The organism is Erwinia sp. JH02 (assembly GCF_013074405.1).
Lineage (GTDB): Bacteria > Pseudomonadota > Gammaproteobacteria > Enterobacterales > Enterobacteriaceae > Erwinia > Erwinia rhapontici.
In genome coordinates this window covers 691753-748308 of the sequence record NZ_JABANZ010000001.1, presented here as the reverse complement: position 1 = coordinate 748308, position 56556 = coordinate 691753, and the positions used below count along the sequence as shown (strand labels likewise).

Genomic DNA, 56556 nt, shown 5'->3' with positions numbered 1-56556 from the left:
TGCCCGCAAAGGGGCTTAACAGCTTGCCACCCTCGTTGCCGCTTTCCGTTCTAACAAGCCGCGCCGCTCTGAATGCACAACGCACCGCAGCCGCGCAGGCGGAGGCCAGCGCGGGCAGCAGTCTGGAGGGGTTGAAAGCACAGCTGGGCCAGTTTGCTGCGGAACACGCCAACCTGCTGGATAGCATCAGCGGCGGGCTGGAAAACCTGAAATCAAAGTCAGCGCCAGCCTGGGTTTATACATCACGTGGGGATGTGGCCACCGCCGCCGCTGAATTGCTCAAAAATATCCCGCAGCCATCCGCTATTTACACCGTGGCCATGATGTTTGTTGGTGAGGATTTAACGGCGCTGGGAGGGATGATCCATGACATCGATAGCCACGTTCGCCCTTGATGGCGAGGGCATTTTACTGAAAAGCATCCGCATCACCCTTTCGATGGCGTTTGAAGAAAAAGACCAGTCAGGACAGACGTCCAGCACGGCGACAGCAGAACAGGGTATTAAGGCAAAGGAACTGCGTGTCTCCGGTCTGGTCCCGTTCAGTACACCCGAAGTGCTGAAGCGCATTTTTGAACTGGCCAGCGCCCGTGATGGCGGCGGAAAGCTGAAGGTTTACCGCATCGCGTGCCTTGAGACGCGAAACGTGAATTTTCGTGAGGGGACGTTCACGGGAAATATCGACGCCCCCCGGCAGGATAAAGAAATGGCCTGGCTGGTGACGTTCACGATCAAAGAGCGCCTGAGCGTTGATGAAAAAAAACAGGCGCGGGCAAGCGGAAAAATCAGCGCGACGAAACAGGGCGCTTCCGGTTCTGGTGCGGGTGGTGGCGTGGCTGCTGCTGAAGATGAAGAGAAAATGACGTGGTTCGAACGCAAGGTGCTTAAGCCCGTCAATGATTCGCTGGGGTAGGGATGAAACCGATTAAAAAACTGTGGTTGTCGAGTGAGCTGGTACACCTGACAGACGTTAATGTTGCGCTGGAGCTGAACGGGTGCGGCCGGGGGTTCATCACGGCGGAAACCAGCGAGGATTTTACGGGTAAAATGGTCCGGCTTGACGTGGGCTACACTGATAAGCTGCTGCGCTGGTTTACGGGGTACGTTGAGCGCAGTCAGCCCGCAGAGAATGGCTATCAGCGCCTGTTTGTGCGTGAAATGGTCGGTATCTTTGACCGCAACTGGCCGTGCTCTTTTCAGCATCCGACTTTGCGTCAGATCGCGGCCTGGCTGACAGAAAACAGCGGCCTGACGGTCAGCGTGGCCAGTGCGGATTATGCCGATAAGCCGATCCCTCATTTCACGCATTCCGGTACGGGTTTTCAACTGCTGGCCAGTCTGGGTGCGGCATTTAATGTGACCGATTATCAGTGGTATCAGTTGCCGGATGGTGACGTCTGGCTGGGTGCCGCTGAACATGCCCTGTTTGCCGGAAAACCCGTTGAAATCCCCGCCGAGTTCGCCAGCAGCGCGGCGGGCGGCAATTCCATGACTATCCCTGTTGTGCAGAGCATCCGCCCCGGCGTTGAGCTGAACGGCCAGCGCGTGACGCGTGTCCGCCTGTACAATGACGATCTTGAAATCACATGGACCCCGCGCAACAAAGCCACGGGCGCACCACTGCAAAAAACGCCGCTACAGCGCCAGGTGGAAACCGCTTACCCGGAGCTGGCATCCGGTGTGCACCTGCCGAAGTTTGCGCGGGTAACCGCACCCAGCGAAGCGGTAACCAGCGGTGATTTTGCTGACCCGTTCCGGCCGCGCTATGCGGTCAACGTGCAGCTGCTGGACGCTGACGGCAATCCGGACAGAAACACGCCTGAATATCCCGCCGTGCCGCTTCCGGTGCCGGGGGCGGGTAACGATTCAGGTACGTTTCAGTTTCCACCGGAAGGGACGCTGGTTGAAATTGGTTTCAACGGAGGCCGCCCGGATAAGCCTTTCGTCAGGCAGACAATGCCGGAGGGCAACAGCCTGCCGGATGTTAAACCGGGTGAGCAGCTACAGCAGCAGCGGGAGGAAGTTTCGCAGCGCATCACCCAGGGCGGTGACTGGGTGCGTAAAACTGACCAGACGATCAGTGAATCATCTATGTCCCGCGTGGTTGAGGCTGACGACGAAAGGCGCACGCTGGTCGCACGTGAAACCACTATCAAGGCCACGGACAAAACTACTGTGGTGGGCAAGGTCACGCTGATGGCCGGAGCCATCCAGCATGTCACCCTGGGGGATTACGCGCTGGCCATCCAGGGTAACAGGGTGGCCAGCATCGGAGGAGACTGTAAAACCAGCATCAGCGGTAACCGTGATGCCCGCATTGTGGGCGGCAGTACCAGCGAGATAGCGGGCGACCTGCTGGAAAAAATCGGAGGTATCCGCAGCAGCGTTGCGGCCGCACAGCAGCAGATCATTGCGCCAGTCGTCTGGGTGGGTAGCCAGCAGATTAACGTTATGCAGTTGATGCTGGACACGCTTGATGTGGTCAGGCAACTGGCCCAGCTGACAGCAGCCCACACGCACCCGGACACCGGAACCCCAACCAATGCAGCGGACATCGCTCAGGCCGGAGGCCAGGCCAATATACTGAAGGAAAAATATAAACCGGTAATCGGTTAATTCGTCCCGACAACACAGCCCGCCGCGTGCGGGCTTTTTTACGCCCCGAATTAAAGCCACCCTATCGCGTTCAGTGAGGCGCTGTCTCACATCCATCCCCGTTTCAAATCAAAAAGGATTAACCCCGCAGCGTGGCGCACAGCCTGCCACAACCAGACAAAATAAACTGATCGGAGACGAAAACGGCACTACACCGCACCCGCCTGCCGTTTTTGGATCTGAAAGTTATTTCAGTTTGGATTTTCTACAAACCATCCCGCCAGCCCGCGCCGCTGCTGGGGCTTTGCCGGAGAACCCAAACTGAAAAGGTTGAAAAGGATTTCAGTGTTTTTCAGTTTCATAGATCGTTAGTGGATCGTGTGAAAAACATAACTAACAGAATTTAAAGGGATTTAGCTGTTTTACGTCAGTTGAATAGATCGTTGCGTGGATCGTTTGCGGCGGAGATGAAAAACGCCATGTCAGGCGTGGCGCGGCTTCACTGCATTTTTTGGTGTTCAGGGTTACTGAAATTACTGAAATAGATATACTGTGTTTATGTACAGTTAATTATTATTTAGAGGGCAGGGCTTATGCGCCGCGTAATCATCAATGGGGCAGTTTTTATGTTCATGGCCAGAGGTGAGAAACTGACTGAAGAAGATGGACTACCGCGCAACGGCGTGCCGGATGGCCGATACGTGTTGTGGCCACGTGGTGAGGGGTGGGATGTGCGTTATCTGGTAGTCGGTGGCGGTAGCCGGGATTGGGTGGCAATTGCAGACCAGCTATTCCCTGATGAAGACTCAGCCTGGCAAGCTGCGTTTGATTATCAGTGTGAATTAACTTCAGGAAGCAGATGACTTAAGCGACACTTTTGCGACATTTTTTATTGCTTTGGGTGTGATTGATGCAAGAATTTAATGTAATTAATTGATTTTAATGCATTAAATATAAGGTGTGTTGTTGGGTTTCTCTGAATTAAAGAGACAGGTTATTCTTTTGCTTCGTTTTTTGAAATAACGGCAGGTCATAAAAAAATGTGATAAAACGGATAACTGCGCTATTTGAGCAACGCAAACGATTCACATAACTTTTTGGTCACCCGATAATGATCCCACAGATTTCCCAGGCACCGGGTCTTGTTCCGTTGGTGCTGAGTTTTTTGGATGCCTTAAAACAGGATGGTTTTACTGGCGACACAGCGACAAGCTATGCCGACCGTCTGATTATGTCCACCGACAACAGTATCTATCAACTGTTGCCCGACGCAGTTATTTTCCCCCGATCCACGGCTGATGTGGCACTGATTGCACGCCTTGCGGCAGACAGTCGCTTCGATTCCCTGACCTTTGCGCCACGCGGTGGCGGCACCGGCACCAACGGGCAGTCACTCAATCAGGGTATTGTGGTGGATATGTCGCGCCATATGAAGCGCATTCTGGATATCAATGTCGAAGAGGGTTGGGTAAAAGTTGAAGCCGGCGTCATAAAAGATCAGCTCAATGATTACCTGAAACCTTTTGGCTACTTTTTCTCCCCGGAACTGTCCACCAGTAACCGCGCCACACTTGGCGGCATGATTAACACGGATGCCTCAGGCCAGGGATCGCTGGTGTACGGCAAAACCTCCGATCATGTACTGGGACTGAAAGCGGTCCTGCTGGGAGGAGAGGTGCTGGATACGTATGCGATGCCCGTCAGCGAAGCGGAAATACGCGCGCAGGCACCTGGTGCGGAAGGTAATATCTATCGTGTGGTGCTGGACCGCTGCCGTGAGCAGCGTGACGTAATCATCGACAAATTCCCTAAACTTAACCGTTTTCTCACCGGTTACGACCTGCGTCATGTGTTGAGTGACGATCTGCAACAGCTGGATCTGACGCGCATTTTATGTGGCGCTGAAGGCACGCTGGCGTTTATCGCCGAAGCCACCCTGGATATCACTCCGATCCCAAAAGTGCGCCGGCTGGTTAACATTAAATACGACTCCTTTGACTCTGCGCTGCGCAATGCGCCATTTATGGTGGAGGCCAAAGCGCTGTCGGTCGAAACCGTTGATTCTAAGGTGCTGAACCTTGCCCGTGAAGACATTGTCTGGCACTCCGTCAGTGAACTGATTACGGATATTCCTGACAAAGAGATGCTTGGCCTGAATATGGTGGAGTTTGCTGGCAACGATAAATCCCTGATCGACAGCCAGGTGGAATCGCTGTGCCAGCGACTTGAAACGTTAATGTCACTGCGCGAGGGCGGGGTCATTGGCTATCAGCTCTGTGATGACGTTTCCGGTATTGAGCGTATCTACGGGATGCGCAAAAAAGCCGTGGGGCTGTTGGGGAATGCCAAAGGGCGTGCCAAGCCGATTCCGTTTGTTGAAGACACTTGCGTGCCGCCGCAGAACCTCGCTGACTATATTGTCGATTTCCGTGCACTGCTCGATGGGCATAACCTCAGTTATGGCATGTTTGGCCATGTGGATGCCGGGGTGCTGCACGTGCGCCCTGCGCTGGATATGTGCGACCCGCAGCAGGAGATGCTGATGAAACAGATCTCTGATGAAGTCGTGGCCCTGACAGCGCGTTATGGCGGCCTGCTGTGGGGGGAGCACGGGAAAGGATTCCGCGCGGAGTACAGTCCGGCGTTCTTTGGCGAGGTGCTGTATAACGAATTGCGCCGCATTAAAGCCGCCTTCGACCCTGCCAACCGTCTGAATCCGGGTAAAATCTGTGCACCGCTGGGCGTCGACGACCCGATGCTCAAAGTCGATGCAGTGAAACGTGGCACGTACGATCGCCAGATCCCGGTTAACGTTCGGACTGACTGGCGTGGCGCGATGGAGTGTAACGGCAACGGCTTATGCTTTAACTTTGATGTGAAAAGCCCGATGTGCCCGTCAATGAAGATCACCAGCAACCGCATGCATTCACCGAAAGGGCGTGCCACGCTGACGCGCGAATGGCTGCGTTTGCTGGCCGAGCAGGGCGTAGATCCACTGGTGCTTGAGCAGCAACTGCCGTCAAAAGGAATCAGTCTGCGCGGTATGATCCAGCGGACCCGCAACAGCTGGCAGGCCAAACGCGGGCAGTATGATTTTTCCCACGAGGTGAAAGACGCGATGTCAGGCTGCCTGGCCTGTAAAGCGTGTTCAACCCAATGTCCGATCAAAATCGATGTTCCTGGTTTCCGCTCACGCTTTTTACAGCTCTATCACACGCGCTACCTGCGTCCGGCCAGTGACTATCTGGTCGCAACGGTGGAGAGCTATGCGCCGCTGATGGCAAAAGCGCCAAAGACCTTTAACTTCTTTTTACGTCAGCCTTGGGTCAAATCGCTCAGCAAGCGCCATATTGGTATGGTCGACCTGCCGCTCTTATCGTCACCGACGCTGAAGCAGCAGCTGGCCGGTCATCGGGCATCGGGCACGACGCTGGAAGATCTCGAACAGATGAGTGCTGAACAGCGTGCGCGGACTGTGCTGGTGGTTCAGGACCCGTTTACCAGCTATTACGAAGCACAGCTGGTGGCCGACTTTGTGCAACTGATTGAAAAGTTGGGCTTCACTGCTGTGGTACTGCCGTTCTCGCCGAACGGCAAAGCGCAGCATATTAAGGGCTTCCTGCAACAGTTTGCGCGTACCGCACAGAAAACTGCTGATTTCCTCAATCGTGTGGCGCAGTTGAAGATGCCGCTGGTGGGTGTCGATCCGGCGCTGGTGCTCTGCTACCGCGATGAGTACAAGCAGGTACTGGGTGATAAACGGGGGGATTTCCATGTGCAGTTAGTCCATGAATGGCTGCATACTGCGCTGGCGACGCGTGATGCCCAGCCCGCAGCAGAAGGTGAATCCTGGTATCTGTTTGGCCACTGCACCGAGGTCACTGCGCTGCCCGGCTCGATTAAACAGTGGGAAACGATCTTTGCCCGCTTTGGTGCCAGGCTGGAAAATGTCAGCGTGGGTTGCTGCGGCATGGCCGGGACTTACGGGCATGAAGCAAAAAACCTGGAAAACTCGCTCGGGATTTATGCGCTCTCCTGGCAAAATGCCCTGCAAAAACTGCCGCGTCAGCGCTGTCTGTCGACCGGCTATTCCTGCCGCAGTCAGGTGAAACGTATTGAAGGTAGCGGTATACGCCATCCTCTGCAGGCATTACTGGAGATCCTGTAATGGCAATCTGGCAGCGTGAAGCCACGCTTGAGCAGTTAAATCTGCGCAGTCAAAACACGATGGTGGACCATATTGGCATCCGTTTTACGGTGCTGGCGGAGGACCGAATTGAAGCGGTGATGCCGGTTGATCAGCGTACGCGCCAGCCGTTTGGTCTGCTGCACGGCGGAGCATCGGTGGTGCTGGCGGAGACACTAGGCTCAATGGCTGGGTATCTCTGCACCGAGGGTGAACAGCAGGTGGTTGGGCTGGAGATCAACGCCAATCATCTGCGGGCCGCACGGGAAGGCGAGGTCCGTGGTGTGTGCCGTTCTGTGCATCTCGGACGGCGTCATCAGGTGTGGCAAATAGAAATTTTCGACAACAATAATCGCTTGTGCTGTACGTCCCGCCTCACAACTGCTGTGATTTGACCGATAACCCCGCTTAATGCGGGGTTTTTCGCATCACTGGCACGCGGTATAATACTCTGAAGATTACATTATCCACGACGCGTGCTTAACGAATTCGCTTTGCAACACGGTCGCTTTATCCCATTCGCCATTCATTGCCAGCTGATGACAGAGGCGACTCAGGGAGTGGCGTGCCAGTTGCCAGGCTTGCATCCGGAACAGGCGTTCGCGGTCGGTGTTGCTCAGCTCAACAACCTGTCGTTGATGGAGTTTTCCCAGCGCGTGAAGATAGCTTTGATCGTCGCCATTCAGCTGGCAGAGTTCGGCCATGTCGAGGCAGGTATCATTGAACTTACGCAGTTGTTCAATGGAACAGTCGGGCCGGTTTAACTTAGCCTGCGCCATGTAAAAGTCGACGGTGATATCACGTACGGAAAACGTGTACTCATCAATTTTATGTTGCAGCCACGCACTCATCGACAGATTCATTACGGGTTCCAGTCGCGCTAATGATAATCATTATCATATTATAACTGCGATATTATTCAATCGTAACGTGGGAATTTTTATTGATATACCTCACCTGTCAGAAAAATCGGTGATAACGATAACCGCGTCACGGTGAATAACGAGAATGAGTTAGAGAAAGTATTCGGTTTAGATAACAAAATATAAACATCTTATTTTCAAACGCTTATCTTTTGAGACGATGCGTCTTTCAGGCAAAGCGCAATCTTTTTTACAGGGTCTAAACTTAGTCAAGAGTTCCCTAAAAGCACCTTTTGTCCTTTATCCCTGCAAAACAAGAGGTTGAAGTGATTCTGGTAATCACTAACATAGGGGCACTAGCCCGAAGGGCTATCGTATCGCGAGGTAAATTATGCAATCAGCAAATCCTGCCACTTTTTCTCCGGATGAGTACATCTGGAAAGGGCTGACGCTTACTGACAGCGCAGCAAAGCAAATCATCAATCTGGCCGCAGGTGACCCTGAGATTAAGGGCCTGAAGCTGGGTGTCAAAACCTCTGGCTGTGCCGGATTTGGTTACACCATGGATATGGCGAAAGAATCGGCGGCGGATGATTTGGTGTTCAGCCATAACGGTGCGTTGTTATTCGTGCCCCTGCAGGCGATGCCCTATATCGACGGTACGGAAGTGGATTTCGTGCGCGAAGGCCTGAACCAGATTTTCAAATTTAATAACCCTAAAGCTCAACACGCCTGCGGCTGTGGTGAGAGCTTTGGCGTTGAGTGAACCCTATGTCTCGTAATACTGAAGCATCTGACGATGTACAGGTTTGGGAAGGCAGCCCTCAGAACTACAAAGAAGGCTTCTTTACCCAACTGCAAACCGAAGAGTTTGAACACGGCATCAATGAAGATGTGGTGCGCGCAATCTCGGCTAAACGTAACGAACCTGAGTGGATGCTGGAATTCCGCCTGAAGGCCTTCGCTGCATGGCTTGAAATGGAAGAGCCTCACTGGCTGAAAGCCAACTACAAAAAGCTGGATTATCAGGATTACAGCTACTATTCCGCGCCGTCCTGCGGCAACTGTGATGACAGCTGTGCCTCTGAGCCAGGTGCCACACAGGCTTCAGGAACCGATGCGCCCAACTACCTGACCCAGGAAGTGGAAGACGCCTTTAAACAGTTAGGCGTACCGGTACGTGAAGGCCAGGAAGTGGCCGTAGATGCGATCTTTGACTCCGTCTCCGTATCGACCACCTATCGCGATAAGCTGGCGAAAGAGGGCATTATCTTCTGTTCGTTCGGTGAAGCCATCCACGAGCACCCGGAGCTGGTTCAACAGTATCTGGGCACCGTTGTTCCGGCAAATGACAACTTCTTCGCCGCGCTGAACTCAGCGGTGGCCTCTGACGGGACTTTCGTTTACATCCCGAAAGGGGTGCGCTGCCCGATGGAGCTGTCGACGTATTTCCGTATTAACGCGGCGAAAACCGGCCAGTTTGAACGCACCATTCTGATTGCCGATGAAGGCAGTTACGTGAGCTACATCGAAGGCTGTTCAGCGCCGGTCCGTGACACCTACCAGCTGCATGCGGCGGTGGTGGAAGTGATCATCCACAAAGATGCGGAAGTGAAATACTCCACGGTGCAAAACTGGTTCTCCGGTGGCGACTCCGAGGGCGGTATCCTGAACTTCGTCACCAAGCGTGCACTGTGTGAAGGGGCGAACAGTAAGATGTCCTGGACGCAGTCGGAAACCGGTTCTGCAATCACCTGGAAATACCCGAGTGTGATCCTGCGCGGTGATAACTCGATTGGTGAGTTCTTCTCTGTCGCGCTGACCAGCGGACGCCAGCAGGCTGATACCGGCACCAAGATGATCCACATTGGTAAAAACACCAAGTCAACCATCATCTCTAAAGGTATCTCTGCTGGCACCAGCCAGAATACCTATCGCGGCCTGGTGAAAATCATGCCAACCGCCACCAATGCGCGTAACTTTACCCAGTGTGACTCGATGCTGATTGGTGCGGAATGCGGTGCACACACTTTCCCGTATGTGGAAGTGCGTAATAACACCGCACAGTTAGAGCATGAGGCCACCACATCACGTATTGGTGAAGACCAGCTGTTCTACTGCCTGCAACGCGGGATCAGCGAAGACGATGCGATTTCTATGATTGTTAACGGTTTCTGCAAGGATGTCTTCTCAGAGCTGCCGCTGGAATTTGCAGTGGAAGCGCAGAAACTGTTGGCCATCAGCCTCGAACACAGCGTGGGCTAACCTACGCACAGCATTGATATGGTGCCGGAAAGCACTACGAAGGAAACCTTATGTTAAGCATTAAAGATTTACAGGTCAGCGTTGAAGACAAAGCTATCCTGCGTGGATTGAATCTTGAAATCAAACCGGGCGAAGTTCACGCCATCATGGGGCCAAACGGCTCAGGGAAAAGTACCCTTTCTGCCACTCTGGCAGGGCGTGAAGATTATGAAGTCACCGGCGGCTCCGTGGAGTTTAAAGGTAAAGACCTGCTGGAACTGGCCCCGGAAGATCGTGCCGGTGAAGGCATCTTTATGGCTTTCCAGTACCCGGTTGAGATCCCTGGCGTCAGTAACCAGTTCTTCCTGCAAACCTCGGTTAACGCGGTGCGCAAATACCGTGAACAGGAAGCGCTGGACCGTTTTGATTTCCAGGACTTCATTGAAGATAAGATTCAGCTGCTGAAAATGCCTGAGGATCTGTTGACCCGCTCCGTCAACGTTGGTTTTTCCGGCGGTGAAAAAAAGCGTAATGATATTCTGCAGATGGCGGCGCTTGAGCCGGATCTGTGCATCCTGGATGAGACGGACTCCGGTCTGGACATCGATGCCCTGAAAATCGTGGCAAACGGGGTTAACAACCTGCGTGATGGCAAACGTTCATTCATCATCGTCACGCACTACCAGCGTATTCTTGACTACATCCAGCCGGACTTCGTCCATGTGCTGTATCAGGGCAAAATTGTGAAATCAGGTGATTTCTCACTGGTTAAACAGTTGGAGGAGCAAGGCTATGGCTGGCTTACCGACCAAGAGTGATAACGCGCTGCAACAGTGGCATCACCTGTTTGAAACGCGTGGTGAAAGCCGTTCGTTGCAGGCTCAGCAACACTGGCAGCAGCTGCTGCGCTTAGGCCTGCCTACGCGTAAGCAGGAAAATTGGAAATACACGCCGCTGGACCAGCTGCTGGGCCATCAGTTTGTGCTGCCTCAGCCTGCTGAACTAAATACAGACGCTATCGACGACGTGGCACTGGCGATTGATGCTGTGCGCCTGGTGTTTGTTGATGGACGTTTTGCACCGGCCCTGAGTGACAGTGAGTATGACCTGTTCGCCATTCAGGTGACTCAGGCCGCGGAACGTCGCGAGTTGAGTGCGCCAATTCAGCCCGAAGTGTTCCTGCATCTGACAGAAAGCCTGGCAGAGGAAGTGACGACCATTCAGTTGGCACGTGGTAAAGCAGCAGCACGTCCCCTTTACCTGCTTCACATCAGCAGCGGCAGTGCGGCAGGCGAGATGAACACCTCTCACTATCGTCACCATCTGGTGCTGGAAGAAGCGTCGGAAGCGACGGTGATTGAGCATTACGTCACGCTTAACGCCTCAACGCACTTTACCGGTGCGCGTTTCACCGCCGATGTGGGCAATAACGCGCAGCTGACGCACTACAACCTCTGCTTCGAAGATCAGAGCAGCTATCACTTCTCACATAACGACCTGATGCTGGGCCGTGATGTGCGCGTGCAGAGCCACAGCTTCCTGCTGGGGGCGGGTCTGACCCGTCACAACACCAGCAGCAAACTGGAAGGCGAGGGCAGCGACCTGGTGATCAACAGCCTGATGCTGCCGCTGGACAAAGAAGTGTGTGACAGCCGCACCTATCTTGAGCACAACAAAGGCCATTGCCAGAGCCGTCAGCTGCATAAAACCATTGTGCGTGACCGTGCCCGTGCGGTGTTTAATGGTCATATTAAAGTGGCCAAGTATGCGCTGAAAACTGACGGTCAGATGAGTAACAACAACCTGTTACTGGGACGTCTGGCAGAAGTGGATACCAAACCGCAGCTGGAAATCTACGCTGATGACGTGAAATGCGGTCATGGTGCGACGATCGGTCGTATTGACGAAGAGCAGATGTTCTATCTGCGTTCTCGTGGGATCGACGAAGCCGCCGCACAGCGCATGATTATCTATGCGTTTGCCGCTGAATTAACCGAAGCCATTTCTGATGAAACGCTGAAAGAAGCCGTGATGCAGCGCATCGCGCAGCGTTTCCCTGGAGGCCTGCAATGAGTTTTGACCTGGCCCGCGTTCGGGCGGAGTTTCCGCTGCTGGCGCGCGAGGTCAACGGGCAACCGCTGGCCTATCTCGACAGTGCGGCCAGTGCGCAAAAGCCGCAGGCAGTCATTGACGCAGAAAGCCGCTTTTATGAACATGGCTATGCCGCCGTGCACCGGGGTATTCACACGCTGAGTGCGGAAGCCACCACGGAAATGGAAAATGTGCGCACTCAGGCCGCACAGTTCCTCAATGCGGCTTCAGCGGAAGAGATCGTCTTCGTTAAAGGCACCACAGAAGCGATCAATCTGGTCGCTAACAGCTGGGGCGGCAGCCAGTTGCAGCCGGGCGACAACATCATCATTACGGAGATGGAGCACCACGCGAATATCGTGCCGTGGCAGATGGTGGCACAGCGCACCGGCGCTGAAGTGCGCTTTATCCCACTGACTGCTAACGGTGAGCTGGATATCGCTCAGTTACCTGTATTGATGGACAGCCGTACCCGCCTGCTGGCGGTGACGCAGGTATCTAACGTGCTGGGAACTGAAAATCCGGTGAAAGCGCTGGTAGCGCAGGCGAAAGCCGCAGGCGTGGTTACGTTGATCGACGGTGCGCAGGCCGTGATGCATCACCAGGTCGACGTCCAGGATCTGGACTGCGATTTTTATGTTTTCTCCGGGCACAAACTTTATGGCCCGACCGGCATTGGCATCCTGTATGGCCGTAAGGCACTGCTGGATCAGATGCCGCCGTGGGAAGGGGGCGGGGCGATGATTGCTACCGTCAGCCTGACCAAAGGCACCACCTTTGCTGCGGCTCCATGGCGCTTCGAAGCGGGGTCACCGAATACCGGGGCGATTATCGGTCTGGGCGCTGCCATCAAGTGGGTCAGCGATCTGGGGCTGGATGTGATTGCCGAACGTGAACAGCAACTGATGCGCTATGCACTGGATAAACTGGCCGCAGTGCCGGATCTGGTGATTTATGGCCCGCAGCAGCGCGCTGGCGTGATTGCGTTCAACCTGGGTAAGCACCATGCTTTTGATGTTGGCAGCTTCCTGGACCAGTATGGCATCGCGATACGTACCGGTCATCACTGTGCCATGCCGTTAATGCAGCATTACGAGGTACCTGCCATGTGTCGTGCCTCGTTTGTTCTGTATAATAGCGAAGAAGAAGTGGACCGACTGGCCGCCGGTTTAACACGTATTCACCGTTTGCTGGGTTAAGTTTCAACCCGCACCGACCCGCAGGGGCGAGGCATGCCTCGCCCTTTCGTTTTTAAGTGAGGAAGCAATGGCAACTCTGCCAGATAAAGACAAGCTGGTACGTAACTTCAATCGTTGCGCTAACCAGGAAGAGAAGTATCTGTACATCATTGAGCTGGGTGCGCGCCTGTCGGGCGAGGCGGAAACCCTCCAGCAGCCGGAAAACATCATTCCGGGCTGTCAGAGTCAGGTGTGGATTGTCGTCGACACCGATGAAACAGGCTGTGTTCGCCTGCAGGGCGACAGCGATGCCGCGCTGGTGAAAGGGTTGATTGCCATTGTCTTCGCGCTGTACCAAAAGATGACGCCGCAGGAAATCGTCGATTTCGATGTCCGCCCCTGGTTTGCCGACCTTTCACTGACGCAACAATTAACGCCGTCCCGTTCTCAGGGACTGGAAGCAATGATTCGTGCCATTCGTAAGAAAGCGCTGATTCTTACTCAGCCTTGAATTGCTACACTTCTCGGTAAGCACCCCGCCAGGCTACAGTGGGGTGTTTACACATCCAGATACCGGTTACGGGGGGATTTATCGTCCGCCATAAGCGAGTCAGGTTGTGTATCTATCCATTCATAACCGAGAAATGCGCATGAAACTTTTTTACCGCTTTGCCGGGATCTCTGTTCTTACCTTTCTTGCCGGGATGCACGCCGTTAGCGCAACCGAGTATCCGCTTCCTCCCGACAACAGCCGCCTGATTGGTGAGAACACCACTTTTGTCGTGCCCAATGACGGGCAGCCGCTGGAGTCCGTGGCAGCCAAATACAAAGTGGGCCTGCTGGGCCTGCTGGAAGCCAATCCCGGTACCGACCCCTGGTTGCCCAAAGCGGGTTCACAGCTGACCATTCCAACGCAGATGCTACTTCCTGATACGAAACGTGAAGGGATCGTTGTCAACGTGGCTGAACTGCGCCTCTACTACTATCCCAAAGATGAAAACAAAGTGATCGTCTATCCCATCGGTATTGGTCAACTGGGGGCGAATACCCCGGCAATGGTCACCAGCATCAGCCAGAAAATCCCCAATCCAACCTGGACACCCACTCCTAATATTCGTAAGCGCTACGCGGCTGAAGGTAAGACGCTGCCGGTAACCGTACCCGCAGGGCCGGATAACCCAATGGGGCTGTTTGCGCTGCGTCTGGCTTACGGTAAGCAGCACTATCTGATCCACGGTACTAACGCTGATTTTGGTATTGGCATGCGCGTCAGTTCAGGGTGCATCCGTTTGCGTCCGGACGATATCGAAGCACTGTTTAACAGCGTTCCTAAAGGCACGCGCGTGCAGATCATCAATCAGCCAGTGAAATACGCGGTTGAACCGGACGGTAAGCGTTATCTGGAAGTGCATCAGCCGTTATCGCATAGCGAAAAGGACGACCCACAAACCATGCCGATTGCACTGACGGTGGCTGCTAAGAAGTTCATCAACAGTGATGCCAGCGATCGGGTAGTCATCAAAGCGGCGATTGAACGCAGAGCAGGGATGCCAGTGCTGGTCAACGAGGGTGAGAAAGTCGATGGTAACCGTGAGTTGCCTGTTAACGATGATAAACAGCATCCTGCTGCTTCGGAGGGCAAATCTGCACCAGTGACTAGTATTGGGGCTGGCGGGGCTTAGAATCGTTTACAGGGCGTTTTAGACGGGGTTGGACGCATGGTGGAAGACTCCGGATAACAGGCAAAAAAAATGGCGCACAATGTGCGCCATTTCATTACCAGAACTCTTACTTACGGTAAGAGTGAGCCTGGTTGTCCAGACGCTGGTTAGCACGAGCTGCGTCATCTTTAGCAGCCTGAACGTCAGAACGGATTGCGTTCACGTCGTTGCTCAGCTGGTCAACTTTAGCGTTCAGAGTCTGCACGTCGGTAGACAGCTGATCGATTTTAGCGTTGCTTGAGCAACCAGCCAGCATAGTTGAAGCCAGGATTACCGCGCCCAGTACCAGTTTAGTACGATTCATTATTAATACCCTCTAGATTAAGTTAATCTCCATGTAGCGTTACAAGTATTACACAAAGTATTTTCTAATGAGAATAATTTTTTGATGAGAAAGTGCTTAAACTTGATCGTTCGCTCAAAGAAGCATCTTATTTCTGATATTTTACAAAAAACGAAGCGAAAACAGGCGATTTTAATCGGAGGGAACGTCGTTTCTTCGGTAATTAAATCGTTAATTTCGATTGGACGCTTTGTGAAACGTCTTACGCAAGTTGTAAAAAAAGCGCCACTGAGGGCGCTTTTTAAATGCAAGGCGTAATTTTTAATTACAGAACGTGCACTGATGCAGTATTGGTCGTTCCACTTGGTACCAATGCACCAGAAACCATGACCACTACATCGCCTTTCTGCGCGTAGCCGCTGGCTTCTGCCGCTTCTTTACCCAGACGGTAGAAATCGTCAGTTGAGGCGATTTCTTTCACCACGGAAGTGATGATGCCTTTACTGAGCAACAGCTGACGTGAAGTCTGCTCGTTTGTCGTCAGGGCGAGGATCGTTGCATTCGGGAAGTATTTACGAATGGACTTCGCAGACTTGCCGCCTTCAGTGGCAACCACAATCAGTGGCGATTCCAGTTTCTCAGCCGTTTCTACCGCTCCACGACAGACTGCTTCAGTGATGCGCATTTTGCGGTTGTCGTGCTGGGAGTCGATGCGGCTTTTCATCACGCGGTCGGTACGTTCGCAGATGGTGGCCATAATGGTGACAGACTCCAGCGGGTATTTCCCTTTGGCGCTTTCACCAGACAGCATCACAGCATCAGTGCCGTCGAGAATGGCGTTGGCAACGTCACCGGCTTCCGCACGGGTAGGGCGCGGGTTTTTGATCATCGAATCGAGCATCTGAGTGGCGGTGATCACCACTTTACGTGCACGGTTACACTTCTTGATCATCATCTTCTGAGCGAAGATCACTTCTTCAACCGGGATCTCAACGCCGAGATCACCACGAGCGACCATGATACCGTCAGAGGCATCAAGGATTTCGTCGAAGTTGTTCAGGCCTTCCTGGTTTTCAATTTTAGAGATGATCTGGATATGCTCGCCGCCGTGCGCTTTCAGATGCTCACGGATTTCGATCACGTCTGAACGCTTACGGATGAACGAGGCAGCAACGAAGTCGACGCCTTGCTCACAGCCAAAGATCAGGTCCAGCTTGTCTTTTTCAGCCAGCGCAGGCAACTGAATGGAAACGCCCGGCAGGTTAACGCCTTTGTTCTCGCCCAGGTCACCGTTGTTCAGCACTTTACATACCACGGTGCTTTCAGTGACTTCGATAACTTCCATACCGATCAAACCGTCATCCACCAGTACGGTGTTACCGATTTTCAGGTCAGAAGCGAAACCAGCGTAAGTCACCGCGACGGTATCGGCGTTACCGATGATGGTCTGGTCGGTGGTGAAGGTGAAGGTCTGGCCCGCTTTCAGGGAGGCATCGTTACCGCCTTCCAGCTTCATCGTACGGATTTCAGGACCTTTAGTGTCCAGCAGAATGGCAGCCTGGTGACCGCTTTTGCTCATGACGGAGCGCAGGTTAGTAATACGCTGGCCATGTTCTTCATAATTCCCGTGGGAAAAGTTCAGACGCATCACGTTCATACCGGCATCAAGCAGGTTAGTCAGCATCTCTTCAGATTCGGTTTTTGGGCCGATAGTACATACGATTTTAGTCTTTTTCATGACGATTTATCTATTAAGTTGTGATGGATGATTAAAGATGGATCCCGGCGGTGTTTCCCCCGGAGGAAAAAATTTGCGTTATGAAAACGTCGATACTGAGTAAGGATAGGTGACAGAATTAAAGCATGCAGGGTAAGTTGAGACGTGGTTTCGGCGCAGGCGCAGCAGGACGTTGCGCAACAGGTACTCGTTATAAATTGAGGGGCAACCATACGCTGAAACCATTCAAGTGAAACAACGTTCCGTATTATAGTCGCTAAGTGTTCGAAAACCAATTAAAAAGCGTGAAATAGCATGCAGGAATGATGCGCATCAAATTCGTTGCGCAAACCAGCACTAAGTAAGGTTAATCTGAAAGTCTGGTTGAGGGCAAAAAAAGGGGATGTGGTACGTTTCGTGGAACAGGGCAAAGCCTTTTGAGTAGGGTAACACGGGTAGGGTGATGCTTCGGAAAGGAATTTGGTGCGTCTGAATGGACTCGAACCATCGACCCCCACCATGTCAAGGTGGTGCTCTAACCAACTGAGCTACAGACGCATAATTTGCTTCGTCTTTCGTACTACTGCTTTGATAGCAACTTCCGTTCATCTTTCTTTGGAAGAAAGATGGTGCGTCTGAATGGACTCGAACCATCGACCCCCACCATGTCAAGGTGGTGCTCTAACCAACTGAGCTACAGACGCAAATTGTTGTCGTGGTGACAACGGGGACGAATATTAACGACACCCCGAACGCCTGGCAAGGAGAAAAAAGGATTTTTGCGTCTGATTGCTGCGCAACTGTGCGAAGCGCAGCAATTTTAATCATTTTCCCCGGGTTTATCAGAAAATTAACGCGCTGCACGCGTGAGAATCATCTCCGCAGGCTGACGTTGCAGACGGCGCATCCGCCAAATCATCATGACGGCAGAGGAGGTCAGTCCAATGATAAAGCCGGTCCAGAATCCTGAAGGGCCCATTGCCGGGACCACCCAGTCGGTCATCGCCAGCACGTAACCGCTCGGCAGGCCGAGGATCCAATAGGCGACGAAGGTAATAAAGAAGATTGAACGGGTGTCTTTATAGCCACGCAGGATGCCGCTGCCGATCACCTGAATGGAGTCAGAGAATTGATACACCGCCGCCAGGAACATCAGCTGTGCTGCCAGCGTAATCACCTCAGGGTTATCGGTATACAGCAGGGCGATCTCTTCGCGGAACGTCACGGTGAACACCGCGGTGAGACAAGCCATACAGATGCCCACGCCCTGTGCTGTCCATGCGGCGACCTTTGCCTGCTCAACCGAACCCTGACCCAGCCGGAAGCCTACGCGGATGGTGGTAGCGACCCCCAACGACAAAGGCAGGACGAACATCAGTGAACTGAAGTTCAGGGCGATCTGATGGCCCGCGACTTTGACGATCCCCATCGGAGACACCAGCAGGGCCACGACAGCGAACAATGTCACTTCAAAGAATAGCGCCAGCGCAACCGGCAGACCAAGCCCGGTCAGACGGCGTAATGCTTTCCAGTCTGGCGGACTGAAACGTCCCTCAACACGGATATCGCGCATTGATTTGGCTCGATTCACCCAGGCCTTCATCGCGATAAACATCACCCAGTAGACCGATGCGGTTGCCACGCCGCAGCCAATACCGCCCAGTGCAGGCATGCCAAAGTGACCGTAGATAAAGACGTAGTTAACCGGGATATTCACCAGCAGCCCGAGGAAACCCATGACCATGCCGGGTTTCGTTTTGGATAAACCTTCACACTGATTACGGGCGACCTGGAAAAACAGATAACCGGGAGCGCCCCACAGCAAGGCGTGCAGGTATCCCACTGCCTTTCTGGATAATTCCGGGTCAACATTGTGCATGGCGCCAATCAGGTATCCGGCGTTATACAACACCACCATAATCAGCACAGAGACCATCGCTGCCAGCCAGTAGGCCTGGCGAACCTGATGCGCAATGCGCTCACGTCGGCCAGAACCATTAAGCTGAGCCACCACCGGCGTCAGCGCCAGGATCAAACCGTGACCAAAAAGAATGGAAGGTAACCAGATTGAGGTTCCTACTGCAACGGCGGCCATATCCGTGGCGCTAACGGCACCGGCCATCACTGTATCAACAAAGCCCATGGAGGTTTGCGCAACCTGCGCAAGGATCACCGGGATAGCAAGGGCTAATAACTGACGCGCCTCTAAGAGGTACTTCTGCACACATACACCTTTTTAATTTTTCCGCTATGTTTCGCGACGTTTTACTGCGACGTGAAATCCATTGGGGAGTTGAATGATGAAAGACACTGCTGAAGAAATAAACGGCATTTGCGATGATGCCAGCAGGGCAGGCGTTCCATTCTAGTGTCAGCGGTGGAAATAGCCAATCTTCTGATAAAAGAATCGCTCTTTATGTCACGCAATTAAACGGGACTTTATTTGGTTTTGTGGCGATGCCAGGGCAAACTAACTGGAGCGAAAACACATTGATTGAGGCAACAGCTATGTTTACCGGTATTGTGCAGGGCACCGCGGAGGTGCTGGACATTGACGAAAAACCTAATTTTCGTACCCATGTGATCAGAATGCCGGAGGCATTATTGCCCGGGCTGGAACTGGGTGCGTCCGTTTCCCATAATGGTTGTTGCCTGACGGTGACCGAAGTCGATGGCGACCGCGTTAGCTTTGATCTGGTAAAAGAAACGCTGCGTATTACCAATCTGGGCGATCTGAAAGTCGGTGATACCGTTAACGTTGAGCGTGCAGCAAAATTCAGTGATGAAATTGGCGGTCATTTGATGTCAGGTCATATTATGACCACGGCAGAGATCAGCAAAATACTCACCTCGGAAAACAATCGCGAAATCTGGTTTAAACCGCAGGATGCCAGTCAGATGAAATATATCCTGCATAAAGGATTTGTTGGCATTGACGGTATCAGCCTGACGGTAGGAGAGGTGACGCGCACAAAATTCTGTGTTCATCTGATCCCCGAGACACTGATGCGCACCACCTTAGGCAGCAAACGTCTGGGGCATCGTGTGAATATTGAGATCGACCCGCATACGCAGGCGATTGTGGAAACCGTTGAGCGTGTTCTGGCTCAGCGTGAAGCGGCATTACTGGCTGCCGCAGTCAGCGAACAACAGGCTGAGAGCCCGGAAGCGTAATGCGATAAAAAAGGGCGACATGACGTCGCCCCTGCTAAACAGAGTATGTCCTAACGCGCAACGCGCAGTCCACCTTGTTTGCCATGGGTAAATACCACCTGCCAGAGCTGAATATCCCTTGCCCGAAACGCCCCCGCACAAGCATTCAGATAGTAAGTGAACATCCTTTTAAAACGCTCGCCATATTTATCCGACAGTTGAGGCCAGGCGCTAAGAAAACGCTGATACCAGTGCATTAACGTCACATCATAATCAGCGCCAATATTGTGCCAGTCTTCCATCACGAACCAGGGTTCGCTGGCGGCGGCAATATGACGCACAGAGGGCAGGCAACCGTTAGGGAAAATGTATTTGTCGATCCACGGGTCAACATCATTATTGGTTTTGTTAGCACCAATGGTATGCAGCAGGAAAATACCTTCCGGTTTCAGATTACGATTCACCACATCAAAATAGGTAGCGTAATTTTTCGGCCCGACATGTTCAAACATTCCGACAGAAACAATACGGTCGAACTGCTCAGACAGGTCGCGATAATCCTGAAGCAAAATCGTCACATTCAGCCCTTCGCAGCGCTGTTGCGCCAGCTTTTGTTGTTCGGCGGAAATGGTAACACCCACAACATTTACGCTAAAGTGACGCGCGGCATATTCGGCCAGACCTCCCCAGCCACAGCCAATATCCAGTAAAGACATGCCCGGTTCCAGCTGAAGTTTTTCACAGATCATCTGCAATTTGGCTTCCTGAGCGTCTTCCAGCGTACGGGCTTCTTTCCAGTAACCGCAGGAATATTGCATATAAGGATCGAGCATGTGGGTGAAGAGATCGTTACCCAGATCATAATGCTCTTTGCCAACAATCCACGCGCGTTTGCGCGTTTGCAGATTCGTGAGTCGGGAGGCCACAACACGCAAGGTGTCGCGGAAATGGTGAGGGAGTTGCTGATCTAATTTTGACTGCAAAACACGCTGGAAAAAGATATCCAGGCGTTCGCATTCCCACCAGCCATCCATATAGCTTTCACCTAACCCCAGCGATCCTTCCTGCAGAATGCGTTTAAAAAAATCGGGGTTGGTAATCTGGATATCCCAGGGACGGGAACCATTGATTTCAATATTGGCCTGACTCAACATTTCCTGGACGATTCGATACCACGGGTTGTCGTCAAGGCTCACTTCTTCTATACACGATGAACTCATAGCTTCTCCATCACCCTGTGTGATTAAAACCTGAGAAAAAGAATTGTCTGTTTCTACAGGCCTGTGAGAGCACTCACGGCGAATGCCGCAGTCTGATATCCGACGTTAAAAAAGAGGTTTGATGTGAAACTGACAGAGGTCGTAACGTAGTCACTCGGAACAACTCCATGACAACCCTGTCAGGAACCAACAGTGGACGACGACAAACGCCATCGCCCACTCAAAAATGGTGTTAAGTTGTTATTTTATATTGCGCTGAAAAGTATATGCCCACGAAAGGTAATATTCAATTCATTATTGTTAGGGCGCTAACTAAGTGTTTTTACAGGATTCCACCTGGCCCGGCGCCGTCAGGTGGGGCTGTTTTTGCTCCGCCAGTCGCTGGACGATATAGCCAACGACAGCCAGAACAATCGTGCCAGCCATCACCAGCGTAGTGGTCTGTAACGGGGATTCAATCCATGTTGACACCGCCAGACTGGCGAAAAAACAGAGGCCGAGCTGCAACATATTCTGCAAGGCGGCGGCTTTACCGGTCGCCTGGGGGAAGGGCAGTAACGCACTGGACACCACAATCGGGTAAATCGCACCGTTTGCCATCGCCATTCCACAAAACGGCAGTAGCAATGCAAACAAGGAAGGCTGCGGCTGCAGTGAAACAAAATAGATCGCGAGAATGCTGACGCTGTAGAAGGCCAGCAGCCATGGCAACAATTGGCGCCCGGCAAAGTGGTTCAACAGGGCGCGGCAGCTAAACCCGCCGACAAGAAACGCCACAGTTTGCGGAACATAGCTGAGGCCAATATCTGCAGGGGACAAACCAAGGTTACCCAGAATGAAAGGGGAGCCGGTGAGCCAGGCAAAGAAGCTGGCAGAGCACGCGGCATAAATCGCCACGTTGCCACTGTAAATAGGCGACTTCAGCAATGTGAGGAAGCCAGGCGTGCGGGGCTTAACGGCAGCGTGATCGTCCACCGGGCGTGACGGCAAGCGCAATGTAGGGATCAGTAGCGCGAGACTGAGCAGTAACAGGACAACGAAAATAGAACGCCAGGAAAAGTGTTGCAGTAACCAGGCACCCAACAGGGGAGCCAGCGCAGGCGAGAGGGCGACCAGGGGCATAATGGTGGCAAAGACACGGTTGGCCCGCGGACCACTGTAGCGATCAACCACCAGAGCCTGCCAGCTCACCGCCGCAGCGCACACACCCACGGCCTGAATAAAGCGAACGATCAGCAACCAGAAAGCCGACTCCACCCACAGCATGGCTGCACAACCAACGGCGAACAGACTCAAGCCCATCATCAACACCGGTTTGCGGCCGATGCGGTCTGACAACGGGCCCCAGACTAGCTGTGCGCAGGCAAACCCGGCGAGGAAGATACTTAAACTGGCGCTAATGGCGCCGGCTTCCGTCTGCAAGTCCTGTTGCATCACGCCAAACGCGGGTAGGTACATATCGGTAGCAAGAAAGCCCAGCATGCTGAGCAGCGCAAGGTAAATCATAAATCCTTTGGAACGCATGGTTTTTAACTCTTATTAGACAATTTTTTTACGCGTGCAGTGTAATCGCGTGCTGACCCGTCTGTGAAACGCTAATATTCGTGGGTTGCGATGAAAAATATTGAAGGCGAATCATGTGGTCTGAACATTCTCTTGAAGTGGTTGATGCGGTGGCGAGGACGGGCAGCTTTACCGCTGCTGCGGCGGAATTGCATCGCGTCCCCTCCGCAGTAAGTTATACCGTGCGCCAGCTGGAAGCCTGGCTGGCCGTGAGTCTGTTTGAGCGTCGTCATCGTGATGTGGAGTTGACGGACGCCGGACGGGTTTTCATTGAAGAAGGTCGTGCTGTTATCAAAAAAATGCTCGCCACCCGCACACGCTGTCAACAGGTGGCTAACGGCTGGCGGGGACAAATCAATATTGCGGTCGACAGAATTGTGCGCCCGGCACGCACCCGGCAGCTGGTCGTGGATTTCTACCGGCATTTTCCGGATATGGAACTGCATATCATGCCGGAAGTGTTCAACGGTGTGTGGGATGCGCTGGCTGACGGTCGCGTCGATGTTGCGATCGGTGCGACTCAGGCGATCCCGGTACGAGGACGTTTTGCTTTTCGTGATATGGGAAGTCTTAACTGGCGCTGCGTGGTGAAAACGTCACATCCTCTGCTGAGCCATGAGGGACCGTTAAGCGAGACGTTAATCCGTGAGTGGCCATCGCTGGTGCTGGAAGATACCTCACGTGCCTTGCCGAAACGCACCACGTGGACATTAGATAATCAACGACGGCTGGTGGTGCCTGACTGGGAAAGTGCGTTTGACTGCCTGCGAGCCGGGCTGTGTGTTGGGATGGTACCCGGTCATTTTGCCCAGCCCTGGCTGCAACAAGGCGTGTTAGGAGAAGTGACGCTGACGTCCCCGTTTCCCGACAGTCCCTGTTATCTCAGCTGGTCGGAACAAAGCGCCTCACCGGCGCTAAGTTGGTTACTGGACTATCTGGGGAGCACAGAAACCCTGAATGCAGAGTGGTTAAGCGAACATCCTGGCCAGTGGCAGGTGAGTGATTAACGGCGGTAGTCGCGGAAAGGACCATCGGCAACGGAACGACGCTCGATCAGTGAAGGGTGAACTTCAATGGTTTGCGGATCTTCGCGCTTGCTGGTAATACGGTCCAGCAACATATCAAAAGCGGTTTCGCCCAGACGCTCTTTTGGCTGGTGGACGGTGGTCAGTGCGGGCGTAAAGTAGCGGGCGTTGCGCACGTTATCATAACCGATCACTGAAATATCCTGCGGTACGCGTAGCCCCATTTCATCTGCTGCGCAAATCGCGCCCATGGCCATAATATCACCGCCACAGAAAATGGCCGTTGGGCGCTGCTTCTGCGACAAAATTTGCTGCATGGCGCGATAGCCAGATTCAGGTTCAAAATCGCCCTGCACCAGCCATTCATCGCGCAAAGTGATGCCCGCTTCTGCCAGTGCCTTCAGGAATCCGGCATGGCGGCCACCGCCTGTATTACGCTCAAGCTGGCCTGGGATCGCGCCGATATCGCGGTGCCCGCGTTCGATCAGGTAGCGCCCCGCCAGGTAACCACCCTCAAAAGCATTATCAAGCACGGTATCAGTGAAATCACCGCGTGATTCGCCCCAATCCATGACGACCATCGGAATATTACGGTTATCTTCCAGCATAGAAATCAACGTGTCAGGATATTCTGAACACATCACCAGCAGCCCATCGACGCGTTTTTGCGCCATCATTGACAGATAGGCCTGTTGCTTTTGCAGGTCGTTGTGCGCATTGCCCAAAATCAGCGTATAGCCTTTGGCAAAGCAGCGGTTTTCTATTGCTTCAATGATCTCTGCAAAATAGGGCGCTTCACTGGATGTTGCCAGAAGGCCAATGGTTTTGGTGTGGTTGACCTTCAGACTGCGGGCTACGGCGCTGGGGGAATAATGCAATTCTTTGATTGCAACCCATACCGCTTCGCGCGTCTCTTCGGCTACAAAGCGCGTTTTGTTAATCACGTGAGACACAGTGGTGGTTGAAACACCGGCGCGCTTTGCCACATCCTTAATTGTTGCCATGAAAATCGTACTCCTGGTGTTATCGTAACATCTTGATAACTAATTGGTTAAACGTTTGCCTGGGTACAGCCATTCCTGCCCGACCAGAATTATTTTGGGTGCTGTCTCAAAGGGTCGGGAAGGGGTAAAATCGTCCGTAGAGTGACATGCAGTGCTGACTTTTACACGTTGCCAACGGTGTTGCGCAACGGAATAAAGAATTCTAACAAGGCTGCGCACAGAAAACGAGATTTTTACGGGTAACTGTGGGAAAATCTGTTGGCTTACTAATAACAAGGTTATTGAGGAGAGAGAATGAACACTGATATGAAAATGACGGCGCTGACCGTTGTGGGTTCACTGCTGATGATTATTGCGTTTAGTTTTACGGCGGTAATGCATTAATTCTTGCACGGGAGGAGGAAACTCTTCCCGAACCCACACGCATTATCGAATCGTTTTAGGCGTCATCATACGGCGCGCACCGATGTAATGTTCCTGCCAGTAATCTTCGCTCAACGCACTGACCTGAATATCTTTACCTGTCCGTGGAGACTGAATAAATTTCCCTCCACCCAGATAGACGCCAACATGATCTGCTGTGCCACGTCCGTTAATACGGAAGAAGACCAGATCACCTTTCTCTAACTGATCGCGCTTAATCGAAGCCGCATCACGCAGATGGTACATTTCATTAGCCGTGCGTGGGATCTTGAACTTCACCAGGTCTTTATAGGCATACCACACCAGACCACTGCAGTCGAAACCGGTTTTCGGAGAGGTGCCGCCCCATTGATAAGGTTTACCGAGCTGGCCCATCAGCTTGTTCATCGCCGTCTCACGTGCTTTCTGGTAGCGAGCGCGATGCGCTTTGCTGAGTTTGAGCGGGGCGTTCAGAGCATCGTTATCATCGTCAGTGGCTTTGCTGCCTGCGCGTTGACGACCATGATGTTTTTTATCTGCTTTTTTGCTGGCCGCGAGTTTTTTACTCAGTGTTTTCTTCTCCACCTTCGCATTACGCACCGGGGCCACGCTGGTTTTTTTCTTTTCTTTCTCTTTCAGTTTTTTTGCCAGCAGAAGCCGTGCTGATTTAGAGGGTTCTTTTTTAGCGGTTTCTTTGGCTTTCTTACTGACAGGTTCTTTGACTTTTTTGGTCGAAGTGGCTTTTACCGGGCGGCGCTTACGGCGGTCATCTACACGTGCAGTATTGCTTTCGGCTTTTTGCTGTTTTGCATTAATAGGGGCATGTGGCGATGCGTGCGCCATGTTGAAGAACAACTGAGTGAAAGCCAGTATGAAGAGCGTGATGAGTAAACGCATCGTTCCCATTAACAGTTTGTGCGCTACAAAAAAGCAGCAACGCGGTAAAAAAAGAGATTTCTGCGGTATGCAGAAGGTTAGGCCAATTCTAATCTAACTTCTTAACAAAGGGTAAGGTCTTTTTTGTTTCAATAATACAGATCAAGAAAATGATGTAATATTGAGCACAATCAGGTGGTTAACCCAGCAATAAAACCAGTGTTAGTCATAACAGGTGCAGCAGTGATGATAAGAAAATGTTATTTTGTTTCCCTGTTTTGTCTATTGGTCACATTTTTACCTCTCTCGCATGTGAAAATGTCATTTTCATCGCCAGGGCAGAATCGCTACAATAAGCAGGCTGCGCCCAGCCTACACACGATGTATCGTATTGAGGAAGATATTTATGAGTACTGTTGAAAAAATTCAACGTCAGATCTCTGAAAACCCTATTCTGTTGTACATGAAAGGGTCCCCTAAACTGCCAAGCTGCGGTTTCTCTGCTCAGGCTGTTCAGGCGTTATCTGCTTGTGGCGAGCGCTTCGCGTACGTTGATATTCTGCTGAACCCGGACATCCGTGCAGAAATGCCAAAATATGCCAACTGGCCAACGTTCCCACAGCTGTGGGTAGACGGTGAGCTGGTGGGTGGCTGCGATATCATCATCGAGATGTATCAGCGCGGCGAGCTGCAGCAGTTGATTAAAGAAACTGCGCAGAAATATCCGTCTGACGCCGCAGAGTAACGCAGGCTTATTGGCAGCATAAAAAAAACCGGGCCCTGAGAGGTCCGGTTTTTTTTCGAGTTTACAGCACGTTGCTTTATTCTTCGCTGTCGTCACTTTCTGCATCAACCGGCAGTGGCCAGCCTCCCAGACGTTTCCAGCGGTTGACCAGTTCGCAGAACAGATCGGCCGTTTGCAGGGTATCGTACAGTGCGGAGTGTGCCTGGGCGTTATCAAAAGGCATTCCAGCTGCGGTACAGGCCTTCGCCAGAACGGTTTGCCCCAGTACAAGCCCGCTGAGTGCCGCGGTGTCAAAGGTGACGAATGGGTGGAAAGGATTACGCTTCAGGCTGGCGCGTTCGGCAGCCGCATTCATGAAGTTCAGATCGAATGTGGCGTTGTGTGCCACCATAATCGCCCGGCTACAGCCGCTCTCCTTAATTCCCTTGCGCACCAGTTTGAAAATGGCATGCAACGCTTCATGTTCACTGACCGCACCGCGCAGCGGATTCTCCGGGTCGATACCGTTAAATGCCAGCGCTTCAGGTTGCAGAACTGAACCGACAAAAGGCTCTACGTGGAAATGGATCGTCTCATCTTTCTCCAGCCAGCCATCGTCATTCATCTTTAGCGTCACCGCTGCGATTTCCAGTAATGCGTTAGTTTTGGCATCAAAACCGGCGGTTTCAACATCAATAACGACTGGATAAAAACCGCGAAAACGGCTGCTAAGGGTATTCAGTTCATTCGATTCAGACATCGGCATCTCACAGGAGAAAAAAAGGCAGCGCGCATTATGGCAAATTTTGTCGGGGGATGCAGCAGGGAGGGGAAGCGGGTGCCTAAAAGGCACCCGAAATACTTAGTGGCCGAGGCCATTACCCGCTTGTTTGTTCTCGATCAGCTCAATTTTATAGCCATCCGGGTCTTCAACAAACGCGATCACGGTGGTGCCACCTTTTACCGGACCGGCTTCACGGGTCACGTTCCCGCCATCGTTGCGGATACGATCGCAGGTCGCGGCCACATCATCCACGCCCAGTGCGATATGTCCGTAAGCATTGCCCAGGTCGTATTTATCCACGCCCCAGTTGTAGGTCAGCTCAATGACAGCACCTTCGCTCTCTTCGGTGTAGCCGACAAACGCGAGGGTGTATTTATATTCGGTATTTTCACTGGTGCGCAGCAGGCGCATGCCCAGCACTTTAGTATAAAAATCAACAGAGCGTTGCAGATCGCCAACGCGCAGCATGGTGTGAAGTAAACGCATAACATCCTCTTTTATCGGCGTCATCGATGGATGACGTAAAAAAACCAGTATAACGATTATGCCATCGGGTGCGAACCCTTGTGGAAATTAACCGAGGAACGGATAGTCTGTATAACCTTCGGCACCGCCGCCATAAAAAGTTTCTGGCTTAGGTTCGTTCAGCGGAGCATCGTTTTGCAGACGCGCGACCAGGTCCGGGTTGGCAATATAGCTGCGGCCAAACGCAACAGCATCAATCAGGCCTTGCCCGATAAGGGCTTCGGCTTTTTCTGCCGTGTAACCGCCCGCGCCGACAATGACGCCAGGATAAACAGCACGGATGGCCTGACGGAATTCACGGGTGTAAGGCTTGCCACCGGCCCAGTCAGGTTCAGAGATGTGCAGGTAGGCCAGTTGGCGTTTTGCCAGCTCAGCAATAAAGTACAGGGCGGCTTCTTCCTGATCTTCGCCGTTATCCAGACCGTTGAAAGGCCCCAGCGGAGAAATACGGATACCGATGCGATCGGCACTCCAGCCTGCAATGGCGGCATCCACGACTTCCAGCGCAAAGCGGGTACGATTTTCGATACTGCCACCGTACTGGTCGTCACGCTGGTTGGATGCCGGAGAAAGGAACTGGTGAATCAGGTAGCCATGAGCGGCATGCAGTTCAACCAGATCAAAATCGGCCTCACGTGCATTAATTACGGCCTGACGGAAGTCACCAACGATGCCTGCAACTTCTGCCGTGGCTAATGCGCGCGGTGTGGAAGTGGCCTCGCGTACCGGTTTCCCCTCTGCATCACGCAGGGATGTGCGGGTTTCGGCATTAATAGCAGAAGCAGAAACGGGATCCTTACCTTCAGGTTGCAGGCTGGCATGAGAAATACGCCCGGTGTGCCAGAGCTGCACGGCGCTGTGGCCGCCATCCTGATGAATCCCGGCGTTAATCGCTTTCCAGGCACTCATCTGCTCTGATGAATGTAATCCCGGTGCACCGGCATAACCTTTCGCCTGGAAGCTGATCTGTGTCGCTTCAGTAATAATCAACCCGGCAGTTGCGCGCTGGCGATAATATTCACCCATCAGTGGGGTAGGGATATCGCCGGGCTCAATGCTACGCAGGCGCGTCAGCGGTGCCATAAAAATGCGGTTAGGCACGGTGATGGCACCGGTTTTCAACGGGGTAAACAGCGTGTTCAGTTTCATAACTTACTCCTGGTAGACCGGTCGACTAGTGTGGGTTGTTTTTTTTAAGCTTTACGCAATATGCGCGTCATTTCCTGCCATGCATTGAGTAACGGTGCATTATCACGGCAGATTTTACTTTGCAGACTGGCGCCCAGCCACAGCGTGTACAGGGTTTGTGCACAGGCTGCACTGTTCACGTCAGCATGCAGTGTTTGCTGTTGTTGTGCTCTTTCCAGTGATGCCTTCAGGGTATCCATCAACGCGGTTGATCCCGCATGTAACGCACTGCGCATAGCTTCAGACAGATCGCAGACTTCGGCGGATAATTTCACCGACAGGCATCCCGCAAAACTGCTTTCTTCACAGTAAGAGAGTGACTGATGATAATAGTCGAGCACGCGCTGGCGGGAATCATCCTGATGATCATTCAGATAATCTTGCAGACGCTGATGATAGCGGGCGAAGTAGCGTTCCAGCATGGCAACGCCGAACACTTCTTTAGAGGCAAAGTAGTAATAGAACGACCCTTTTGGCACTTCTGCCTGTTTCAGCAGCTCGATCAGGCCCATACCGTTGAAGCCGCGCTGAAGGCAGAGCAGTTCACCGGTATCGAGCAGATGTTCACGTGTGTCAAAGCGGGTCGTTTTATTCATCGCAGCAGAGTACTAGACCGAACGGTCGGTTTCAACCCTTAGCTGCTTTTACGACACGATCGGATCATATCCAGAGAAGGTTGATACTCCCGGGTTTGCACATTCATCATACCCAACAGGGTATGGAAGATGTTGTCTTGAGAGACATCATCGGTCTGCGCCTGTCGTTGCAGGCATTGCTGATCAATGCCAAATGCGGTGGCGTAGTCCGGTGACATCCAGAGTAAAAACGGAATATGTGTCTGCTGGCTCGGTGCAAACACGTAGGGGGTGCCGTGCAGATACATCCCATGTTCCCCCAGAGACTCCCCGTGGTCGGAGAGATAGACCATCGCCACGTTGTATTTATCACTGTACGACTTCAGCAGATTAATCGTGCTGTCCAGCATGCTGTCAGTATAGAGAATGGAGTTGTCGTAAGTATTGACCAGCGCCTGAGGGTCGCAGTCCTGAATCTGATTACTGTCACAGGTTGGTGTGAACTGTCGCAGGGCATCCGGGTAACGCAGATAGTACGCCGGGCCATGGCTGCCCATCTGATGCAGGACAATCACCGTGTCATCCTTCACGCTGTCAATATAGTTACTGAGGCGATGCAGCAGCACGTCATCAAGGCAGTAATCACTTTTGCATAATGCACTGACCTTCCATTTGGTCATATCAGTATGAGGTACGCGATCGCAGGCACCTTTACAGCCACCGTCATTTTCTCGCCAGAGTACGTTAACACCGGCATGCGCCATGACATCCAGCAACCCTTCCTGATGGTGTGCACGACCCGCGTCATACTGCTGGCGCGGCATATTAGAAAACATGCAGGGCACGGAGATGGCGGTTTCGGTGCCGCAGGACGTAGCGTTGCGATAGTAGATGACATTGTCACGTTTCAGTTTTGGGTTAGTTTCCCTCGTATAGCCCCCGAGTGAGAAGTTTTCAGCCCGCGCGGTTTCACCCAACACAAAAATCACCAGTGTTTTTTTCTGCTCACCGGCTAACTGTGGGCCTTTACGGGCATCCTGGCCTATTTTAATCAGCGCCTGATCACCCGCAAACCAGCGGTTGTCAGTGTAGTGTCCAATACTGCTGACCACATTGGCTGGCGTGATCATTTTCACCAGACCTTTATTATTACGGATCATCGAGGCGTAATCTTTGTAGAACAGCGCTGCCACCAAAAGTACCACAAGAATGGCACTCAGAGACGTCACTGCGCGCCAGACGATAGCCATCCACCACGGGCGGTTGTTTTCGATTCGGGTCAGCAACATGATCGCCGCAGGGAGTACGCCCAGTAGCAGCAGCCAGAGGAGATATTTCACGCTGAACAGCGAGGTCGCTTCCTGCAGATCCGTTTCAAACACGTTCTGGATCATGTTGGTATCGATCACCGTACCAAAACTGTACATAAAGTAGTTGGCGGCGGCACTGGCAACGATCAGTATCACCAATAAAGGCTTACGTAGCCACGGCAGGGCGGCGACGTTGAAGATCACTAAAAAGGCGCAGAACAGCACCAGAGGAAGCGTAGCCGCATAAAGATAGTCGTGCAGTCCTTGATAGGGAATAATTTCCCATGCCCGAAGCAGGAAGATACTGTTGAGTATCAGCGCGAAAAACAGCGCAGCGCAAACGTTAAAGGTAATTTCATTACAACGTAACTTGTTCAGGCGTTTCATGGTCGTCCAGTAACAGAATAATCTGAAACAAGAGTAACCGGGAAAGCTTAGATAAACCTTAACTTTGCTTAAACATCGGGATAGCCCGCCAGAAGCGGGCCATAATATTAGTAAGCAACGGTAAACTGCTGGCGAATATGTTGCGGATGTTCGATTTCGTCCAGGATGGCTACGGCCAGATCAGCAACGCTGACAGACGCGGGTTTGTCTCCATCCATCAGTAATGAGGTGGTGCCCAGACGGAACTGCCCGGTGCGCGGGCCCGGTTCGAGAAACGCGGCCGGGGAAAGGTAAGTCCACTCCAGCGCCTGTTCTTCAGCCTGAAGCTGATTACGCAATGCACGTGCACCCAGCGCGCCGGGTTTGATATTAGCCGGGAAGGCTTCCGTATCGACCAACTCTACGCCCGGAGCCACTTCCAGGCTGCCAGCGCCACCCACTACCAGTATGCGCTTCACGCCGCTGCTTTTTACGGCTTGCAGGATTTGCTGGCTGCCGCGGGTAAATTTTTCAAAAAGATCGCTCTCCGCCCAACCCGGATTATAGGCGCTGATGACGGCATCCTGACCTTTCAGAACGCCACTCAACCAGGCGCTGTCATGAATATCACCTGTGACCACAGTCAACTGAGGATCTGAAGGCAGATTTTTTCCTGAGCGAGAGAGGGCCGTCACCTGATGGCCGCGTGCCAGGGCTTCTTTTACAACATCAGGGCCGACAAAACCCGTTGCGCCAATAATGGTAATTTTCATTTATTCATTCCTCTGTAAGTGTGGATTCAACTTTACGGCTTAACAGATAGGATGATAAGTGGCATATTTTAGCTTTTATAATGAAGTGATACTTACGAATAATGGAAAAACTCAATCGTATGGCCGTGTTTGCAACGGTTGTCAGCGAAGGCTCTCTGGCAGCCGCTGCACGCCGTCTGGGCATGTCGCCTTCAGCGGTTAGCCAGCATCTGCGGGCACTTGAGCAGGCGGTGGGTGTGCCATTACTGCATCGTTCAACCCGAAAGCTCACACTTTCTGAGGCGGGGGCGGCATTCTATCCGGGCTGCGAGGCCATGCTTCACCACGCGCTGGAAGCGGAAAAACGACTCGCGGAAATGCGCGATACGCTGAGCGGAGAGTTGCGCATCAGCGCAACGGTAGGGATCGGCGGCCAGCCGCTGTGTAGTGCGTTATCACCCTTGTTACAACAGAATCCGGGGCTGAAGCTACGCATTATTGCCACCGATAACGTGCTGGATATGATTGAGCATCGGATTGATATTGCTTTACGCTTTAGCCGCCAGTTAAGTGATGCCAATATTATTGCCCATCCGCTGGCAGAATGGCCGATGGTTATCTGCGCAGCACCCGCCTATCTCAGCCGTTATGGCGTGCCGCAAACGCCGCAGGCACTCTCAGCCCATCGCTGGATACACGGTCATCGGACGCACCGCCATATTGATTTCCATCATCCAAGAGAAGGGGCGTTGACGCTGCGTCTGGCTGAAGGGCAGGTAGTCAGTGACAGTATGAACGTGATGCGTGCATTTACCGTTGCGGGGATGGGGCTGTCATTGCAGCCGTTGCAGGAGATACAGGAGGAGCTGCACAGCGGGCAACTCATGGTGCTGCTGCCTGAGTGGCGCGCCAGCCCTCTAAAGCTGACGGCACTCACGCTGGAACGCGTTTTACCGGAGAAAAGTCAGCAGGCGTTACGTGCGTTACGTGACTATTTTAGTAAAAATCACCGGGTCACACTTGCAGACATGGGATGAGCCGTCTTCAATGAAGACAGAGTGAACTTACCAGGAGTGGCGGTGGCAGAGCAATTAGAGTTTTTCCCGGTACCCAGTCCCTGTCGCGGGATCTGTCAGGTTAACGAACGCGGTTACTGCCGTGGCTGCCTGCGTAGCCGTGAAGAACGGTTCAACTGGATGACGTATAACGATGCACAGAAACGTGACGTTCTGCGTCTGTGTCGCCTGCGTCTCCAGCGCCAGCGTCGTGGGGAGAATCCAGACATTCCGGATCAGCCAGAGCAACCCACGTTGTTTTGACGCGGAGTTTGATCCGCCCCTGTTGTAGCGATGACCTGATGGCGTATTATCCGGGTCAGCTATTTCATCAACGGGAGTAAGAATAAGATGCTACAACGTGTACAGATCGCCCCACAGGGACCGTCATTTTCACCGCTGGTGATGGGATACTGGCGGTTGATGGAGTGGGGAATGACCTCTCAGCAGCTGGTGCAATTTATTGAGCAACATCTGGAATGTGGTATCAGTACGGTTGACCACGCTGATATTTATGGCGGCTATCAGTGTGAAGCCGAGTTTGGCAAAGCACTGCGCCTGCAACCGTCTTTGCGTCAACGTCTGGAGTTGGTGACGAAATGCGGGATTGCCACAACGGCAAACCCAGACAACGCCCTGGGTCACTATGTCACTGATGCCGCGCACATCATGACGAGTGCTGAAAATTCCCTGCGTTATTTTAATACCGACTACCTCGATCTGTTATTGATCCATCGTCCCGATCCCCTCATGGAGGCAGATGAAGTTGCCAGTGCGTTTCAGCAGCTTCATCAAAGCGGAAAAGTAAAACATTTCGGTGTATCTAACTTTACTCCTGCACAATATTCGCTGTTACAGTCACGACTGCCGTTTACACTGGTCACCAACCAGGTTGAAATTTCCCCTGTGCACCAGCCGCTGTTATTAGACGGTACGCTGGATCAGTGTCAGCAGATGCGGGTCAGGCCGATGGCATGGTCATGTCTTGCAGGCGGGACGATGTTCAGCGCACCTGAGTTCCAGCCGCTGCGTGATGAACTGTTATTGATCCAGCAAGAGACCGGTGCAGAGAATATTGAGCAGTTGATTTATGCCTGGATTCTGCAATTACCTTCTAAGCCACTGCCGATTATTGGAAGTGGTAAAATTGAACGAGTCAGCGCGGCAGCGAGAGCGGTTAACGTGACGCTGACTCGTCAGCAGTGGTTCCGTATTCGTAAAGCGGCCCTGGGTTTTGATGTGCCGTAATCCGCAATCAACAGTAGTAGCATCATTGTCTGACGACATCACGTTGATGTCGTTTGCAACCGTGAGAGTGAACAGTATAAACGCCAGATAATCCCGGCCAGATCGATGCCTTGATCTTCATGAGTATCACGCAGTATATCGATGCGCTGTTGTAGTGTTTTCAACGTATCGTTCAGGGGAATAGGGTGTATCCCGCGTTCACTGATAATAGATTGCAAATCGTGTAGCACGGCGTCGCGTATATTTGCTAATGCTGAAGAGGGTGTTTTCCAGTTGCGCAGATTCCAGGCAATATGCGAACAGTTGAGCAATACAACGCCCCAGCGCATCAGCCACAGATGTGCCTGGTCATCGCGACTATTTTTAAGTTGGTTGATGCGGTGATAAACCAACGATTCAAAACTATTCTGACTTAGGCGAGGGCGTCTTCCCAACTGGTCGACAAACTCACTGCGCAAAGCGCGGATATGACGCCTGCTGCGGTGTTTATCAGAACTGGGACGCAAAATACAGAAGGCCAGCCAGACCATCGCCACGCCACAGACTTTTGCCAGGTTATCATTAACAAAACCCGAAAAATCATAGGTGGGGGGATTGGTGACTGACAGGAAGGACCCCATAAAAACAACCAGTTGCCCCCAAAGGGCAGCCCGTTTTTTATCCTGTAATTTAATCAGTTGCATGGTGATCAGCAGAGGGAAAAGTACGATAAGAAATTGCCACAGTACGGTCACCTGAATCATGAAAGCAAACTTCATGACAAAGCTGAAGAGTGACAGCAGCACCAGTGTTTTGATCAATAATGTGGCGCTGCTGACCGGGGATGCAGAAGATGAATAAAGCACGCAACTGATAGCGGCCAGCGTCAGTGCTGAGTCACCGGAATCCCACTGCGTTGTGATCCAGAAACTGGTTCCGAAAAAAATCACACAAAAGGTTCGCAGCGCATTCCAGCTGGCTTCTGCCCCATCTGCTTCGCGAGCCAGTGATGGCACAACCGGAGGAGTGAGATCCGTATGGTTATCTGCACGTTCGAACTGGCGTAGCCAGCGTGCGATATTCAGATACAGCCAGCAGAAATAACGTAGCTGCTCCCAGAAGGCCCGGTGCCGATAGTCCGTCGTGTCCATCGGGGCAGCGCGATAGAGTATTTGCGCCAGGTAATACTTATCTTTTTCACCCTTAGCCATGGCTTCCAGTAGCTGATGTAGCGTTACAAACAGGTTTTCTGGTGGGTTTTCCCAGTTAAGCAACATCCGACGCAGGCTGGAGATAATGCTGGTCAGGCGCAACTGCTGGTGCAAAACATAGTTCAGCACATTGTTTTGACGGCGAAAGCGGTAATGACTCCAGAATGCCTGGATGCGCAGCAGATTCATTGTCAGGATTTCGCCAATCACGTTTTCGTGGGCCTGGCGTATCGTGCTGGTGTCCTCTTTATTTAACATCTCCGTTGCATGGGCGAGCAGCTTGCTGTGCATCTCTTTGAGGGAATGAATTAACGTCTCTCCATCCGAGGTGCTGGGCAAGATCATCATCATGAGTGCGCCGCACAGTATTCCGGAAATGACCTCACAGACGCGTGCCTGCGTAATGGTCCATATACTGTCGATCTCAACTTCATTGACACAGGTAAAGGCGATGATGGCGGCGGTATAGCCTGCCAGCGAAAAGGCGTAGGCCACATTATTCTGATAATGGTTTGATATCCACGTGCACAAAGCCAGCCAGCTTGCAATCGACACTGCAAAAAGCCATGGCTCGTCCAGTGTATGACCGGCGATCACCAGGGCTGCCGTCGCGCCCAGCATACTCCCCACAATGCGCCCGAGGCTTTTACTGATCACGCCGCCAACAGTAGGAAAACTCACCACGGCAGCAGAGGTCATCGCCCAGTAAGGTTCATCCAGCTGAAGACCGTAAGCGATACTCAAGGCCAGACACATGGCGATGGTATTACGCAAGGCGTAGCGCCATTGCGCAGCAGTGGCTTTGTTCCACGGCAACTGCTGCCATTGCAGCCAGCTCAGATTAAGTCGACTCATTGCTGGACAGAAATTGTGCAGGTGGTCCCGGCGACCAGTGTTATGGCGGGCGGAAGATGAGTCAGGCGGATACGCACCGGTACGCGCTGGGCCAGCCGGACCCAGGGGACGTTCGGTTTGATATCCGGCACCAGGCCGCTGTCGGATTCGATACTCTGGTCGTAGATTGCCCGGCCAATACTTTGTACCACGCCGGTGAGTGGCTGATCGTTACTGTACAGGGTGATATTCGCCTTGGCGCCTGTGCGGATATGACGCAGCTTGGTCTCTTCAAAATAACCCATCACGTAAAACGAATGGCTATCTACCAGCACAAACAGCGGTGATCCGGTGGTGGCGTAGTTGCCTATCCGGGTTTCCAGATTGTTGATCCAGCCATCGGTGGGGGCAAAAACCACGGTTTGCGACAGGTTCCAGCGTGCACGGTCCTCCTCAGCCTGAGCAGCCTTAACGTTTGCTTCCATTGCCTTGACGTTGAGATTAGCGACATCAAGCGCTTCTTCTGAAATAACATTACGGCCAAGATTTTGACGGCGATGAGCCTCATGCTGTGCCTTGATAAGGTCCGACTGTGCTTTTGCCAGTTGGGCTTCTGCATTCAGTACGGCAATACGATAGGGCTTATCATCAAGGGTAAACAAGCGGGTTCCTTTAGTCACAAACTGGTTATCTTCGACATCGAGCTCAACAATGCGCCCGGAAACCTGTGGAGTAATACTGACCAGTTCGGCTCTGACTTTGCCATCTCGTGTCCAGGGTGACTGCATATAGTAATTCCACATCCACCAGCCGGCACAGAGTGCCGCCGCGAAAAAAAACACGGTGGAAAAGTATCTTAAATAATTTAGTTTCATTACGTTACCCGACGATTAACAACCCCAGAGAGGCGGCTATGCAGAGAGTAAACAAGGAGAGATCCAATAAAGTGGGGTGCCAGATCTCGCCTGAGTACATCCAGTCACGCAGTAACGGATGAAGTAGCAGCCATAAGAAAAAACCGAGCAGAACGACTTTGAACAGGGGCGGAAAAAAAAGTGAGTCCCCGAGCACCAGCTCGGTGATGGGGCTGGCAGCCGTTAATATTGATGTCATCACACACAAAATCCCTATGACCAGTGAATTACCGATGAGGATAACTGAATGAGTCCATCTGATTATGATGGATTTGTGTTTTGCCTTGTAAACTCGCAGAATAGTCTAAAATCATGCTTGATAGCTAGCAAGCTAATTATAAGAGGTAGAAATTGAATACAACTCTGGGAACCGACTTGTCAAGATTGGTACGTATATGGCGCTCATTAATTGATCAGCGATTGAAACCGTTGCAGCTGACACAAACCCATTGGGTGACGTTACACAACATCCACCAGCTACCGCCTGAACAGTCGCAAATTCAGCTGGCAAAAGCCATTGGTATTGAGCAACCTTCTTTGGTACGCACCCTCGACCAGCTGGAAGAGAAAGGGTTAATCACGCGCAGCACCTGTGCGAATGACCGCCGTGCTAAGCGTATCAGCCTCACGGCGCAGGCAGAACCGATTATTACTCAGGTTGAGCATGTGATTGATGCGACTCGTGATGACATCCTGGCCGGAATTTCTCAGCCGGAGATCGACAAAATGGTGACGCTGATTGCCAGACTGGAAAAGAATATTCTTGAGCTTCAGGGACGAGATGAATAAAAAAAACCGGCATAAGGAGCCGGTTTTTTTATGCGCTACTGTGTCATTAGCGTGGGGAAACAGTGATCTGGCTACCGTTTGACGCCATTGCTACGCGCTGACCTACAGAGTAGCGGCTTACAGCCTGTTTCTGGACCACCATGATGGTGTTGCCATCATCTTTGCGGATTTCCAGCTCAACGCCCTGGCTTTTATTCAGCGAGCCCTGAACACCCTGGCCTGCAACACCACCAGCGACGGCACCAGCTGCGGTTGCCAGACTACGACCCGCACCACCACCAACTGTGTTACCAAGGAAACCGCCCAGTACTGCACCACCAATGGCACCGATAACGTTGCTGTCATCGCCACCCTGAATTTGCACCGGACGAACAGATACCAGCGTACCGTAACTCACGGTCTGAATCTGTTTAGCTTCAGAGGCGCTGTAAACATCACCGGAAAGAGTATTGTCATTTACACAGCCAGCCAGCGTTATCCCGGCAAGCGCCACGATTAATAAACGCATCGTCATCATTAAAACTCCTATGTGTAGCAGGTGCTGCGGATCATCGGGCAGCGGTCAATAACACTATTATAAGGTACAAGCCGCGCCTTTCTCACAATTAGTTTGTAAAAGCACCGCAGAAAGATAACCTGGAGTGCTTAAACGTGGATTCAATCACGACAAGAAAATACGACGTCGTTAACAACGTGAATAAAAGATCACTAAATCATAGAATTGACGCGCTAATTTTGCCAGGCTGGCGCAATGACACTCATACCCGCAGACGGGATAAGGCGAAGGCATGAAATCAGGTCGGTTTATTGGCGTTATGTCTGGCACCAGCCTGGACGGCGTTGATGTGGTGATGGCGGTGATTGATGAACATATGGTGGCACAGCAGGCCAGCTATAGTCACCCGATCCCACAAACGCTGCGCCAGCAGATCCTGGCGATCTGCCAGGGGCAATCATTAACGCTGTCGCAGTTAGGGCAACTGGATACCCGCTTAGGACGGTTGTTTGCGGATGCGGTACTGGCGTTACTCAAGCAGCAGGGATTGTCAGCGGATGATATTACCGCCATTGGTTGTCACGGCCAGACCGTGTGGCATGAGCCGCAGGGCGATGCCCCAAATACCTTACAAATTGGCGATAATAATCAAATCGCAGCAGCAACGGGTATCACCGTAGTGGGCGATTTCCGCAGGCGCGATATGGCGCTGGGCGGGCAGGGCGCACCGTTGGTGCCGGCTTTCCACCATGCGGTACTGATGCACCCCACTGAGCGCCGCATGGTGCTGAACATCGGAGGCATTGCGAATTTGTCTTTGCTGCTACCCGGGCAAACATTGCGTGGGTTTGATACCGGGCCTGGCAATATGCTGCTGGATGCCTGGATCTGGCGGCAGCAGGGCAAACCCTATGATAAAGAGGGGGCATGGGGGGCCGGCGGTCACGTGGCCTGGCCACTGCTGCAACAGATGCTCAGTGACCCCTATTTTGCACTGAGTGCACCGAAAAGCACCGGACGTGAATATTTCAATCTGAGCTGGCTGGAACAGCAGCTGTCATCCTTCCCGGGTCTGCCCGCACAGGATGTGCAGGCAACGTTGGTGGAACTGACGGCAACCACTATCGCACAACAGGTCTTACTCAGCGGGGGGTGTGACAGGCTGCTGGTCTGCGGCGGTGGGGGCCACAATCCCCTGTTGATGTCCCGTCTGGCGGCGCAGCTGGCCGGGACGGAAGTGACGAGTACCGACCAGGCTGGCATCAGTGGCGATGATATGGAAGCACTGGCTTTCGCCTGGCTGGCCTGGTGTACCTTGAGTGGGTTACCCGGCAATTTACCGTCGGTGACCGGTGCGCGTGAGGCCAGCGTGATCGGGGCAATATTCCCGGCAAATCGTCCTTTTCGCTGATTGCATCACCTGAAAAGACGTTTTAGCCTAAGTGAACCTCCCGTAGCTCACAAGGAATAAACAATGAAAAAGGGGTATATCGCCGTCGCCGGCATGCTGGTGGCGCTGTCAGGATGCAGCTATTTTCAGACCGACTCTCATACGCCGGTCAACACATTGCATTATACCTGCGGCACGCTGCCGTTAACGGTCAAACTGGATAACAGTAAAAGCGAAGTTAGCCTGATCCTCGACGGTCAACCGCTGGTGCTGAAGCAGCAGCCTGCGGCGTCCGGAACCCGCTACAGCGATGAGCATTACGTTTTCTGGTCGAAGGGCGACAGCGCATTCATTGAGCGCAATGACAAAATCATTATCGATGACTGTCAGCTTCAGCAACCAGCCAGTTAACCCATTGAACTATTGTAGGGTGCGGCGCACAATGCGGTATCCCTACTTATCAGAAGCCAGAGCGATGACTGACAGCGACCATCTGCAACAAATTGCCCATCTGCGGCGTGAATACACCCGTGGCGGCCTGCGCCGCAAGGATCTCCCCGCTAATCCGTTGACCTTGTTTGAACACTGGCTTAACCAGGCGGTTGAAGCACAGTTGCCGGATCCCACGGCCATGAGTGTGGCCACGGTGGATGACCAAGGACAACCCTATCAGCGTATCGTCCTGTTGAAGCATTTTGATGAGCGCGGCATGGTGTTTTACACCAACCTGGGCAGCCGCAAAGCGCAGCAGCTTGAAATTAACCCGCGCATCAGCCTGCTGTTTCCCTGGCATATGCTGGAACGTCAGGTCATGGTGCTGGGGAGTGTTGAGCGTTTATCTACGCTAGAAGTCTTGAAATACTTCCACAGCCGCCCGCGAGACAGTCAGCTGGGGGCCTGGGTGTCGAAGCAATCCAGCCGCATCTCTGCCCGTGGCATTCTCGAAGGCAAGTTCCTTGAACTGAAGCAGAAGTTCCAGCAGGGTGAAATTCCGCTGCCGAGTTTCTGGGGCGGTTATCGGGTCAACATTGACTCAATGGAGTTTTGGCAGGGCGGCGCTCACCGTCTGCATGACCGTTTTTTCTACCAGCGTGAAGATGACGCATGGAAAATCGACCGCCTGGCACCCTAAAACACGAAATAATGCCGTCAATGGGTGGATCGCAGCGGTCCGGCCCATTATTCTATATCCCTTATTTTCTCTCCGCGTTTCAGCGGAAAGCTGTGTACCAGCTTAGGTGCAGACTTTTTCACATGGAGTCTTAGATGGCCAGCAGTAACCTGATCAAACAATTGCAAGAGCGGGGCCTTGTCGCCCAGGTAACGGATGAAGAGGCGTTAGCAGAACGACTGGCGCAGGGGCCAATCGCACTCTATTGTGGCTTCGACCCGACTGCCGACAGCTTGCACTTGGGGCATCTGGTGCCGTTGCTCTGCCTGAAACGTTTTCAGGATGCCGGACATAAGCCAGTGGCTTTAGTCGGTGGCGCAACTGGCCTGATCGGCGACCCGAGCTTTAAAGCAGCCGAGCGTAAGCTGAACACCAGTGATACCGTGAATGAATGGGTCGATAAAATCCGCCATCAGGTTGCCCCTTTCCTTGATTTCAACTGCGGCGACAACAGCGCGATTGCAGCCAACAACTATGACTGGTTTGGCGGCATGAATGTGCTGACCTTCCTGCGTGATATTGGCAAGCACTTCTCTGTTAACCAGATGATTAACAAGGAAGCCGTTAAGCAACGTCTGAATCGTGATGACCAGGGGATCTCCTTTACTGAGTTTTCTTACAACCTGCTACAGGGTTACGACTTCGCCTGTCTGAACGAGCGCCACGGCGTGGCGTTGCAGATTGGTGGGTCTGACCAGTGGGGGAACATCACCTCCGGTATCGACCTGACGCGTCGTCTGCACCAGAACCAGGTGTTTGGTTTGACCGTTCCGCTGATCACTAAATCTGACGGCACCAAATTCGGTAAAACCGAAGGTGGCGCTGTGTGGCTGGACGCGAAAAAAACCAGCCCTTACAAGTTCTATCAGTTCTGGATCAACACCGCTGACGCAGACGTATATCGTTTCCTGAAGTTCTTCACTTTCCTGAGTATTGACGAGATCAACGCACTGGAAGATGAAGACAAAAACAGCGGTAAAGCACCCCGTGCCCAGTATGTTCTGGCCGAACTGGTGACCAAACTGGTACACGGTGAGGACGGTTTGGTGGCTGCACAGCGCATTACCCAAAGCCTGTTCTCCGGGGCGCTGAGCGAACTCACGGAACAGGATCTGGCACAGCTGGCACAGGATGGCATGCCGGGTGTTGAGTTGGAAAACGGGCAGGATCTGCAACAGGCATTGGTCAATACCGAGCTGGCCCCGTCACGTGGTCAGGCTCGTAAACTGATCGAGGCGAAATCCATCAGCATCAACGGTGCACTGCAAACGGAGGCAGAGTATGCCTTCGTAGAGGCCGACCGCCTGTACGGCAAATACACCCTGCTGCGCCGTGGTAAAAAGAACTACAGCTTAATCAGCTGGAAATAATAAGCAGGTTCGTTACGTACTGAAGCCGGCAATGCCGGCTTTTTTTAGGCAAGAAGGGTCAGAGTCGCGCGATGAAAAATATTCTCTCCATCCAGTCCCATACTGTTTTTGGTCACGCCGGAAACAGTGCAGCAGAATTTCCTATGCGCCGCCTGGGCGCAAACGTTTGGCCACTGAATACCGTTCAGTTTTCCAACCATACTCAGTATGGTCACTGGGCCGGAACGGTCATGCCGGCCAGCCATCTGACCGAGATTGCCCGGGGTATTGGTGATATTGATCGTCTGAAAACCTGCCATGCGGTGTTAAGTGGTTATCTCGGCTCCGCCGAGCAGGGAGAGGCTATTCTTGAGATTGTACGGATGGTCAAAGCGGCAAACCCGGAAGCCTGGTATTTCTGTGATCCGGTGATGGGCCATCCGGAAAAGGGCTGCATTGTGGCACCGGGTGTGGCTGAGTTCCATGCGAATGCCTCCCTACCCGCCAGTGATATTATCGCGCCCAATCTGCTGGAGCTGGAAATGTTGAGCGGGCGTCAGGTGGCCGATGTGGAGCAGGCTGTTGCGGCAGCACGTGAGCTGATTGCTAAAGGGCCAAAAGTGGTGCTGATTAAGCACCTTGCGCGGGCCGGTTACCGTAGCGATCGCTTCGAAATGCTGCTGGTGACGGCAGATGAAGCCTGGCATATTGCCCGTCCGCTGATTGACTTTGGCGTGCGCCAGCCGGTAGGGGTGGGTGACCTGACCAGCGGATTATTGCTGGTGGACCTCCTGCACGGGCTATCGCTGCAACAGGCGCTGGAACATGTGACGGCCGCTGTGTATGAAGTGATGCTGAAAACCCATCAGATGGGTGAGTATGAGCTACAGCTGGTTGCTGCACAGCAGGCGATTGCTGAACCGCAGCAGCATTTTGCGGCAGAGAAACTCTGACCCGCTATCGCGATACCGGGCAGGCCTTTTAGGCCTGCCGTCGTCATTAGTTCAACCCTTCAGCTTTCAGCGCCGCGATCACGTCAGGGCGCGCAGCCACCCGTTCAAACCAGTCGTTTAACGCATCCAGTCCACTCAGGTTCAGCTTCAACGCATGAGCCCAGCGGGTCACGGTAAACAGATAAGCATCTGCCACGGTGAAACGCAGCCCCATCAGCCACTGCTTCTCTTTTAATTCGGCATTCACGTACTGGAATTTCTGCTCCAGCAATTCTCTGGACAGTACCTTAAACTCGTCCGGAGTGGTGGGGCGAAACAGCGGGCTGAACCCTTTATGCAGTTCAGTGGCAATATAATTGAGCCATTCGAGCGTATGGTAGCGTGTCAGGCTGCCGGGTGGGGCCAGCAGTTGGCGGTCAGGTTTCAGGTCGGCAAGATACTGCACAATCGCCACGCCTTCAGTCAGCACCGACCCGTCATCAAGTTGCAGCGCCGGAACCTGGCCTTTCGGATTGATTCGCAGATAGTCTTCGCCCTGTTCCGTCTTCTTCGTTTTGGTATCCACGGTGACCAGCGTGAAATCAAGGCCGGATTCGCGCAGCACAATATGGGGTGACAGTGAACAGGCCCCGGGTTTACAGAACAGCTTCATTGCTCGCTCCTTTCATTGAATGATGACCATCTCCTCAGCTTACTGCCGAAGAACATAAAAGTCAGTGTCAACGCGCGGACAATGGCGCATTTTTTGCGGGTTAATTAACCACTGGCAAACGCTGCTGCCCCAGACTGCTCAGTTCAGGCAGAGATGTCCGGGCAAGATCCCAGAATGCGCGCACTTTTGCCGGCATATATTTTACGTTCTGCGCGACCAGTTGCACCGGAACGGCCGGAGGGCGGAAGTCCGGCAGAATTTCGATCAGGGTGCCCCGCAGCAGGTCATCATGCACCTGATAAGAGAGCAGGCGGGCAATACCTTTCCCGGCGCGGGCAGCAATCAGCTGAGTTTCGACCTCATTGACAGTCAGTCTTGGCGTAATGCGTACTCGCTCCTGCTGCACCTCAGGGCCGAAGCGCCATTCTCTTTGCGCGGTGAGTGCCGCACTGGCGATGAGGTGATGATCGATCAGCATGGCGGGCGTCAGCGGTGTGCCGTGCAGGGTGAGGTAGTCAGGGCTGGCAACCAGCATCCTTTGCACCTGACCCACCTCCGTCGCCACCAGTGAGGAGTCCCGCAACTGGCCGATGCGTACCGCCATATCCAGCCCCTGTTCGATGAGGTCCTGATAACGGTCACTGAGCATCAGGTCAATCTGGATATCGGGGTAGCGATCGAGAAATGTCAGCACCAGCGGTGCAATATGCTGGCGGCCGAACTGAACCGGCGCGGTCAGACGGACCCTGCCACTCAGCTGATTGCGGGTGGTGGCGTTCAGTGCTTGCTGATAATCCTCCAGCACGCCTTTTGCACGTTCAAAAAGCGCCAGTCCGGCGGGCGTGGGCGACAGACGCCGGGTAGTTCGTTCAATCAGGTTCACGGCAAAACGGCTTTCCAGCGCTGTCAGGGCACGCGTAATCGCCGGAGGCGACCGCCGCAGAGTGCGTGCCGCTGCGGCAAGGCTCCCCTGTTGCACCACGGCGACAAACACCGCCAGTTCATCCAGTTTATCCATGATTATTCCACTTTGCGAAATTATGAATTGCTATTTTTGCCTGTTTACCTCGTTTTCAGCAAGAGTAAGCTGAGTAAAAAACAGGAGATCATCATGAGTTCATTAACGTTATATGGCACCGGACTTTCCGGCCACGTTCACCGCGTCAGCGTGTTGTTAAGCATACTGGGTCTTTCCGCCACCTGGGTTGAAGCTGATGCCGAGGTCAGACAAAGTGCCGGATATCGGGCGCTCAATCCTCTCGGGCAGGTGCCCGTTTTAGTGGATGGTGACACGGTGATCAGCGACAGTAATGCCATTCTTATCTGGCTGGTGAAGCGCTACGCACCCGACAGTGGTTGGTTGCCGGCTGATTTGCTGGAGGAGGTGCAGGTGCACCAGTGGCTGGCAAAAGCCGCCGGAGAAATCCGTTATGGTGTGGCGTCTGCGCGTCTGATTAAGCAGTTCAACGCGCCGGAAAACTACGCTTCAGCGGTATATGTGGCAAAGAAATTTTTACCTCAACTGGAGGCACATCTTAGCGATCGTCAGTGGCTGGTGGGAAAACGTGCCACCCTTGCTGATCTGGCCTGTTATGCCTACGTGGCCTGTGCGCCTGAAGGGGGCATTGGTCTGCATGCCTATCCCCACATTCAGGCCTGGTTGCAGCAGACGGCCGCACTGCCGGGCTTTATCACGCTGCCACCTCTGCCTTTACCGGCGGAAGCGTAACGATGTTCCATCCAGGGGAGTTGCAGGCGCAGAAAAAAGCAGGCTATCAGCAGGTGAAAGCCGCCCTTTATCCATCGATGCCTGAACAGCACCGTCTGTTTTATCAGGACCTGCAGACTTTCTATATGACCGTACAGGATGACAGCGGTTACCCGTTTGCAGCCTTGGTTCAGGGGGCTCCCGGGTTCATTACTACGCCGGATGAGAGCCATTTTTCCCTGCTGCGCAGTGCCATCGAGGCGGTACCTTATCTGCCTGCATTGAAGTCCGGAATGGCGTTCGGTGGCCTTGGCATCGACTTCGCCAGCCGTCGCCGTAATCGGGTCAACGCAGTGGTAGAGGGTTTCAGTGACAATCGGCTACAGCTGCATGTACAGGAAAGTTTTGGCAACTGTCCGCAGTATATCCAGCGACGAACACTGCCCGCGCAGGATAAGCGACGATCGCTGCATATCGAACCCCTCTACACGCTGGATGCCGATGCGCGCTATCTGATTTCTGCTGCGGATACTTTCTTTGTGGCCAGCCATGCACCGCGCAGTCAGGGAATGGGAGGGGCGGATATCTCGCATCGGGGAGGGTTACCCGGGTTTATCACCCTCAGGCAGGGAAAGCTTTTTATCCCGGATTATTCAGGTAATCGTTATATGAACACGCTGGGAAACCTGCTGCTGGATCCCCGCTGTGCTTTGCTGATCATGGACTTCCATCAGGGTGCAGCACTGCATATTCAGGGAAGGGCTGAGATCCTGTGGCAATCACCGGGGGAAGGGCGAGTGGAACGTTACTGGACGGTTGAACCGGAACGCATCCTGCGCCTCAGGCAGTTATTACCCGCTGCCGGAACGGACGTGGAATATGCCGTGTCCACACTGGCAGCTGAAAGATAAAAAAAGGGCGACATCACTGTCGCCCTCATCATCATACTGTTAGTAATCAGTCATTCGCGTTCTGCGGAGCGGGGGTCCCGTCCTGAGTCATACGGTTCAGCAGGGGAGCTGTGAACATCATCAGTACAGCGATCACCCCAGTGACGATGCCGATTTTCAGGAACACATCACCATAAACGTGCAGCGACAGCAGCGGATCGGTAATGTTTTCTGGCACCGCCATCAGGTTGGCCACTTTACCGGCCACCATGGCAGCACCTGCGGTGGTCAGGAACCAGGAACCCATGATAAAGCCCATCAAACGCTGTGGAACCAACTGTGCCACCATCGCCAGGCCCAGACCAGAGATCATCAGTTCCCCAACGCTTTGCAGCGCGTAGCTGAGGATCAGCCAGTTGACGGAAACAATACCCAACTCGTTAGCCAGAGAGGCACCCAGCGGCAACACCAGGAAGGCTGCGGAGCACAGCACCATGCCCAGCGCAAACTTATGTGGCATCGGCAGGCGGTCGCCCATCTTGTTATAGATAGCGGCCAGCAACGGACTGAACACCATAATCCAGAAAGGATTCAGTGCCTGGAACTGCTCTGGCTGGAAAGTGATGCCCAGAATGCTGTGCTCGACGTTACGAATAGCGAAGAAGTTCAGCGAGGTGGGCATCTGCATATACAGCACGAAGAAGACGATAGCCTGTACCATCAGTACAAAAGCGACAATCATCTTGCGGCGCGCATGGCCTTTCAGTGCGAAGGTTTCTTTGGCAAACACCAGTACGATACCGACAGCGATCACGCCAAGTACCAGGCGGGCAATACCCTGGTTATGCAGCAACCAGGTTGCCAGGGTGATCATGACGACAATACCAACCAGCGTCATCAGCAATTTGCGAATGTCCAGCGGGGCAAAATCTGCTTTCGAACCGTGATTTTTCACCCATTTACGGAAGAACATAAAGTTCACCAGGGTGATCAGCATGCCGACAAATGACAGAGCAAATGCCGTACTCCAGCCAAACTCCGCCGCCAGCCACGGCGTGGCAAGCATAGAGAAGAAGGACCCGATATTAATCGCCATGTAATACATGGTGAACGCACCGTCGAGGCGCGGATCGTCTTTCTCATAGCAGGTAGACAGCAGAGACGACGGGTTAGCTTTAAACAGGCCATTACCCACGGCGATGGTCGCCATGCCGATATACACCAGGCTAATGTCGTGACCTGACCAGGCCACCAGCGCGTAGCCCAGCGCCAGCACCAGCGTGCCGAGCACGATAACGCGCTTGGTTCCCAGCACCTTATCGCCGAGCCATCCGCCAACGGCGACCAGTCCATACACCAGGGCGCTGAACGAAGCGAACAGGGTAATGGACTGCGCTTCTGACATCCCCAGCATTTTCACCAGGTAGACAGCCATAATCCCTTGCAGGCCGTAGTAACCGAAACGCTCCCATAACTCGATGGAGAAAATCAGATAAAACGATCGGGGTTGCTTGAACGCGTTGAGGCTTGCTACCTCAGGTTTCTTGTTTGCAGTTGACACTAGTACCTCTGAATGCTTGACCTGTTTCGTGACAGGAAATAAGTCGGCGTAACGCGGGACGTGCGCTCACCGTATAGTTATAAGATGGAAAAACGCCAAATAATTTCGCCGATTGCAGGCCTTGAGGCAAGCGTTATTTCAATATCGCTAACTGATGAAATAACAGTCTTAAATGAGTGGGCTTGCAGTTTACTTGTTTTATTGTGCTGATTTTGGTGATTTATGTGAATGATTGCACCAGTGGTTGTTGCGTGATCGTCCGATGGGCAGACAATAATTCTGGTGATGGCTTTTCTGGTTGTAACGTCTTCAATAAATAAATTTGTGAGATTTATTGACTGTTTTATAGGGTTTTATTAGTGATTGTTGGTTGTTGTATTACGGGTGTGTGGAGTGAATAACAGGTAAAGCCACTTTGTGTGATTTTAATCACAGAAGGTGTGATAATTTTTGTTGCAAAGCAACTGATAAGTTCCAAATGTTTTTTATTAATTGAACGTTCAATATAAAACGTCTACAATTAAGCTCATTCAATAGTTAAAACCGATGAAGCAATGCCAAAAATTGGAATGAAGGCGATTCGTCAGGCGCAGTTGATTAATGCGACGCTGACGGTAATTGACCGGGTCGGACTGGCAGATGCCAGTCTGGCATTAATAGCGAAAGAAGCCGGGGTTTCTACCGGGATTGTCAGCCACTATTTTGGCGACAAAAACGGTCTGCTCGACGCCTGTATGCGCCAGATCCTCTCTGACCTCTATGTAGCATTAGAGCACCATCGTCAGAAGGCGGCACCGGACCCTGCTGCGCAGATCCGCGCTATTATCGATGGCAATTTTGACGTTACACAGATTGCTGCGCCAGTGCTGAAAACCTGGCTGGTGTTTTGGGCTGACAGCCTGCATCAGCCAAATCTGCACCGCCTGCAACGCATGAACGATCGTCGCCTTTATTCCAATCTGACGGCGCATTTCCGCCGTGTTTTGCCTGAGGAACAGGCCCGTGCCGCAGGTGCATGTCTTGCGGCGCTGATTGATGGGGTGTGGCTGCGCATGACGCTGGCACCTCAGCCGATGGAACAGGGCCTGGATCAGGCCCGCATGCTTTGTTATCAAAATCTTGCGCTGTGGCTGAACAGCGCACCCACCCCCTGACAGGAGGAGACATGGCCGATATGAAACGCCGCGGTTTATACATCAACGGACGCGAAGTGCCTGGCAATGGCGAACTGTTCACCACCGTTAACCCTGCCAACGGCAATGTCCTGGCTGAAATAACCGCCGCCAGCCAGCAGGATATTGATGACGCTGTTGCTTCTGCACAAGCCGGCCAGCGTATCTGGCGTAGCTATACTCCGGTTGAACGCAGCCGCGTTCTGCTGAAGGCCGTTGCCCTGTTGCGCGAACGCAATCAGGAACTGGCCGAGCTGGAAACGGCCGATACCGGCAAACCGATCGGTGAAACCTCAGCCGTGGATATCGTCACCGGCGCGGATGTGCTGGAGTATTACGCCGGGCTGGCCGTCGCCGTCGAAGGCGAATCCATTCCGCTGCGTGACACCGCGCTGGTCTATACCCGCCGCGAGCCGCTGGGCGTCTGTGCTGGCATTGGTGCCTGGAACTATCCGATTCAGATTGCCCTGTGGAAAAGCGCACCTGCGCTGGCAACGGGCAACGCGATGATCTTCAAGCCGAGTGAAGTCACGCCTCTCAGCGTACTCGAACTGGCCAAAATCTTTACCGAAGCCGGGCTGCCGGATGGCGTGTTCAACGTCGTTCAGGGCGCTGCTGCCGTGGGTCAGGGGTTGAGTCAGCACACCGGGATTGCCAAAGTGTCCTTTACGGGTGAAGTGAACACCGGTAAACGCGTAATGGCCGATGCCGCACTGGCTAACCTGAAGTCTGTCACTATGGAGCTGGGCGGGAAGTCACCGCTGGTGGTGTTTGAGGACGCCGATCTGGAGCGTGCGGTCGACGGCGCGATGATGGCAAACTTCTACAGCAGCGGCCAGGTATGCACCAACGGAACGCGCGTGTTTGTCCAGCGTTCGCTGTTGCCTGCCTTTGAAAAACGTCTGCAAGAGAAAATGGCCGGGATCCACTGTGGTGACCCGACCGACCCGGCGGTCAACTTTGGCCCGCTGGTGAGTGAAGGGCATTGCCAGAAAGTGGTCTCGTATCTGGAGATCGGTAAACAAGAAGGGGCGCGTCTGCTGGCTGGCGGTTCACGTATTACCGAAGGTCCACTGGCGAAAGGGTGTTACGTGCAGCCAACGGTCTTTACCGACTGCACCGACGACATGCGTATCGTGCGTGAAGAGATCTTTGGCCCTGTTATGAGCATCCTGGTGTTTGACGATGAAGACGAAGTCATCAAGCGCGCCAATGATACCGAGTACGGTCTGGCGGCCGGGGTGTTTACCACTTCACTGAATCGCGCACATCGGGTGATCCATCAGCTGGAAGCCGGTATCTGCTGGGTAAACAGCTGGGGCGAGTCACCTGCACCGATGCCTGTTGGCGGCTATAAGCAGTCGGGCGTAGGGCGTGAAAATGGTCTGGAAACGCTGCATCACTACACCAGAACCAAATCTATTCTGATCGAGATGGGTGAGTATCCATCCGCGTTCTGATTTTTCGCCGCGGCGTGCGCGTCGCGGCAATATTTCCGGAGGTTTAATGCAGAAATTTGACTATATCATTATTGGTGCGGGTTCAGCAGGCAACGTGCTGGCAACCCGTTTGACTGAGGATGCTGACGTATCGGTACTGTTACTGGAAGCAGGCGGCAAAGATCACCGCTGGGACTTCCGTACCCAAATGCCAGCCGCTTTGGCTTATCCACTGCAGGGTAAACGCTACAACTGGGCATTTGAAACCGATCCTGAACCTCATATGGATAACCGCCGTATGGAGTGCGGACGCGGCAAAGGCCTTGGCGGTTCTTCACTGATCAACGGTATGTGTTACATCCGTGGTAACGCGATGGACTACGACAACTGGGCGAGCAAACCCGGTCTGGAAAACTGGTCCTATCTGAACTGCCTGCCGTATTTCCGTCGTGCGGAAAAGCGCGATATCGGAGAAAACGACTGGCACGGTGGTGACGGTTATCTCAGCGTCACCACGCCGAAAAAAGGCAATAATCCGCTCTATCGCGCCTTTATTGATGCCGCCCAGCAGGCAGGACATCATGAAACCGACGATCTTAACGGATATCGCCAGGACGGCTTTGGCCCAATGGACCGCACCGTGACCGCCAAAGGCCGTCGTTCCAGCACCGCGCGCGGCTATCTGGATGTGGCCAAAACGCGTCAGAACCTGACCATTGTTACCCATGCGCAGACCGACCGTATTCTGTTCAGCGGCAAAACCGCCACGGGTGTCACCTGGCTGCGTAACGGTAAACAAGAGCAGGCGGAAGCCCGCCGTGAAGTGCTGCTGTGTGCCGGGGCGATCAACTCGCCGCAGATCCTGCAACGTTCGGGCGTTGGGCCGGAAGAGTGGCTGCGTGAGCTGGATATCGAGGTGGTTCATGCACTCCCAGGCGTCGGGCGCAACTTACAGGATCACCTGGAAGTTTACATGCAGTACGGCTGTAAAAAACCGGTCAGCCTGTATCCTGCCTTGCAGTGGTGGAATCAGCCCGCTATCGGTGCTGAGTGGCTGTTCAACGGCACGGGTGTAGGTGCCAGCAACCAGTTTGAAGCGGGCGGGTTTATCCGCAGTGACGATCAGCCAGACTGGCCCGATCTGCAATACCATTTCCTTCCGGTAGCGATTAACTACAACGGCAGCAGCCCGGTGAAACAGCATGGTTTCCAGGCTCACGTCGGCCCGATGCGCTCTATGAGCCGTGGCCGTATCAAGCTGACATCCAAACACCCGTATGCTGCGCCATCGATCTTCTTCAACTATATGTCGGAAGAGCGTGACTGGGTGGAGTTCCGTAACGCAGTGCGTCTGACGCGCGAGATTATGCGTCAGCCAGCGCTGGCCGAATATTGCGGTGAAGAGTTGCAGCCCGGGATCAACGTGCAGAGCGATGAGGAGATCGACGCCTTTATCCGTGAGCATGCGGAAACCGCCTATCACCCCTGTGGTAGCTGCGCGATGGGTACCGATGCGATGGCCGTGGTGGATGCAGAAGGGCGCGTGCACGGCATGAACAGCCTGCGTGTGGTCGATGCGTCGATTATGCCGCAGATTGTCACGGGCAACCTGAATGCCCCAACGGTGATGATTGCGGAGAAAATATCTGACGCCATTCGCGGCAAAGCGCCATTACCGCTGTCAGAAGCGGATTACTATCAGTTAAGCCGTTAATACGATGTGGGCTGACCGAAACAGAAGGTCAGCCCCGACGTTTGCTGTAGGGCGACTTTTCGTTTCGGTCGCCCCGTAACCAAAATCGTTACTCGAAGTAAACCTCAGGGTTTTCCGACAACAGAACAAACTCCTTCGTGTCTTTCTCCAGTGCGCGAATAGCACCACTTTCAATGTCATACACCCAGCCGTGTAGCCGCAGCGCATTGTTGCGCAGTCCTACGGCGACCGAGGGGTGAGTTTTAATATTATTTAATTGCGCAATGACATTTTCCTGCACCATCGCATTCACTTTGTCTTCTTCAGTGGCATAGGTCTTTTTCTCGACCACGGCTTTCGCCGCATCAGAATAGTGCAGCCAGTGCGCTACGGCAGGCATCGGATCAAGGCACTGACAGGTGGCAATCGCCTTCATTGCACCGCAGTTGGAGTGGCCGCAAATCACGATATCCGTCACACCCAGCGCCACCACGGCATATTCGATAGTGGCAGACACGCCGCCAGGCTCAGGCCCGAATGACGGCACGATGTTACCTGCGTTACGAATCACGAAGAGTTGTCCCGGGTCCTGCTGGGTGACCAGTTCCGGCACCAGGCGGCTGTCGGAGCAGGAGATAAACAGCGCTTTGGGATTCTGGCTTGAAGCAAGGCTGCGGAAAAGTTCTTTTTGCTCGGGGAAAATGTCTTTCTGGAAGTTGAGGAAACCTTCAATGATATGTTGCATAGCACTCTCTCTATCCTGGATTATGGCCGCGAACCACGTCAGGGAACGGGCCGATAATAGTCATAAAATGATATTGTTATGAGGGTCAGAAGGCATTTTTAAGACGTCTGGTCATTCTACTTTAGCATCAAATTCACAAAGATCTTCAATCAGGCAGGAGCCGCAGCGCGGTTTACGCGCAATGCAGGTGTAGCGGCCATGCAAGATCAGCCAGTGGTGGCAGTCGACCATAAACGCTTTCGGCACCACCTTCAGCAGCTTCTCTTCCACCTGTTCCACGTTTTTGCCAGGTGCAAAACGGGTGCGATTACAGACGCGGAAAATATGCGTGTCGACGGCGATAGTCGGCCAGCCAAAGGCGGTATTTAATACGACGTTGGCCGTCTTACGCCCAACGCCGGGTAACGCTTCCAGTGCCTCACGACTCTCCGGCACTTCACCGCCATGCTGTTCCAGCAGAATCCGGCAGGTCTTTATCACGTTCTCAGCCTTGCTGTTAAACAGGCCGATGGTCTTGATGTACTCTTTCACCCCATCGACACCCAGCGCCAGAATGGCGGCAGGCGTATTAGCAACCGGGTAGAGTTTTGCCGTGGCTTTATTCACGCTGACATCGGTAGCCTGCGCAGACAGCAGAACCGAAATCAGCAGTTCAAAAGGAGAGGTGAACATCAGTTCCGTGGTGGGATGCGGGTTGTTATCCCGCAGCCGGGTCAAAATTTCCTGACGCTTTTCCTTATTCACAGCACACCTGTTGTTTTTCCATCCGGCAACGCCTGCGCTTCTCTTTCAGCCTTCAGGGCGGCACGTTGTTTCATTTTATTATCAATCAGATACTTAGCGGCCAGCAGCATGCCCAGACCGATAAAAGCACCCGGCGGCAGCATCGCCAGCAGCATCGGGGAATCAAAGTGGACAACCTCAATGCGCATCACTTTCGCCCAGGGGCCGAGCAGTTGATCCGCACCGTTAAAGAGGGTGCCGTTACCGATGATTTCGCGAATCGAACCCAGCACCACCATCACGCTGGTGGCCCCCAGGCCGATGGCCATGCCATCCAGGGCCGAGAGCGGAATACTGCTTTTCGATGCCACCGCTTCCGCACGTCCAACGACAATGCAGTTGGTGACGATCAGCGGGATAAAGATCCCCAGCGACTGATAAAGGCCGTAAGCATAGGCATTGATCAACATCTGCACGCAGCTCACCACCGCAGCGATAATCATCACGTAAATAGGAATACGTATTTCAGAGGGCACCCAGCGGCGCGAAAGCGAAATTCCGCTATTGGTGCAGGTCAGTACCAGCGTGGTTGCCAGACCGAGGCCGAGCGCATTTGTCGCCGTTGAGGTCACGGCCAGCAGCGGGCACAGGCCCAGCAACTGAACCAGCGCTGAGTTATTCTTCCACAGCCCGCCGACCAGCAGGGTTTTGGCTTCACTCATTGGACTCTCCACAAGGTGGCAGCGAAGAAAGCTGCTCCGGTAAGGTTTCAATATACAACGTTGTGCGCTTAACCGCATTCACCACGGCGCGTGGGGTAATGGTGGCACCCGTAAACTGGTCAAACTCACCCCCGTCTTTTTTCACTGCGAACTGGCTGTCATCGGCGCCTTTTACCTGTTTGCCGTTGAAGCTGTTGATCCAGTCGGAAATGCGTAGCTCAATTTTATCGCCCAGACCCGGCGTTTCGTGGTGTTCGACCACGCGTGTGCCGTAAACCGTGCCGGTAAAACTGGCGCCAACAATCATCTGAATATTACCCGAATAGCCATCGGGAGCGGTGGTTTCAACGGCTACGGCAACCGGTTTATCGCCTTTACGCGCCAGATAAAGATGGTGCGGACTGGCATTACCCAGGGCCGGATTACTGACGATATAGCACTCCTGCTGAATGTGGTTATCATACAGCTCCGGCGGCACCACCTGGTCCAGCAATACTTTCTGCTGTAACGCAGTCTGATGAGCAATCGTCGGTTTGGTGACCGTGTTGACCACCGCCGTCAGCCCGGTAGTGATAGCGGCAAACACGGCCAGCGTGACACCGTTTTTACGAATGGCATCCAGCATTATTTATCCTTCCGATGGCCGTAAACGCGCGGCTGCGTGTAGTAATCGATCAACGGTACGCAGATGTTGGCCAGCAGCACGGCAAACGCCACGCCATCCGGGTAACCCCCGAAACTGCGGATCAGCCATACCAGCAGGCCAATTAATGCGCCATAGATCAGCCGGCCTTTGTTCGTGGTTGAGGCGGTGACCGGGTCAGTGGCAATAAAGAACGCGCCAAGCATGGTCGCACCGGACAACAGATGAATGACGGGAGACACCAGACTGTGCGGAGAAATTAACCAGCCCAGGGTGGCACAAAACGCCAGCGAGATCAGCATCCCTGCCGGGATATGCCAGCGGATGCTGCGGGTGCAAAGCAGGAAAACACCGCCCAGCAGATAACCGACGTTCACCCATTGCCAGCCCAGCCCGGCCAGTACGCCGCTGTAAATCGGCTGCGCCAGCAGCTGTTCTGCGCTGTGCCCGGCGCGCAGTCCGGTCTTGAAGGTATCCAGTGGCGTTGCCTGGCTGACCCCGTCAATCCCCACCTGCAACTGCTGCATGGTGTGACCATCCAGCGTATGGAAATGGAAGATCATGCTCAGGGTGTCACCGAGGCTCGGTGTCATCCCCTGTAGACTGTCCGGCGGCAACCAACTGGTCATCTGCACCGGGAAGGAGATCAACAGCACCACATATCCGACCATAGCCGGGTTAAACGGGTTCTGCCCAAGACCACCGTAAAGCTGCTTGGAAATCACTACGGCAAACAGCGTACCGATCACAATCACCCACCAGGGCGCCAGCGAAGGAATGCTGATGCCCAACAGCAGGGCAGTGAGCAGCGCAGAATTATCTTTCAGTGTGTCTGCCAGCGGCAGTTTGCGCAGGCGCAGTATGGCGGCTTCAGC

Annotated in this window: 57 protein-coding genes and 2 tRNA genes (2 of these 59 cut by a window edge); 31 read left to right on the top strand and 28 right to left on the bottom strand. The window is 53.2% G+C overall.

The annotated features are described in order from the left end of the window. From HHI26_RS03450 to HHI26_RS03425, 6 genes are all read left to right on the top strand, one after another. On the top strand, window positions 1–395 hold the 3' portion of the coding sequence (locus tag HHI26_RS03450; RefSeq protein ID WP_171148587.1) for a hypothetical protein. Its footprint begins 328 nt before the window's first position; the window shows 395 of its 723 coding nt (coding positions 329–723); its start codon lies beyond the left edge, outside the window; its stop codon occupies window positions 393–395. Beyond that, the gene (locus HHI26_RS03445; RefSeq protein ID WP_171148586.1) at window positions 367–912 is read left to right on the top strand and encodes a hypothetical protein; all 546 of its coding nucleotides are present in this window, start codon (window positions 367–369) and stop codon (window positions 910–912) included. Before HHI26_RS03450 ends, HHI26_RS03445 begins: the two co-directional genes overlap by 29 nt. Window positions 913–914: 2 nt before the next feature. After that, on the top strand, window positions 915–2615 hold the full coding sequence (locus tag HHI26_RS03440; RefSeq protein ID WP_171148585.1) for a hypothetical protein: 1701 nt from the start codon (window positions 915–917) through the stop codon (window positions 2613–2615). A 605-nt stretch (window positions 2616–3220) separates the two neighbouring features. Further along, the gene (locus tag HHI26_RS03435) at window positions 3221–3457 is read left to right on the top strand and encodes a hypothetical protein (RefSeq protein WP_171148584.1); all 237 of its coding nucleotides are present in this window, start codon (window positions 3221–3223) and stop codon (window positions 3455–3457) included. A 248-nt stretch (window positions 3458–3705) separates the two neighbouring features. Continuing rightward, on the top strand, window positions 3706–6762 hold the full coding sequence (locus HHI26_RS03430; protein ID WP_133845287.1) for an FAD-binding and (Fe-S)-binding domain-containing protein: 3057 nt from the start codon (window positions 3706–3708) through the stop codon (window positions 6760–6762). Then, the gene (locus tag HHI26_RS03425; RefSeq protein WP_133845285.1) at window positions 6762–7175 is read left to right on the top strand and encodes a hotdog fold thioesterase; all 414 of its coding nucleotides are present in this window, start codon (window positions 6762–6764) and stop codon (window positions 7173–7175) included. Before HHI26_RS03430 ends, HHI26_RS03425 begins: the two co-directional genes overlap by 1 nt. Window positions 7176–7238: 63 nt before the next feature. Here HHI26_RS03425 and HHI26_RS03420 read toward each other — a convergent pair whose 3' ends face one another. Next, a complete protein-coding gene (locus tag HHI26_RS03420; protein ID WP_171148583.1) occupies window positions 7239–7643 on the bottom strand; it encodes a hypothetical protein in 405 nt (134 codons plus the stop codon). Between the two features lie 391 nt (window positions 7644–8034). On the opposite strand from HHI26_RS03420, the gene sufA reads away from it, so the two are divergent. The 7 genes from sufA (at window position 8035) to HHI26_RS03385 (ending at window position 14838) form a co-directional block, all read left to right on the top strand. Further along, window positions 8035–8409: a Fe-S cluster assembly scaffold SufA gene (gene sufA / locus HHI26_RS03415; protein ID WP_133845281.1), complete on the top strand. Its 375-nt coding sequence runs from the start codon at window positions 8035–8037 to the stop codon at window positions 8407–8409. A 5-nt stretch (window positions 8410–8414) separates the two neighbouring features. Beyond that, complete coding sequence (gene sufB / locus HHI26_RS03410) at window positions 8415–9908, top strand: Fe-S cluster assembly protein SufB (protein WP_133845279.1); 1494 nt, start codon at window positions 8415–8417, stop codon at window positions 9906–9908. A 50-nt stretch (window positions 9909–9958) separates the two neighbouring features. Further along, window positions 9959–10705, top strand: a complete 747-nt coding sequence (gene sufC, locus HHI26_RS03405; protein ID WP_133845278.1) for a Fe-S cluster assembly ATPase SufC — start codon at window positions 9959–9961, stop codon at window positions 10703–10705. Beyond that, window positions 10680–11960 (top strand): Fe-S cluster assembly protein SufD, encoded by a 1281-nt coding sequence (sufD, locus tag HHI26_RS03400; protein WP_133845276.1) that lies wholly within the window; start codon window positions 10680–10682, stop codon window positions 11958–11960. The genes sufC and sufD overlap by 26 nt, the downstream gene beginning before the upstream one ends. After that, window positions 11957–13177: a cysteine desulfurase SufS gene (gene sufS, locus HHI26_RS03395; RefSeq protein WP_133845274.1), complete on the top strand. Its 1221-nt coding sequence runs from the start codon at window positions 11957–11959 to the stop codon at window positions 13175–13177. The genes sufD and sufS overlap by 4 nt, the downstream gene beginning before the upstream one ends. A gap of 67 nt (window positions 13178–13244) precedes the next feature. After that, window positions 13245–13667, top strand: coding sequence for a cysteine desulfuration protein SufE (gene sufE, locus HHI26_RS03390; RefSeq protein WP_133845272.1), 423 nt, complete (start codon window positions 13245–13247; stop codon window positions 13665–13667). A 139-nt stretch (window positions 13668–13806) separates the two neighbouring features. Continuing rightward, window positions 13807–14838: a L,D-transpeptidase family protein gene (locus tag HHI26_RS03385; protein WP_171148582.1), complete on the top strand. Its 1032-nt coding sequence runs from the start codon at window positions 13807–13809 to the stop codon at window positions 14836–14838. Between the two features lie 106 nt (window positions 14839–14944). On the opposite strand, the gene HHI26_RS03380 is transcribed toward HHI26_RS03385, so the two are convergent. The 5 genes from HHI26_RS03380 to HHI26_RS03360 all read right to left on the bottom strand — a co-directional run bounded on the left by HHI26_RS03380 (window position 14945) and on the right by HHI26_RS03360 (window position 19101). Continuing rightward, window positions 14945–15181: a major outer membrane lipoprotein gene (locus tag HHI26_RS03380; RefSeq protein ID WP_034895178.1), complete on the bottom strand. Its 237-nt coding sequence runs from the start codon at window positions 15179–15181 to the stop codon at window positions 14945–14947. Between the two features lie 304 nt (window positions 15182–15485). Continuing rightward, window positions 15486–16898, bottom strand: a complete 1413-nt coding sequence (gene pykF / locus HHI26_RS03375; RefSeq protein ID WP_159337214.1) for a pyruvate kinase PykF — start codon at window positions 16896–16898, stop codon at window positions 15486–15488. A 460-nt stretch (window positions 16899–17358) separates the two neighbouring features. Next, a tRNA-Val gene (locus HHI26_RS03370) sits at window positions 17359–17435 on the bottom strand. Between the two features lie 69 nt (window positions 17436–17504). Beyond that, window positions 17505–17581: transfer RNA gene (locus tag HHI26_RS03365), tRNA-Val, on the bottom strand. A 146-nt stretch (window positions 17582–17727) separates the two neighbouring features. Then, window positions 17728–19101, bottom strand: coding sequence for an MATE family efflux transporter (locus HHI26_RS03360; RefSeq protein WP_171148581.1), 1374 nt, complete (start codon window positions 19099–19101; stop codon window positions 17728–17730). A 284-nt stretch (window positions 19102–19385) separates the two neighbouring features. Between HHI26_RS03360 and HHI26_RS03355 the strand changes: the two genes are divergently transcribed. Continuing rightward, complete coding sequence (locus tag HHI26_RS03355) at window positions 19386–20051, top strand: riboflavin synthase subunit alpha (RefSeq protein ID WP_133845265.1); 666 nt, start codon at window positions 19386–19388, stop codon at window positions 20049–20051. Window positions 20052–20101: 50 nt separating this feature from the next. On the opposite strand, the gene cfa is transcribed toward HHI26_RS03355, so the two are convergent. Together cfa and punC are read right to left on the bottom strand one after the other, a co-directional pair. Continuing rightward, window positions 20102–21250 (bottom strand): cyclopropane fatty acyl phospholipid synthase, encoded by a 1149-nt coding sequence (gene cfa, locus HHI26_RS03350; protein WP_133845263.1) that lies wholly within the window; start codon window positions 21248–21250, stop codon window positions 20102–20104. 312 nt (window positions 21251–21562) lie between these two features. After that, window positions 21563–22774 (bottom strand): purine nucleoside transporter PunC, encoded by a 1212-nt coding sequence (punC, locus tag HHI26_RS03345; RefSeq protein WP_171148580.1) that lies wholly within the window; start codon window positions 22772–22774, stop codon window positions 21563–21565. A gap of 113 nt (window positions 22775–22887) precedes the next feature. On the opposite strand from punC, the gene punR reads away from it, so the two are divergent. Further along, window positions 22888–23820: a DNA-binding transcriptional activator PunR gene (gene punR, locus HHI26_RS03340; protein WP_133845259.1), complete on the top strand. Its 933-nt coding sequence runs from the start codon at window positions 22888–22890 to the stop codon at window positions 23818–23820. Here the strand turns inward: punR and purR are convergent. Further along, the gene (purR, locus tag HHI26_RS03335; RefSeq protein WP_133845257.1) at window positions 23817–24842 is read right to left on the bottom strand and encodes an HTH-type transcriptional repressor PurR; all 1026 of its coding nucleotides are present in this window, start codon (window positions 24840–24842) and stop codon (window positions 23817–23819) included. The genes punR and purR overlap by 4 nt on opposite strands. 294 nt (window positions 24843–25136) lie before the next feature. Between purR and HHI26_RS03330 the strand changes: the two genes are divergently transcribed. Further along, window positions 25137–25226: a YnhF family membrane protein gene (locus tag HHI26_RS03330; RefSeq protein ID WP_133845256.1), complete on the top strand. Its 90-nt coding sequence runs from the start codon at window positions 25137–25139 to the stop codon at window positions 25224–25226. Window positions 25227–25268: 42 nt separating this feature from the next. On the opposite strand, the gene HHI26_RS03325 is transcribed toward HHI26_RS03330, so the two are convergent. After that, entirely contained in the window at window positions 25269–26141 is an 873-nt protein-coding gene (locus tag HHI26_RS03325) for a C40 family peptidase (RefSeq protein ID WP_171148579.1), read from the bottom strand. Between the two features lie 385 nt (window positions 26142–26526). On the opposite strand from HHI26_RS03325, the gene HHI26_RS03320 reads away from it, so the two are divergent. Next, window positions 26527–26865, top strand: a complete 339-nt coding sequence (locus tag HHI26_RS03320) for a Grx4 family monothiol glutaredoxin (RefSeq protein ID WP_133845252.1) — start codon at window positions 26527–26529, stop codon at window positions 26863–26865. A gap of 76 nt (window positions 26866–26941) precedes the next feature. Here HHI26_RS03320 and rnt read toward each other — a convergent pair whose 3' ends face one another. From rnt to HHI26_RS03290, 6 genes are all read right to left on the bottom strand, one after another. Then, on the bottom strand, window positions 26942–27610 hold the full coding sequence (rnt, locus tag HHI26_RS03315) for a ribonuclease T (protein WP_133845250.1): 669 nt from the start codon (window positions 27608–27610) through the stop codon (window positions 26942–26944). A gap of 96 nt (window positions 27611–27706) precedes the next feature. Beyond that, on the bottom strand, window positions 27707–28114 hold the full coding sequence (gloA, locus tag HHI26_RS03310; RefSeq protein WP_133845248.1) for a lactoylglutathione lyase: 408 nt from the start codon (window positions 28112–28114) through the stop codon (window positions 27707–27709). An 87-nt stretch (window positions 28115–28201) separates the two neighbouring features. Continuing rightward, window positions 28202–29302, bottom strand: coding sequence for an alkene reductase (locus HHI26_RS03305; protein ID WP_133845246.1), 1101 nt, complete (start codon window positions 29300–29302; stop codon window positions 28202–28204). A 44-nt stretch (window positions 29303–29346) separates the two neighbouring features. Beyond that, window positions 29347–29937 (bottom strand): TetR/AcrR family transcriptional regulator, encoded by a 591-nt coding sequence (locus HHI26_RS03300; protein ID WP_133845244.1) that lies wholly within the window; start codon window positions 29935–29937, stop codon window positions 29347–29349. A gap of 38 nt (window positions 29938–29975) precedes the next feature. Beyond that, entirely contained in the window at window positions 29976–31613 is a 1638-nt protein-coding gene (gene eptA, locus HHI26_RS03295) for a phosphoethanolamine transferase EptA (protein ID WP_167864606.1), read from the bottom strand. A gap of 107 nt (window positions 31614–31720) precedes the next feature. Next, window positions 31721–32365, bottom strand: coding sequence for an NAD(P)-dependent oxidoreductase (locus HHI26_RS03290; protein ID WP_133845240.1), 645 nt, complete (start codon window positions 32363–32365; stop codon window positions 31721–31723). A gap of 101 nt (window positions 32366–32466) precedes the next feature. Between HHI26_RS03290 and HHI26_RS03285 the strand changes: the two genes are divergently transcribed. From HHI26_RS03285 to HHI26_RS03275, 3 genes are all read left to right on the top strand, one after another. Then, entirely contained in the window at window positions 32467–33381 is a 915-nt protein-coding gene (locus HHI26_RS03285) for a LysR substrate-binding domain-containing protein (RefSeq protein ID WP_166653745.1), read from the top strand. Window positions 33382–33423: 42 nt separating this feature from the next. Then, complete coding sequence (locus HHI26_RS03280) at window positions 33424–33663, top strand: DUF1289 domain-containing protein (protein WP_159337210.1); 240 nt, start codon at window positions 33424–33426, stop codon at window positions 33661–33663. Between the two features lie 87 nt (window positions 33664–33750). Continuing rightward, entirely contained in the window at window positions 33751–34647 is an 897-nt protein-coding gene (locus HHI26_RS03275; protein ID WP_133845236.1) for an aldo/keto reductase family oxidoreductase, read from the top strand. Window positions 34648–34685: 38 nt separating this feature from the next. Here HHI26_RS03275 and HHI26_RS03270 read toward each other — a convergent pair whose 3' ends face one another. Genes HHI26_RS03270 through HHI26_RS03260 form a run of 3 tightly spaced genes read right to left on the bottom strand, consistent with a single transcriptional unit; the run spans window position 34686 to window position 37784 of the window. Next, complete coding sequence (locus HHI26_RS03270; RefSeq protein WP_133845234.1) at window positions 34686–36692, bottom strand: FUSC family protein; 2007 nt, start codon at window positions 36690–36692, stop codon at window positions 34686–34688. Further along, the gene (locus HHI26_RS03265) at window positions 36689–37546 is read right to left on the bottom strand and encodes an HlyD family secretion protein (RefSeq protein WP_171148578.1); all 858 of its coding nucleotides are present in this window, start codon (window positions 37544–37546) and stop codon (window positions 36689–36691) included. The genes HHI26_RS03270 and HHI26_RS03265 overlap by 4 nt, the downstream gene beginning before the upstream one ends. Before the next feature lie 4 nt (window positions 37547–37550). Next, window positions 37551–37784 (bottom strand): DUF1656 domain-containing protein, encoded by a 234-nt coding sequence (locus tag HHI26_RS03260; protein WP_133845465.1) that lies wholly within the window; start codon window positions 37782–37784, stop codon window positions 37551–37553. A gap of 152 nt (window positions 37785–37936) precedes the next feature. On the opposite strand from HHI26_RS03260, the gene slyA reads away from it, so the two are divergent. Continuing rightward, entirely contained in the window at window positions 37937–38374 is a 438-nt protein-coding gene (gene slyA / locus HHI26_RS03255; RefSeq protein ID WP_133845230.1) for a transcriptional regulator SlyA, read from the top strand. A gap of 46 nt (window positions 38375–38420) precedes the next feature. Here slyA and slyB read toward each other — a convergent pair whose 3' ends face one another. Continuing rightward, complete coding sequence (gene slyB, locus HHI26_RS03250; protein ID WP_133845463.1) at window positions 38421–38888, bottom strand: outer membrane lipoprotein SlyB; 468 nt, start codon at window positions 38886–38888, stop codon at window positions 38421–38423. A 274-nt stretch (window positions 38889–39162) separates the two neighbouring features. Here slyB and anmK point away from each other — a divergent pair, with 274 nt between their 5' ends. The 5 genes from anmK (at window position 39163) to pdxY (ending at window position 43733) form a co-directional block, all read left to right on the top strand. After that, window positions 39163–40281 carry an anhydro-N-acetylmuramic acid kinase gene (gene anmK / locus HHI26_RS03245; protein ID WP_171148577.1) on the top strand — a complete coding sequence of 373 codons (1119 nt, stop codon included), beginning with the start codon at window positions 39163–39165 and terminating at the stop codon, window positions 40279–40281. 63 nt (window positions 40282–40344) lie between these two features. Further along, window positions 40345–40671, top strand: coding sequence for an MliC family protein (locus HHI26_RS03240; RefSeq protein WP_133845226.1), 327 nt, complete (start codon window positions 40345–40347; stop codon window positions 40669–40671). A gap of 64 nt (window positions 40672–40735) precedes the next feature. Beyond that, the gene (gene pdxH, locus HHI26_RS03235; protein WP_159337207.1) at window positions 40736–41392 is read left to right on the top strand and encodes a pyridoxamine 5'-phosphate oxidase; all 657 of its coding nucleotides are present in this window, start codon (window positions 40736–40738) and stop codon (window positions 41390–41392) included. Window positions 41393–41526: 134 nt separating this feature from the next. Continuing rightward, the gene (gene tyrS, locus HHI26_RS03230) at window positions 41527–42801 is read left to right on the top strand and encodes a tyrosine--tRNA ligase (protein WP_133845222.1); all 1275 of its coding nucleotides are present in this window, start codon (window positions 41527–41529) and stop codon (window positions 42799–42801) included. 71 nt (window positions 42802–42872) lie between these two features. Beyond that, a complete protein-coding gene (gene pdxY, locus HHI26_RS03225) occupies window positions 42873–43733 on the top strand; it encodes a pyridoxal kinase PdxY (RefSeq protein ID WP_133845220.1) in 861 nt (286 codons plus the stop codon). 46 nt (window positions 43734–43779) lie between these two features. Here pdxY and gstA read toward each other — a convergent pair whose 3' ends face one another. Then, a complete protein-coding gene (gstA, locus tag HHI26_RS03220) occupies window positions 43780–44385 on the bottom strand; it encodes a glutathione transferase GstA (protein ID WP_133845218.1) in 606 nt (201 codons plus the stop codon). Between the two features lie 100 nt (window positions 44386–44485). After that, the gene (locus HHI26_RS03215; protein ID WP_133845216.1) at window positions 44486–45403 is read right to left on the bottom strand and encodes a LysR family transcriptional regulator; all 918 of its coding nucleotides are present in this window, start codon (window positions 45401–45403) and stop codon (window positions 44486–44488) included. Between the two features lie 93 nt (window positions 45404–45496). On the opposite strand from HHI26_RS03215, the gene HHI26_RS03210 reads away from it, so the two are divergent. Both HHI26_RS03210 and HHI26_RS03205 read left to right on the top strand, forming a co-directional pair. Then, window positions 45497–46114: a glutathione S-transferase gene (locus HHI26_RS03210; protein WP_171148576.1), complete on the top strand. Its 618-nt coding sequence runs from the start codon at window positions 45497–45499 to the stop codon at window positions 46112–46114. Window positions 46115–46116: 2 nt separating this feature from the next. After that, window positions 46117–47004 carry a pyridoxamine 5'-phosphate oxidase family protein gene (locus tag HHI26_RS03205; protein WP_133845212.1) on the top strand — a complete coding sequence of 296 codons (888 nt, stop codon included), beginning with the start codon at window positions 46117–46119 and terminating at the stop codon, window positions 47002–47004. Window positions 47005–47050: 46 nt separating this feature from the next. Here HHI26_RS03205 and dtpA read toward each other — a convergent pair whose 3' ends face one another. Then, on the bottom strand, window positions 47051–48544 hold the full coding sequence (dtpA, locus tag HHI26_RS03200) for a dipeptide/tripeptide permease DtpA (protein WP_133845210.1): 1494 nt from the start codon (window positions 48542–48544) through the stop codon (window positions 47051–47053). Between the two features lie 554 nt (window positions 48545–49098). Between dtpA and betI the strand changes: the two genes are divergently transcribed. Genes betI through betA form a run of 3 tightly spaced genes read left to right on the top strand, consistent with a single transcriptional unit; the run spans window position 49099 to window position 52869 of the window. Further along, a complete protein-coding gene (gene betI, locus HHI26_RS03195) occupies window positions 49099–49698 on the top strand; it encodes a transcriptional regulator BetI (RefSeq protein ID WP_133845208.1) in 600 nt (199 codons plus the stop codon). Window positions 49699–49718: 20 nt separating this feature from the next. Next, a complete protein-coding gene (gene betB, locus HHI26_RS03190) occupies window positions 49719–51176 on the top strand; it encodes a betaine-aldehyde dehydrogenase (protein WP_133845461.1) in 1458 nt (485 codons plus the stop codon). Between the two features lie 46 nt (window positions 51177–51222). After that, the gene (gene betA / locus HHI26_RS03185; protein ID WP_133845206.1) at window positions 51223–52869 is read left to right on the top strand and encodes a choline dehydrogenase; all 1647 of its coding nucleotides are present in this window, start codon (window positions 51223–51225) and stop codon (window positions 52867–52869) included. A gap of 88 nt (window positions 52870–52957) precedes the next feature. Here the strand turns inward: betA and HHI26_RS03180 are convergent, their stop codons facing one another. From HHI26_RS03180 to rsxD, 5 genes are all read right to left on the bottom strand, one after another. Beyond that, window positions 52958–53593: a carbonic anhydrase gene (locus tag HHI26_RS03180; RefSeq protein ID WP_133845205.1), complete on the bottom strand. Its 636-nt coding sequence runs from the start codon at window positions 53591–53593 to the stop codon at window positions 52958–52960. A gap of 111 nt (window positions 53594–53704) precedes the next feature. Continuing rightward, window positions 53705–54337 carry an endonuclease III gene (nth, locus tag HHI26_RS03175; RefSeq protein WP_133845203.1) on the bottom strand — a complete coding sequence of 211 codons (633 nt, stop codon included), beginning with the start codon at window positions 54335–54337 and terminating at the stop codon, window positions 53705–53707. Continuing rightward, window positions 54334–55038 carry an electron transport complex subunit E gene (locus HHI26_RS03170; RefSeq protein WP_133845201.1) on the bottom strand — a complete coding sequence of 235 codons (705 nt, stop codon included), beginning with the start codon at window positions 55036–55038 and terminating at the stop codon, window positions 54334–54336. The genes nth and HHI26_RS03170 overlap by 4 nt, the downstream gene beginning before the upstream one ends. Next, a complete protein-coding gene (gene rsxG / locus HHI26_RS03165; protein ID WP_133845199.1) occupies window positions 55031–55663 on the bottom strand; it encodes an electron transport complex subunit RsxG in 633 nt (210 codons plus the stop codon). Before rsxG ends, HHI26_RS03170 begins: the two co-directional genes overlap by 8 nt. Beyond that, window positions 55663–56556, bottom strand: the 3' portion of a protein-coding gene (rsxD, locus tag HHI26_RS03160; protein ID WP_167864611.1) for an electron transport complex subunit RsxD. It continues 168 nt past the right edge of the window; 894 of the gene's 1062 nt are visible here — the last part of the coding sequence; its start codon lies beyond the right edge, outside the window; it ends in the stop codon at window positions 55663–55665. Before rsxD ends, rsxG begins: the two co-directional genes overlap by 1 nt.

Bases quoted from the DNA above. Each gene is read 5' to 3' on its own strand.
- HHI26_RS03430 (WP_133845287.1), top strand. From the start codon at position 3,706: ATGATCCCACAGATTTCCCAGGCACCGGGTCTTGTTCCGTTGGTGCTG.
- HHI26_RS03180 (WP_133845205.1), bottom strand. From the start codon at position 53,593: ATGCAACATATCATTGAAGGTTTCCTCAACTTCCAGAAAGACATTTTC.
- slyB (WP_133845463.1), bottom strand. From the start codon at position 38,888: ATGACGATGCGTTTATTAATCGTGGCGCTTGCCGGGATAACGCTGGCT.
- eptA (WP_167864606.1), bottom strand. From the start codon at position 31,613: ATGAAACGCCTGAACAAGTTACGTTGTAATGAAATTACCTTTAACGTT.
- HHI26_RS03300 (WP_133845244.1), bottom strand. From the start codon at position 29,937: ATGAATAAAACGACCCGCTTTGACACACGTGAACATCTGCTCGATACC.
- betA (WP_133845206.1), top strand. From the start codon at position 51,223: ATGCAGAAATTTGACTATATCATTATTGGTGCGGGTTCAGCAGGCAAC.
- punR (WP_133845259.1), top strand. From the start codon at position 22,888: ATGTGGTCTGAACATTCTCTTGAAGTGGTTGATGCGGTGGCGAGGACG.
- HHI26_RS03270 (WP_133845234.1), bottom strand. From the start codon at position 36,692: ATGAGTCGACTTAATCTGAGCTGGCTGCAATGGCAGCAGTTGCCGTGG.
- anmK (WP_171148577.1), top strand. From the start codon at position 39,163: ATGAAATCAGGTCGGTTTATTGGCGTTATGTCTGGCACCAGCCTGGAC.
- tyrS (WP_133845222.1), top strand. From the start codon at position 41,527: ATGGCCAGCAGTAACCTGATCAAACAATTGCAAGAGCGGGGCCTTGTC.
- HHI26_RS03385 (WP_171148582.1), top strand. From the start codon at position 13,807: ATGAAACTTTTTTACCGCTTTGCCGGGATCTCTGTTCTTACCTTTCTT.
- HHI26_RS03285 (WP_166653745.1), top strand. From the start codon at position 32,467: ATGGAAAAACTCAATCGTATGGCCGTGTTTGCAACGGTTGTCAGCGAA.
- HHI26_RS03275 (WP_133845236.1), top strand. From the start codon at position 33,751: ATGCTACAACGTGTACAGATCGCCCCACAGGGACCGTCATTTTCACCG.
- sufS (WP_133845274.1), top strand. From the start codon at position 11,957: ATGAGTTTTGACCTGGCCCGCGTTCGGGCGGAGTTTCCGCTGCTGGCG.
- HHI26_RS03355 (WP_133845265.1), top strand. From the start codon at position 19,386: ATGTTTACCGGTATTGTGCAGGGCACCGCGGAGGTGCTGGACATTGAC.
- HHI26_RS03320 (WP_133845252.1), top strand. From the start codon at position 26,527: ATGAGTACTGTTGAAAAAATTCAACGTCAGATCTCTGAAAACCCTATT.
- HHI26_RS03265 (WP_171148578.1), bottom strand. From the start codon at position 37,546: ATGAAACTAAATTATTTAAGATACTTTTCCACCGTGTTTTTTTTCGCG.
- betI (WP_133845208.1), top strand. From the start codon at position 49,099: ATGCCAAAAATTGGAATGAAGGCGATTCGTCAGGCGCAGTTGATTAAT.
- sufE (WP_133845272.1), top strand. From the start codon at position 13,245: ATGGCAACTCTGCCAGATAAAGACAAGCTGGTACGTAACTTCAATCGT.
- HHI26_RS03440 (WP_171148585.1), top strand. From the start codon at position 915: ATGAAACCGATTAAAAAACTGTGGTTGTCGAGTGAGCTGGTACACCTG.
- HHI26_RS03205 (WP_133845212.1), top strand. From the start codon at position 46,117: ATGTTCCATCCAGGGGAGTTGCAGGCGCAGAAAAAAGCAGGCTATCAG.
- rnt (WP_133845250.1), bottom strand. From the start codon at position 27,610: ATGCCGATGTCTGAATCGAATGAACTGAATACCCTTAGCAGCCGTTTT.
- HHI26_RS03325 (WP_171148579.1), bottom strand. From the start codon at position 26,141: ATGCGTTTACTCATCACGCTCTTCATACTGGCTTTCACTCAGTTGTTC.
- sufC (WP_133845278.1), top strand. From the start codon at position 9,959: ATGTTAAGCATTAAAGATTTACAGGTCAGCGTTGAAGACAAAGCTATC.
- HHI26_RS03380 (WP_034895178.1), bottom strand. From the start codon at position 15,181: ATGAATCGTACTAAACTGGTACTGGGCGCGGTAATCCTGGCTTCAACT.
- HHI26_RS03425 (WP_133845285.1), top strand. From the start codon at position 6,762: ATGGCAATCTGGCAGCGTGAAGCCACGCTTGAGCAGTTAAATCTGCGC.
- HHI26_RS03445 (WP_171148586.1), top strand. From the start codon at position 367: ATGACATCGATAGCCACGTTCGCCCTTGATGGCGAGGGCATTTTACTG.
- HHI26_RS03330 (WP_133845256.1), top strand. From the start codon at position 25,137: ATGAACACTGATATGAAAATGACGGCGCTGACCGTTGTGGGTTCACTG.
- sufB (WP_133845279.1), top strand. From the start codon at position 8,415: ATGTCTCGTAATACTGAAGCATCTGACGATGTACAGGTTTGGGAAGGC.
- gstA (WP_133845218.1), bottom strand. From the start codon at position 44,385: ATGAAGCTGTTCTGTAAACCCGGGGCCTGTTCACTGTCACCCCATATT.
- punC (WP_171148580.1), bottom strand. From the start codon at position 22,774: ATGCGTTCCAAAGGATTTATGATTTACCTTGCGCTGCTCAGCATGCTG.
- sufA (WP_133845281.1), top strand. From the start codon at position 8,035: ATGCAATCAGCAAATCCTGCCACTTTTTCTCCGGATGAGTACATCTGG.
- betB (WP_133845461.1), top strand. From the start codon at position 49,719: ATGAAACGCCGCGGTTTATACATCAACGGACGCGAAGTGCCTGGCAAT.
- pdxY (WP_133845220.1), top strand. From the start codon at position 42,873: ATGAAAAATATTCTCTCCATCCAGTCCCATACTGTTTTTGGTCACGCC.
- HHI26_RS03305 (WP_133845246.1), bottom strand. From the start codon at position 29,302: ATGAAACTGAACACGCTGTTTACCCCGTTGAAAACCGGTGCCATCACC.
- cfa (WP_133845263.1), bottom strand. From the start codon at position 21,250: ATGAGTTCATCGTGTATAGAAGAAGTGAGCCTTGACGACAACCCGTGG.
- HHI26_RS03435 (WP_171148584.1), top strand. From the start codon at position 3,221: ATGTTCATGGCCAGAGGTGAGAAACTGACTGAAGAAGATGGACTACCG.
- HHI26_RS03260 (WP_133845465.1), bottom strand. From the start codon at position 37,784: ATGACATCAATATTAACGGCTGCCAGCCCCATCACCGAGCTGGTGCTC.
- sufD (WP_133845276.1), top strand. From the start codon at position 10,680: ATGGCTGGCTTACCGACCAAGAGTGATAACGCGCTGCAACAGTGGCAT.
- HHI26_RS03290 (WP_133845240.1), bottom strand. From the start codon at position 32,365: ATGAAAATTACCATTATTGGCGCAACGGGTTTTGTCGGCCCTGATGTT.
- gloA (WP_133845248.1), bottom strand. From the start codon at position 28,114: ATGCGTTTACTTCACACCATGCTGCGCGTTGGCGATCTGCAACGCTCT.
- pykF (WP_159337214.1), bottom strand. From the start codon at position 16,898: ATGAAAAAGACTAAAATCGTATGTACTATCGGCCCAAAAACCGAATCT.
- HHI26_RS03215 (WP_133845216.1), bottom strand. From the start codon at position 45,403: ATGGATAAACTGGATGAACTGGCGGTGTTTGTCGCCGTGGTGCAACAG.
- HHI26_RS03240 (WP_133845226.1), top strand. From the start codon at position 40,345: ATGAAAAAGGGGTATATCGCCGTCGCCGGCATGCTGGTGGCGCTGTCA.
- HHI26_RS03420 (WP_171148583.1), bottom strand. From the start codon at position 7,643: ATGAATCTGTCGATGAGTGCGTGGCTGCAACATAAAATTGATGAGTAC.
- rsxG (WP_133845199.1), bottom strand. From the start codon at position 55,663: ATGCTGGATGCCATTCGTAAAAACGGTGTCACGCTGGCCGTGTTTGCC.
- HHI26_RS03210 (WP_171148576.1), top strand. From the start codon at position 45,497: ATGAGTTCATTAACGTTATATGGCACCGGACTTTCCGGCCACGTTCAC.
- HHI26_RS03170 (WP_133845201.1), bottom strand. From the start codon at position 55,038: ATGAGTGAAGCCAAAACCCTGCTGGTCGGCGGGCTGTGGAAGAATAAC.
- purR (WP_133845257.1), bottom strand. From the start codon at position 24,842: ATGGCAACAATTAAGGATGTGGCAAAGCGCGCCGGTGTTTCAACCACC.
- pdxH (WP_159337207.1), top strand. From the start codon at position 40,736: ATGACTGACAGCGACCATCTGCAACAAATTGCCCATCTGCGGCGTGAA.